General features: G+C 54.2%; 53 protein-coding genes (1 of these 53 running past the window's edge). 20 read left to right on the top strand and 33 right to left on the bottom strand.

The window, feature by feature from the left end; genetic code table 11:
* Positions 1-146, top strand: the final stretch of a protein-coding gene (locus HNR65_RS15245; protein WP_181552386.1) for a fatty acid--CoA ligase. Its footprint begins 1,504 nt before the window's first position; 146 of the gene's 1,650 nt are visible here — the last part of the coding sequence; the start codon falls outside the window, past its left edge; its stop codon occupies positions 144-146.
* A 64-nt stretch (positions 147-210) separates the two neighbouring features.
* On the opposite strand, the gene HNR65_RS15240 is transcribed toward HNR65_RS15245, so the two are convergent.
* From HNR65_RS15240 to HNR65_RS15190, 11 genes are all read right to left on the bottom strand, one after another.
* Positions 211-1,422, bottom strand: coding sequence for an acetate/propionate family kinase (locus HNR65_RS15240; RefSeq protein WP_181552385.1), 1,212 nt, complete (start codon positions 1,420-1,422; stop codon positions 211-213).
* Complete coding sequence (locus tag HNR65_RS15235) at positions 1,419-1,712, bottom strand: hypothetical protein (protein ID WP_181552384.1); 294 nt, start codon at positions 1,710-1,712, stop codon at positions 1,419-1,421. The genes HNR65_RS15240 and HNR65_RS15235 overlap by 4 nt, the downstream gene beginning before the upstream one ends.
* Positions 1,713-1,738: 26 nt before the next feature.
* Complete coding sequence (locus HNR65_RS15230) at positions 1,739-2,545, bottom strand: SDR family oxidoreductase (protein ID WP_181552383.1); 807 nt, start codon at positions 2,543-2,545, stop codon at positions 1,739-1,741.
* Between the two features lie 27 nt (positions 2,546-2,572).
* On the bottom strand, positions 2,573-3,529 hold the full coding sequence (locus tag HNR65_RS15225) for a bile acid:sodium symporter family protein (RefSeq protein ID WP_181552382.1): 957 nt from the start codon (positions 3,527-3,529) through the stop codon (positions 2,573-2,575).
* A gap of 19 nt (positions 3,530-3,548) precedes the next feature.
* Positions 3,549-5,243 (bottom strand): thiamine pyrophosphate-binding protein, encoded by a 1,695-nt coding sequence (locus tag HNR65_RS15220; protein ID WP_181552381.1) that lies wholly within the window; start codon positions 5,241-5,243, stop codon positions 3,549-3,551.
* A 347-nt stretch (positions 5,244-5,590) separates the two neighbouring features.
* Positions 5,591-7,321, bottom strand: a complete 1,731-nt coding sequence (xsc, locus tag HNR65_RS15215) for a sulfoacetaldehyde acetyltransferase (protein ID WP_181552380.1) — start codon at positions 7,319-7,321, stop codon at positions 5,591-5,593.
* On the bottom strand, positions 7,308-7,952 hold the full coding sequence (locus HNR65_RS15210; RefSeq protein ID WP_181552379.1) for a TetR/AcrR family transcriptional regulator: 645 nt from the start codon (positions 7,950-7,952) through the stop codon (positions 7,308-7,310). The genes xsc and HNR65_RS15210 overlap by 14 nt, the downstream gene beginning before the upstream one ends.
* A 45-nt stretch (positions 7,953-7,997) precedes the next feature.
* A complete protein-coding gene (locus HNR65_RS15205; RefSeq protein ID WP_181552378.1) occupies positions 7,998-8,837 on the bottom strand; it encodes an SDR family NAD(P)-dependent oxidoreductase in 840 nt (279 codons plus the stop codon).
* A 105-nt stretch (positions 8,838-8,942) separates the two neighbouring features.
* Positions 8,943-10,301, bottom strand: a complete 1,359-nt coding sequence (locus tag HNR65_RS15200; protein WP_181552377.1) for a vWA domain-containing protein — start codon at positions 10,299-10,301, stop codon at positions 8,943-8,945.
* A complete protein-coding gene (locus HNR65_RS15195; protein WP_181552376.1) occupies positions 10,298-11,212 on the bottom strand; it encodes an AAA family ATPase in 915 nt (304 codons plus the stop codon). The genes HNR65_RS15200 and HNR65_RS15195 overlap by 4 nt, the downstream gene beginning before the upstream one ends.
* A gap of 14 nt (positions 11,213-11,226) precedes the next feature.
* On the bottom strand, positions 11,227-12,399 hold the full coding sequence (locus HNR65_RS15190; protein ID WP_181552375.1) for a class II aldolase/adducin family protein: 1,173 nt from the start codon (positions 12,397-12,399) through the stop codon (positions 11,227-11,229).
* 410 nt (positions 12,400-12,809) lie between these two features.
* Here HNR65_RS15190 and HNR65_RS15185 point away from each other — a divergent pair, with 410 nt between their 5' ends.
* Complete coding sequence (locus tag HNR65_RS15185) at positions 12,810-13,874, top strand: branched-chain amino acid aminotransferase (protein ID WP_181552374.1); 1,065 nt, start codon at positions 12,810-12,812, stop codon at positions 13,872-13,874.
* A gap of 93 nt (positions 13,875-13,967) precedes the next feature.
* On the opposite strand, the gene HNR65_RS15180 is transcribed toward HNR65_RS15185, so the two are convergent.
* Complete coding sequence (locus tag HNR65_RS15180; RefSeq protein ID WP_181552373.1) at positions 13,968-14,408, bottom strand: Hsp20/alpha crystallin family protein; 441 nt, start codon at positions 14,406-14,408, stop codon at positions 13,968-13,970.
* A 659-nt stretch (positions 14,409-15,067) separates the two neighbouring features.
* Here HNR65_RS15180 and HNR65_RS15175 point away from each other — a divergent pair.
* The 3 genes from HNR65_RS15175 (at position 15,068) to cooS (ending at position 18,875) form a co-directional block, all read left to right on the top strand.
* Complete coding sequence (locus HNR65_RS15175) at positions 15,068-16,303, top strand: NAD(P)/FAD-dependent oxidoreductase (protein ID WP_181552372.1); 1,236 nt, start codon at positions 15,068-15,070, stop codon at positions 16,301-16,303.
* Between the two features lie 76 nt (positions 16,304-16,379).
* Positions 16,380-16,982, top strand: coding sequence for a 4Fe-4S dicluster domain-containing protein (locus tag HNR65_RS15170; RefSeq protein ID WP_181552371.1), 603 nt, complete (start codon positions 16,380-16,382; stop codon positions 16,980-16,982).
* Positions 16,983-16,997: 15 nt separating this feature from the next.
* The gene (gene cooS / locus HNR65_RS15165; RefSeq protein WP_181552370.1) at positions 16,998-18,875 is read left to right on the top strand and encodes an anaerobic carbon-monoxide dehydrogenase catalytic subunit; all 1,878 of its coding nucleotides are present in this window, start codon (positions 16,998-17,000) and stop codon (positions 18,873-18,875) included.
* A gap of 109 nt (positions 18,876-18,984) precedes the next feature.
* On the opposite strand, the gene HNR65_RS15160 is transcribed toward cooS, so the two are convergent.
* Together HNR65_RS15160 and HNR65_RS15155 are read right to left on the bottom strand one after the other, a co-directional pair.
* The gene (locus tag HNR65_RS15160) at positions 18,985-19,707 is read right to left on the bottom strand and encodes a TVP38/TMEM64 family protein (protein ID WP_181552369.1); all 723 of its coding nucleotides are present in this window, start codon (positions 19,705-19,707) and stop codon (positions 18,985-18,987) included.
* Between the two features lie 12 nt (positions 19,708-19,719).
* Positions 19,720-21,186, bottom strand: coding sequence for a dihydrolipoyl dehydrogenase family protein (locus HNR65_RS15155; RefSeq protein ID WP_181552368.1), 1,467 nt, complete (start codon positions 21,184-21,186; stop codon positions 19,720-19,722).
* A gap of 387 nt (positions 21,187-21,573) precedes the next feature.
* On the opposite strand from HNR65_RS15155, the gene HNR65_RS15150 reads away from it, so the two are divergent.
* On the top strand, positions 21,574-22,446 hold the full coding sequence (locus HNR65_RS15150) for an RNA polymerase sigma factor (protein WP_181552367.1): 873 nt from the start codon (positions 21,574-21,576) through the stop codon (positions 22,444-22,446).
* Between the two features lie 111 nt (positions 22,447-22,557).
* Entirely contained in the window at positions 22,558-23,100 is a 543-nt protein-coding gene (locus HNR65_RS18055) for a peroxiredoxin (RefSeq protein ID WP_232364799.1), read from the top strand.
* Positions 23,101-23,140: 40 nt separating this feature from the next.
* On the opposite strand, the gene pgi is transcribed toward HNR65_RS18055, so the two are convergent.
* The 5 genes from pgi to HNR65_RS17860 all read right to left on the bottom strand — a co-directional run bounded on the left by pgi (position 23,141) and on the right by HNR65_RS17860 (position 27,708).
* A complete protein-coding gene (pgi, locus tag HNR65_RS15135) occupies positions 23,141-24,769 on the bottom strand; it encodes a glucose-6-phosphate isomerase (RefSeq protein WP_181552365.1) in 1,629 nt (542 codons plus the stop codon).
* A 93-nt stretch (positions 24,770-24,862) separates the two neighbouring features.
* Positions 24,863-25,879 carry a glucokinase gene (gene glk / locus HNR65_RS15130; RefSeq protein WP_181552364.1) on the bottom strand — a complete coding sequence of 339 codons (1,017 nt, stop codon included), beginning with the start codon at positions 25,877-25,879 and terminating at the stop codon, positions 24,863-24,865.
* A 136-nt stretch (positions 25,880-26,015) separates the two neighbouring features.
* Positions 26,016-26,672, bottom strand: coding sequence for a flavodoxin family protein (locus tag HNR65_RS15125; protein WP_181552363.1), 657 nt, complete (start codon positions 26,670-26,672; stop codon positions 26,016-26,018).
* A 73-nt stretch (positions 26,673-26,745) separates the two neighbouring features.
* Positions 26,746-26,958 carry a hypothetical protein gene (locus tag HNR65_RS15120; protein ID WP_181552362.1) on the bottom strand — a complete coding sequence of 71 codons (213 nt, stop codon included), beginning with the start codon at positions 26,956-26,958 and terminating at the stop codon, positions 26,746-26,748.
* Between the two features lie 225 nt (positions 26,959-27,183).
* Positions 27,184-27,708, bottom strand: a complete 525-nt coding sequence (locus HNR65_RS17860) for a hypothetical protein (RefSeq protein WP_220128411.1) — start codon at positions 27,706-27,708, stop codon at positions 27,184-27,186.
* 12 nt (positions 27,709-27,720) lie between these two features.
* Here HNR65_RS17860 and HNR65_RS15115 point away from each other — a divergent pair, with 12 nt between their 5' ends.
* The 4 genes from HNR65_RS15115 to HNR65_RS15100 all read left to right on the top strand — a co-directional run bounded on the left by HNR65_RS15115 (position 27,721) and on the right by HNR65_RS15100 (position 35,084).
* Positions 27,721-30,360 (top strand): DNA methyltransferase, encoded by a 2,640-nt coding sequence (locus HNR65_RS15115; protein WP_220128410.1) that lies wholly within the window; start codon positions 27,721-27,723, stop codon positions 30,358-30,360.
* A gap of 1 nt (position 30,361) precedes the next feature.
* Positions 30,362-31,378, top strand: a complete 1,017-nt coding sequence (locus tag HNR65_RS15110; protein WP_181552360.1) for a DNA-binding protein — start codon at positions 30,362-30,364, stop codon at positions 31,376-31,378.
* Position 31,379: 1 nt separating this feature from the next.
* The gene (locus HNR65_RS15105) at positions 31,380-31,829 is read left to right on the top strand and encodes a type II toxin-antitoxin system death-on-curing family toxin (RefSeq protein ID WP_181552359.1); all 450 of its coding nucleotides are present in this window, start codon (positions 31,380-31,382) and stop codon (positions 31,827-31,829) included.
* Between the two features lie 111 nt (positions 31,830-31,940).
* Positions 31,941-35,084, top strand: coding sequence for a DEAD/DEAH box helicase family protein (locus tag HNR65_RS15100; RefSeq protein WP_220128409.1), 3,144 nt, complete (start codon positions 31,941-31,943; stop codon positions 35,082-35,084).
* Positions 35,085-35,097: 13 nt separating this feature from the next.
* Here the strand turns inward: HNR65_RS15100 and HNR65_RS15095 are convergent, their stop codons facing one another.
* The 10 genes from HNR65_RS15095 to HNR65_RS15050 all read right to left on the bottom strand — a co-directional run bounded on the left by HNR65_RS15095 (position 35,098) and on the right by HNR65_RS15050 (position 47,251).
* Entirely contained in the window at positions 35,098-35,898 is an 801-nt protein-coding gene (locus tag HNR65_RS15095) for an ABC transporter ATP-binding protein (protein ID WP_181552357.1), read from the bottom strand.
* Positions 35,895-36,698, bottom strand: coding sequence for an ABC transporter permease (locus HNR65_RS15090; protein WP_181552356.1), 804 nt, complete (start codon positions 36,696-36,698; stop codon positions 35,895-35,897). Before HNR65_RS15090 ends, HNR65_RS15095 begins: the two co-directional genes overlap by 4 nt.
* Positions 36,691-37,662: an ABC transporter substrate-binding protein gene (locus tag HNR65_RS15085; RefSeq protein WP_181552355.1), complete on the bottom strand. Its 972-nt coding sequence runs from the start codon at positions 37,660-37,662 to the stop codon at positions 36,691-36,693. The genes HNR65_RS15090 and HNR65_RS15085 overlap by 8 nt, the downstream gene beginning before the upstream one ends.
* Before the next feature lie 27 nt (positions 37,663-37,689).
* The gene (locus tag HNR65_RS15080) at positions 37,690-38,721 is read right to left on the bottom strand and encodes a biotin synthase BioB (protein WP_181552354.1); all 1,032 of its coding nucleotides are present in this window, start codon (positions 38,719-38,721) and stop codon (positions 37,690-37,692) included.
* Positions 38,722-38,886: 165 nt separating this feature from the next.
* Positions 38,887-39,582 carry a hypothetical protein gene (locus tag HNR65_RS15075; protein ID WP_181552353.1) on the bottom strand — a complete coding sequence of 232 codons (696 nt, stop codon included), beginning with the start codon at positions 39,580-39,582 and terminating at the stop codon, positions 38,887-38,889.
* 77 nt (positions 39,583-39,659) lie between these two features.
* Entirely contained in the window at positions 39,660-41,042 is a 1,383-nt protein-coding gene (locus HNR65_RS15070) for an acetate--CoA ligase family protein (RefSeq protein WP_181552352.1), read from the bottom strand.
* A gap of 262 nt (positions 41,043-41,304) precedes the next feature.
* Complete coding sequence (locus HNR65_RS15065; protein ID WP_181552351.1) at positions 41,305-41,622, bottom strand: hypothetical protein; 318 nt, start codon at positions 41,620-41,622, stop codon at positions 41,305-41,307.
* Between the two features lie 21 nt (positions 41,623-41,643).
* Positions 41,644-43,401 carry a YeiH family protein gene (locus tag HNR65_RS15060; protein WP_181552350.1) on the bottom strand — a complete coding sequence of 586 codons (1,758 nt, stop codon included), beginning with the start codon at positions 43,399-43,401 and terminating at the stop codon, positions 41,644-41,646.
* 380 nt (positions 43,402-43,781) lie between these two features.
* Positions 43,782-45,176, bottom strand: coding sequence for a sigma-54-dependent transcriptional regulator (locus HNR65_RS15055; RefSeq protein WP_181552349.1), 1,395 nt, complete (start codon positions 45,174-45,176; stop codon positions 43,782-43,784).
* A 119-nt stretch (positions 45,177-45,295) separates the two neighbouring features.
* On the bottom strand, positions 45,296-47,251 hold the full coding sequence (locus tag HNR65_RS15050) for a c-type heme family protein (RefSeq protein ID WP_181552348.1): 1,956 nt from the start codon (positions 47,249-47,251) through the stop codon (positions 45,296-45,298).
* A 368-nt stretch (positions 47,252-47,619) separates the two neighbouring features.
* Between HNR65_RS15050 and HNR65_RS15045 the strand changes: the two genes are divergently transcribed.
* A complete protein-coding gene (locus HNR65_RS15045) occupies positions 47,620-48,189 on the top strand; it encodes an acetate uptake transporter (protein WP_181552347.1) in 570 nt (189 codons plus the stop codon).
* 36 nt (positions 48,190-48,225) lie between these two features.
* Positions 48,226-48,708 (top strand): cache domain-containing protein, encoded by a 483-nt coding sequence (locus HNR65_RS15040; RefSeq protein ID WP_181552346.1) that lies wholly within the window; start codon positions 48,226-48,228, stop codon positions 48,706-48,708.
* Between the two features lie 103 nt (positions 48,709-48,811).
* Here HNR65_RS15040 and HNR65_RS15035 read toward each other — a convergent pair whose 3' ends face one another.
* Positions 48,812-49,528, bottom strand: coding sequence for a TIGR04283 family arsenosugar biosynthesis glycosyltransferase (locus HNR65_RS15035; protein WP_181552345.1), 717 nt, complete (start codon positions 49,526-49,528; stop codon positions 48,812-48,814).
* A gap of 62 nt (positions 49,529-49,590) precedes the next feature.
* Positions 49,591-50,280: a TIGR04282 family arsenosugar biosynthesis glycosyltransferase gene (locus HNR65_RS15030; RefSeq protein WP_181552344.1), complete on the bottom strand. Its 690-nt coding sequence runs from the start codon at positions 50,278-50,280 to the stop codon at positions 49,591-49,593.
* A 10-nt stretch (positions 50,281-50,290) separates the two neighbouring features.
* Between HNR65_RS15030 and HNR65_RS15025 the strand changes: the two genes are divergently transcribed.
* Positions 50,291-51,163: a sterol desaturase family protein gene (locus tag HNR65_RS15025; RefSeq protein ID WP_232364798.1), complete on the top strand. Its 873-nt coding sequence runs from the start codon at positions 50,291-50,293 to the stop codon at positions 51,161-51,163.
* A gap of 20 nt (positions 51,164-51,183) precedes the next feature.
* Here the strand turns inward: HNR65_RS15025 and HNR65_RS15020 are convergent, their stop codons facing one another.
* A complete protein-coding gene (locus HNR65_RS15020; RefSeq protein WP_181552343.1) occupies positions 51,184-51,600 on the bottom strand; it encodes a hypothetical protein in 417 nt (138 codons plus the stop codon).
* A gap of 380 nt (positions 51,601-51,980) precedes the next feature.
* Here HNR65_RS15020 and HNR65_RS15015 point away from each other — a divergent pair, with 380 nt between their 5' ends.
* From HNR65_RS15015 to HNR65_RS15000, 4 genes are all read left to right on the top strand, one after another.
* Positions 51,981-52,544 carry a 2-oxoacid:acceptor oxidoreductase family protein gene (locus HNR65_RS15015; RefSeq protein ID WP_181552342.1) on the top strand — a complete coding sequence of 188 codons (564 nt, stop codon included), beginning with the start codon at positions 51,981-51,983 and terminating at the stop codon, positions 52,542-52,544.
* The gene (locus tag HNR65_RS15010; RefSeq protein WP_181552341.1) at positions 52,544-52,891 is read left to right on the top strand and encodes a 4Fe-4S binding protein; all 348 of its coding nucleotides are present in this window, start codon (positions 52,544-52,546) and stop codon (positions 52,889-52,891) included. The genes HNR65_RS15015 and HNR65_RS15010 overlap by 1 nt, the downstream gene beginning before the upstream one ends.
* A gap of 4 nt (positions 52,892-52,895) precedes the next feature.
* Positions 52,896-54,089 (top strand): pyruvate ferredoxin oxidoreductase, encoded by a 1,194-nt coding sequence (locus HNR65_RS15005; protein WP_181552340.1) that lies wholly within the window; start codon positions 52,896-52,898, stop codon positions 54,087-54,089.
* A 76-nt stretch (positions 54,090-54,165) separates the two neighbouring features.
* Positions 54,166-55,077 carry a thiamine pyrophosphate-dependent enzyme gene (locus HNR65_RS15000; RefSeq protein ID WP_181552339.1) on the top strand — a complete coding sequence of 304 codons (912 nt, stop codon included), beginning with the start codon at positions 54,166-54,168 and terminating at the stop codon, positions 55,075-55,077.
* A gap of 142 nt (positions 55,078-55,219) precedes the next feature.
* Here the strand turns inward: HNR65_RS15000 and HNR65_RS14995 are convergent, their stop codons facing one another.
* Positions 55,220-55,855 carry a helix-turn-helix domain-containing protein gene (locus tag HNR65_RS14995; RefSeq protein ID WP_181552338.1) on the bottom strand — a complete coding sequence of 212 codons (636 nt, stop codon included), beginning with the start codon at positions 55,853-55,855 and terminating at the stop codon, positions 55,220-55,222.
* Positions 55,856-56,103: 248 nt separating this feature from the next.
* On the opposite strand from HNR65_RS14995, the gene HNR65_RS14990 reads away from it, so the two are divergent.
* Both HNR65_RS14990 and HNR65_RS14985 read left to right on the top strand, forming a co-directional pair.
* The gene (locus HNR65_RS14990) at positions 56,104-56,748 is read left to right on the top strand and encodes a lactate utilization protein (RefSeq protein WP_181552337.1); all 645 of its coding nucleotides are present in this window, start codon (positions 56,104-56,106) and stop codon (positions 56,746-56,748) included.
* Positions 56,748-57,278: a hypothetical protein gene (locus tag HNR65_RS14985; RefSeq protein ID WP_181552336.1), complete on the top strand. Its 531-nt coding sequence runs from the start codon at positions 56,748-56,750 to the stop codon at positions 57,276-57,278. Before HNR65_RS14990 ends, HNR65_RS14985 begins: the two co-directional genes overlap by 1 nt.
* The last annotated feature ends 393 nt before the right edge of the window (positions 57,279-57,671 follow it).

Here is a 57,671-nt window from a genome sequence, read left to right as displayed (position 1 = left end):
TGCGCGACTTTTTCATGAAGTTTGTGGACGCCGGGGAAATCCCCAAATACGGGGTACCCAACCGGGTGCAGATCGTTGACGAAATTCCCAAGACCAGCGTTGGCAAAATCAACAAAAAAGACATCCGGACCCAGTTTACGTCCTGATTTTCAAGAAAGAACCCGAGCCTGTCAACACGGCCGCCTGCACAACAGCGGCAGGCGGCCGTGTTTATCCGGCGGCAAGCCGATAGACTGACCGGGCGATCATGCGCTCCTCGTCTGCGGCGATCACCAGCAGTTTTGCGTTGCTGGTCTCCGCGCTGATGCAGGCGGCGGGGGCGGCTGCAGCCTGATTTTTTTCCGGGTCCAAAACCAAGCCGAGGGGCTCCAGGGTTGAAAACACCGCCTGGCGCACCCGCCAGGCTTTTTCCCCGATTCCGCCTGTAAACACAATGGCATCAGCCCCGCCGAGCGTAAACAAATAAGCTCCCAGATATTTGCGCAGCACGTGGACAAACATGTCAAAGGCAAGCTTTGCACGTGCGGTTCCCCTGTCCATTTCAGCCACGATGTCGCGCATGTCCCGGCTGACACCGCTGACGCCCAGAAGACCGCTTCCGGTGTTTAACACATTTAAAATACCGGGCACATCCATACCGGTTTTCTCCATAATATAGGGAAACACGGCCGGGTCAAAATTGCCCGAGCGGGTGCCCATCATCAGCCCTTCCAGTGGGGTGAAGCCCATGCTCGTATCGACCACCCGGCCCCTGTCAAGAGCCGTGATGCTGCTGCCGTTGCCCAGATGGGCCGCGATGATTTTCAGATCTTCTAAAGGCCGGCCCACAAGCCGGCTTGTCTCGCCTGCCACGTATTCATAGGAAATGCCGTGAAAGCCGTATCTGCGGATGGCATATTTCCGGGACCACTCCAGGGGGACCGGATAAAGCCGGGCATGATCGGGCATATCATGGGAAAAGGCCGTATCAAAGCATGCGGCCATCCGGGTTTTGGGCAAAAGCTCCGCGCAGGCCCGGATGCACATAACATTGATTGGAAGGTGCAGGGGCGCAAGTTCGGAAAGCCTTTCCAGGTCCTGAATGACATCCTCCCGGAGCATCACGGGAGAAACAAATCGACTGCCCCCGTGCACCACCCGGTGCCCGATAAGGTCCACGGCGGTTTGCCGCCCCGGCGTTGCCGGATCTGATGCAGAAAGGACCTCAAAAAACCGCCGGACCGCAGCGGCATGGTCCCGGCATTCAAAGGTCTGCCGCACTTCATCTTCCTGTGCACTGCGGTGTATGAGCACGGCCTTTTTCCCGGCGTTTCCGATACCGATGCCTTCCACCTGCCCCGAGGCCAGAAGGCGCTGCTCCGGCATGGCAAAAAGTTTATATTTTACCGAGGAACTGCCGCTATTGATCACCAGTACGTTCATTTTTCTTCCCATGTTTCTGCTGATCGGCTGCAGCCGGACAAACAGGGGTCTTTTTCGGCCGGATCGATCCGGCGGCAGGCAAACCAGGGCTTTTGCGCCTTCATGTGGCAATGCCGCACCGGGCACCATCGTATGGGGTCACTGTCAGGCACCCGGATCGCCGGGTGTTTTGCGCACTGCTTCTGCCGCACCCACTGCTCGGCGGCCTCCCTTGAATCGGCAACACCGGCAGGATAAGTGGTTTTGCCGATGCAATGCATATAACCGTAGATCAACTCATATGAATCCATTGACAGATCTCTCGGATCAGATCGATTTAATGCAGTTCATCAGCAAACTGCCGGATCATCTGGCGCTCATAAAAGCCCGGGGCCAGACGGCTCACCCAGTAGCCCAGCTTGCCCATGAAGGTGAGCACAAGCAGGGGCTTTTTCCGGCAGGCGCCCTGAAAGATGGCTTCTGCAGCGCTTTGGGGCGTATGCTGGCGTCCCACAAAACTCTGGGGCCGGTCCGTAACGCGGCCGTCGGCCCCCAAAGCCCGGTCCTGGAGATTGGTTCGGATAAAACCGGGGCATACGATCATGACCTGGACACCGAGATGGCTCACTTCCGCCCGCAAAGAGGCAAACAGGCCGTGCAGGGCGTGCTTGCTGGCGCTGTAGCCGGTACGGCCCACCAGGGGAGCCACGCCGGCAATGCTTTCATTGACAATGATCATGCCCCGACGGTCAATGATGCTGTCAATGGCGGCCTTGGTGCAGTACAGGGCTCCGAAAAAATTGACCTCCATGACCCGGCGAAACACATCCACACGGGTGTCTGCAAACCGGCTGCGTTGGGTGATGCCCGCATTGTTGAACAGCACATCGATGCCTCCGGTCTGCCGGATCACGGATTTGACAGCAGCCTCGCAGTCGCTTTGCCGGGTCACGTCGCAGACCGCTGTCAATACCTCATGCCCGGCGGCCCAGAATTCCTTTTCCCTGAGGGCCAGATTCTGTTCATCCATATCCAGCAGCACGCACCGGGCGCCGGCTTCTGCAAACCGCCGGGCTGTGGCCAGACCAATGCCGCTGGCACCGCCGGTGACCACCACCACTTTATTTTTGAAATTTCGTTTCAACAAAACCATTCCTTTTCTTGTCTCAATTCATGACAGCCGGCAGGCCTCGGGATCCGTGGCCGTCTCACCCGGCGGCAGGGGAATGCGGGTGAAGATAAACGCCGTGGCCAGCCCGGCAATGATATGCCAGACCCCCCACCAGGCCACCACAATGGCCATGCCTCCCAGACCCTCGAAAAAATTGAAAACCAGCACAAGACCCAGAGCCGAATTCTGGATGCCCACCTCGATGCACACCGCTCTGGCATCGGCCTGCCCGAGCCCCGCAACCCGGCCGCTCCAGTATCCCAGATTCAGGGCCAGGGCATTATGGATGAACACGGCAAACATCACCATCCCCACGTAGGCGATAAAATACTTCCAGTTGGCGGCCAGGGCCGCGCACACAATGAGAATGAAAAAAACCAGCGCAAAAATCTTGAACGGGCGCCGCACCCGGTCGGCAAGCCCCGGAAAAGTGCGGGTGAGGACCTGCCCAAGAATCAAGGGGATGCCCAGGATCACAAAGACCGTGACAAACACGTCAATAGGGCTAAGGCTCACGGCCTGCAGGATTTCTGCGGTTTCGGGATTCAGGCTGCCCCAGAGCGACAGGTTCAGTGGGGTCATGAAAATGGCGGCAATGGTGGAAATGGCGGTCATGGTGATGGACACGGCACAGTTTCCCTTGGCCAGATAGGTCATGATGTTAGACAGGTTGCCGCCCGGACACGAGGCCACCAGGATCATGCCCAAAGCCATGGAGGGCAGGGGCTTCAGGATCCAGACCAGCAGAAACGTAAAGGCCGGCAGCAGGATAAACTGCGCTGCAAGCCCGATGCCCGGTGCCAGGGGGGCGACCAGGATCCGCTTGAAATCTTCCAGCTTCAGATCCAGGGAAACTCCCAGCATCATCAGCCCGATGGCCGCATTGAGGACCATGAGCCCCCGGGGGCTGAAATTGAGCCGCACCTGGTCAATCTGACCCAGAACCGAAGGATCCATGTTTCCCCCTTTATCTTGCTTACGCTTTATAGGCACCCACATTGGCCAGGGCCATGCTGCCCGGGCTTACGGTGGTGGGATCGGTCATCACATTGATGCAGCAAACCTTGCCGGATGCAAACGCATCTTCCAGGGCCGGCCGGATTTCGTTCGGGGATTCCACCAAAAAGCCCTTGCCGCCCATGGCTTCGACCATCTTGTGGTAATCCACCCGTCCGATGTAAGTGCCCGCCTCAATGGCATGACCGATGCGGATTTCCTGACTGTGACGGATCATGCCCCAGCCCAGGTCGTTGGAAACCACAACCACAACAGGCAGGTTTTTGCGGATGGCATTTTCAAACTCCATGAAGTTAAATCCCAGGCTGCCGTCACCGGAGATCAGCAGCACCCGGCTGTCAGGGTAATGCAGCTTGGCGGCATTGGCATAGGACAACCCCACGCCCAGGGACCCGAAAACCCCATAGTCCAGGTACCGGCCGGGAGCCTGCATTCGTCGGGTCATGCCCATCCAGGTAGTGGTATCTCCGCCGTCAACTGCCAGTACATCATCGGGCCGATCCATGAAATGATCTATTTCCCGGGCCAGGCGCAGGGGATGGATGGGGACATTGTCCGAGGTCCAGTCTTTTTCCGACTGGCGCAGGCCGTCGTTGTGGGCCTGGGTCAGCTTCTCAATCCAGGGGGAAAAGCGCTTTTTCAGGACATCGGACAAATTGTTTTCGGAAATCATGCGGTTGCAGACCTGCAGGTATTCACGGATATCACTGACAACCGGCAGATCCACCTTGCGGTTTCGGCCTATCTCTTCAGCCTGAATATCGACCTGAATGATTTTCGCCGCCGGGTTGAAAACGTCGCCAAACATATAATAAAGACAAATCCGCGTGCCCAGCAGAATCACCAGGTCGGTTTCAATGTAGGCGGCAAACCCAGCCCCGGGCCGGATGGCCAGAGCGCCTTCAAAGCAGAGAGGGTGATCATCGGCAATCAGGCCCCGGGCTGAAAGGGATGTAAACACAGGCATGTGGGTCTGCTCAATGAATTCGGCCAACTCGTCTCCGGCCCCTGACTGCCAGGCGCCTGTTCCGGCAATAACCAAGGGATTTTTGGCTTTTTGGATCATCTCAAGCATTTGTTCTGCGCCTGCTGGATCCGCCGGCCGGGAATATACAGCAGTGGACGGGGTCTTGATGCTTTCACGGTCGACCTGTGCGTTTAGCACGTCCACGGGAAATTCCAGATACACCGGACCGGGCCGCCCGCTGGATGCAGTGCGGAAGGCCATGTCCACATATTCGGCAATGCGCCCGGGCTTGTGGCAGACAAGGGCCTTTTTCACCATGGGCGCAATCACGGCCTGCTGGGGCATGTCCTGGAGATCAAGCTTTTCCTTGCAGTCCAGACCCACGCATCCGGCAATGATCACCAACGGGGTGTTTGAAAAAAAGGCGCTTGCAACCGCTGTTAAAGAATTGGTAAAGCCCGGCCCGGCGGTGACCATGGCCACACCCGGGGTGCGTGTCATTTTGCCCCAGGCTTCTGCCATAAACACGGCAGCCTGCTCGTGGCGGGTGTCAAACAGGGTCACCCCTGAATGCTCCAGGTATTGATAGATGGGGGTGATATGTCCCCCGCTCAGGGTGAAAATATGTTTTACTTTTTTTTCAACCAGGGCTTCGGCCGCTATCTGGCCTCCGGAAACAGATGACATAAACAGGCTCCTTTTGAAAAGTATTGTAGAATACTGTTCTAAATTTGATTACTATTCTATTTTTGATAAAATGTCAACAAACAAAAACAAAGTTCAGGCCTGATGCAGACGATTCAGACAACGAAACGAATCCATCATAGATTTGCCGTGCAGGCCCGGCAATGATATGCTATTGTGCTGCTGGGCGTGAACGCGGTGCGAATCGCCACCACGGCCAAACATGGCTGCGGATACACCCCAAACACCCCCTGGGCCGGATCTGGGCATGGGTGACCGGCTTTACGGCGGGCACCCTCGACGGCTCATTCTGCTAAAGGGTTAAACTGGACCTGCCGGCCGAAACCCGCCTATTTGGCGTTTAAATGCTGATACTTGGACAAATACCGGACCGGCGGTTTTAAGGCATCCCTGCGGAAGGGCTCGGCCAGGACCTCTTCTCCGCCCTGAATTCTGGCATCGATCACGCAGGGCTTTTCCGAGGCCACGGCACTGGCCACGGCATCTTTTACCTCTTCTGGTGTTTTCACCACATGGCCGTCTGCGCCCATGTCTTTTGCAATCTGAGCAAAATCCGGATTCTCCCGCAGGTTGGCGCCCACAAACCGGTTGTTGTAATAATCGATCTGGTTTTTCTTTTCCGCGCCCCATTCATAGTTGTTGGCCACCACCGCAATCACCGGGATGTTTTCGCGCACTGCGGTCATGACCTCGGCAATGCCGGAAATCCCCCAGGCCCCGTCGCCCTGGAAGGCAAACACCGGCTTGTCGGGCCGACCGATCTTGGCGCCCATTGCAGCCCCGTAGGCAAACCCGCAGTTGCCCCAGCTCAGGGCGGAAATGTGCTGGCGGATATCGGAAAACTGAAAATACGCGTTGCACATGGAAGAGGTGTTGCCAATATCCGTGGCCACAATGGAACCTTTGGGCATGGATTCAGACAGGGCTTTTAAAAATGCCCGGGGATGCATGGGAGAGATTTCAGCACTTGACCAGGATTCGAGTTCCTCTGCCCACCGGGCCTTTTCCCGGGCAATTTCCGCCACCCTGACCGGGGCATCGGCCGGTTTTCCCATGGCCTCTTTGACAGTCGTCAGCAGGTCTGCGGCATAGTCTTTGACATCAGCAGCACTTGCCACATCCACCTTTTTGCTCAAACCCAGAACCCGTGCATTGGCATCCACCTGGATGATCCGGGCGTTTTTGGGCCAGTAGTCGATATCGTACTGGGGAAGGGTGCCAAAGGGCCCGAGGCGGCAGCCCAGGGCCAGCACCACGTCGGCTTTGGAAAGAATCCGCATGGCGGCCTTGGAACCGCAGTATCCGATGGGACCGGTTGCCAGGGGGTGGTCTGCGGGAAACGAATCATTGTGCAGATAGGAATTGACCACAGGGGCCTGCAGGTATTCGGCCAGGGCTTTGGTTTCGGCCAGAGCGTCTCCCTGACTGACCCCGCCGCCGGCAATGATCACCGGATATTTTGCGGCTGCCACCAGCTTTGACGCCTCTGCCAGGGCCGCACGCGATCCCGGACCATGGGATATCTCAAGAGACGGATAAACTTCATCCTCAAACTCGCCGTAAAAATAATCCCTGGGAATGTTTAACTGGGTGGGGCCGTTTTCCAGTTTGGCCATGTAAAAGGCCCTTCGGGCCAGTTCAGCCATGCGCTCGGGCCGGTTGACCCTTACCTGCCAGACGGTCTGCTCGGAAAACCATGCCATCTGGTCCAGTTCCTGGAAACCGCCTGTGCCGATGCCCATGGAACCGGTTTCCGGGGTGATGGCCACCACCGGGGAATGGGCCCAGTAGGCCGCGGTAATGGCGGAAACAAAATTGGCCGCACCCGGCCCGTTCTGGGCAATACAGGCTTGGGGCCGGCCCGTGACCCGGGACAGGCCGTCTGCGGCATGGGCGGCGGCCTGTTCATGGGCAACGGATACAAAACGGATGCCCGCGGCCGGGAAAAGATCCAGGGCGTCCATGTAGGCGGAACCCACAATACCGAACACGGTTTCCACACCTTCTGCTGCCAGGGTTTCCACCAATGCTTCGCTGGGTGTCATCTTATGCGTTGTCATCTGTAACCTCCCTGAATTTTATGCTTTCAATGAGTTTGTGAACACTATATTGAAAAAACTGAAAATAATCGTCGGATTCGATAATGACGCCCTGCAGTTTTCGGATCTGCACCAGCCCATGCAAAGAAGACCAGAAAAACACGGCAAAATTGTTTGGATAAGGCTCATCAAAAACCTTTTGCACATTTCCCTGCCGGATGATGCCGGCAATTTGCTCCAGGATCAAAAGCCCCTTGGAGCCGATGGTCCGGTTGACATCCTCGGAGAAAAAGACCTGGGGCGAGGAAAGAAAATAATTGATCACGTCAAAATAATCTTTGTGCGCCCGGCTGAACTGGTAATACGCCTCTGCACCTTTTTGAAGCTGAACACGGGGATCGGATATCCCTTCGGTTTCAGAAACCAGGTAAGTATGCAGAATCTCCAGGCCCTCCTGCTGCAGGGAGGCAAAAATTTCAGCCTTGTTGGTGAAATAAAAATAAATGGAGCCGATGGAAAGCTCCGCCTTTTTCGAAATCTTGTTCACAGACGTGCGGGAAAACCCCTCTTTTAAAAGCAATGCCCTTGCGGCGTTTAAGATCTGGGTGCGCCGCTGCATTTTCTCCCGCTGCCTTCGTTCCTTTTGTCCCATTTTCTGCTTTTTTAATTTTATTGGTTGGACAGACAGCCACCCGGGTCACAATTCCATGAGCTGGCCGCCGGTAATATTCATTGCCTGGCCGGTGATATAAGAAGACGCTTCCGACGCCAGAAATGCTGCCAGATCGGCCACTTCGGCCGGCTCTCCGATGCGGCCCAGGGGAATGGTGGCACACATTTCCTTCTGCCGCTGTTCGGCCGTGGTGTTGAAAAACTGCGCTTCAAGCTCAAAGCGCCACTTTTCGATATCGGTCATGATCTGCCCCGGACAGATGGCGTTGACCCGGATGCCGGCACCGGCCAGTTCCTTTGCCATGGTCTTGGTGAGCATGATCACCCCGGCCTTGGCTGCGGCATAGGCGGAATTAAAAAGGGGCGCCACCTTGCCCGCCCTTGAGGCGATATTGACGATGGATCCCCCGCCTGCCTGGCGGATTTCCGGAATCACGGCCTTTGACACCCGGAACACCCCGTTGAGGTTTACGTCAATGGTTTTGACCCAGGCGGCCTCGTCATAGTTTTCCACGTCGCTTGGCACCCCAAAGGAGGCCCCGGCATTGTTGCATAAAATTTCAATGCCCCCGAACTCCCGGACCACGGAGGCCACCATCTGTGAAATGGATTCGGAATCGGTGACATCCAGGCTCAGAGCCCGGCAGCGCACCTTGAAATCATCTGCAATCTGTTTTTCAATATCCTGCATCTGCTCGGAGCTGGCCGTGCTGACCTGACTCTGATCCGGCTGGGGCCGGCCCAGATCGGCCACCACAATGTTGGCCCCGCAGGCGGCCAGTTTGGCGGCAATGGCATATCCGATGCCGGTTTTTTTCCCGGCCCCGGTCACAATAGCGGTCCTGCCTTTCAAATCCGGGTACATGGCACCTCGCATTTTTTAAAATTAGAATGCTTCTCAGTTTTAAAATATTATTCTAAACGATACCTGAAAAGTCAAGCCCTGTTTTTGCTTTTTTTTCAAACAGTGTCAGAGCACCAGTTCTTCGATAAAATCAATGAGCTGATTGAGGTTCTGGCAGGTGCGCACTTCGTGGCAGTGGGCCTTGTAGGTATGCATCTCGCTGTCGCCCGTCCCCCAGAAGGCTTCGGGTTCGGGGTTGAGCCAGATGATGCGCCGGGCTTTTTCCCGGATTTCGGCCAGAATGGATTCCCGGGGATGCTGGTAGTTGGACCGGCCGTCTCCCACAATGATCACTGTGGTTTTGCGGTTAATCCGGTGCATGTGGAGCTGCCGGAATTCGTAAAACACCTCGCCGTAGTCGGTCAAGGCGTCAAAGCCGATATCCGGGCTCGACAGCACCTTTTCCAGTGCCCGGTTGACCTCGTTGTGCGCAAAAATCTCGCTGATATCCGTGGTGCCTGACACAAAAGCAAAGCTGTGCACAGAGGAGAAACAGTCCTGAAGAGAATAGAGCAGATGCAGCATGAACCGGGCAGCAGACCACACCGAGCCGGATACGTCGCAAAGGGCAACGATCCGGGTTTTTCGAAGCGGCCGGCGACGGTAGGACAATTCCAGGGGCACGCCCTGGAACCGGCCCGCCCGGCGCAGGGTCTTTCGGACATCGAGTCCGCCCCGGCGCGAGGCCGCAAAACGCCGGCCCATGCGGTCTTTTAGTTTGCGTACCAGCTGCTGGATCACATCGCGCATCTGCTCGATTTCAGCTGGCGTCAGAGACGAAAAAAACTGTTCTCCCAGGCCCTGGTAATGCTTGTGATGGGAGCGCACCTGGCGCAGGCCGTCATTGTAGGGCTGGTTCTGGCGGGTGAGAAGCCCCCGCGCCTGATTAAGGCGCCGGGATGCGGATGCAGCTGCCGGGGCCTGGCTGGTGCCGTCCGGCAGACGGGCCAGCCCCCGCTGTATGGCGTTTATCCGAAGCATCACCTGCATCCGCCCGGCCAGCTGGCCGAGGTTGGACTTGACCCCGCTTGCCGAAGGCGCGTCCGCCTGCTGGTCCAGGTCCTGCAAAACCTGCAGAAAGGAAGCGGGATCACCAGTGACAAAATCAAAAAGCGCGGCATCCAGGTCATCGTCTCCCATGCCGGCCTGGCTGAGCAGCTCGGCCGCGGCCTTGGCATCCATGTGCTGCACATCCTCGTCCTCACTGGCGCCCAGGCCGTGGAAAAACAGGTCATAAACCCGGTCAAATGCGGCCTGGTCCCTGCGGCTTTTGGCAAAATTGGCCCGGAGCACGGTTTTAAACCGGGCTTCATCCACCAGATCCACACACTGAAGATGCTGGTGGCAGTCGATGAGCTCGGCGGTCGATACCCGAAGGTCCGCGGCCCGGCAGGCTGCGGCAAACTGGATCAGCCGGTCGATCATTTCACCGAAAGCACCTTGTCCATGGATTCGCGCACCAGCTGGGCATCCGCGCGGTATTTGCAGATCACATTAAGGGTGTCAGAAACGGCCTGACAGGACAATTCCCCGATGTTTAACACCATCAGGGCCTGGGCCCAGTCCAGTGTTTCGGAAATGCAGGGCCGTTTTTTCATGTCCAGTTCCCGGATATGGTTGACAGCACAGACCAGCCGATCTGCCAGGGCGTCGTCAATGCCAGGCAGTTTCAGGCGGATAATGCGTTTTTCCAGCTCCGGTTCGGGATAGTCGATATAGAGATGAATACACCGGCGCTTTAATGCATCGCTCATGTCCCGGTAGTTGTTGGAGGTGAGCACCACCATGGGGATGTGCCTGGCCTTGCGGATGCCCAGCTCGGGAATCGATACCTGGAATTCCGAGAGCAGCTCCAGCAAAAAGGCCTCAAATTCCGGATCGGCCTTGTCGATTTCATCAATGAGCAGCACCACGGGCTTTTCCGAGGAAATGGCCTGTAAAAGGGGCCGGGCAAGGATGAAGCGCTCGGAGAAAAACGCGTCCTCCTGCTCGGCAATGCGTTCCACGGCCTCGGCAATGCTGGCCGCCCCGGCGATCAAATCATTGATCTTCTCCTTGATCATCTGGGTGTAGAGCAGCTGCTTGGCATATTCCCATTCATACAGGGCCTTGGCCTCATCTAAGCCCTCATAGCACTGAAGCCGGATTTTGTCCCGGCCCAGGCACCGGGCCACGGCCCGGGCCAACTCGGTCTTGCCCCCGCCGGCCGGGCCTTCCACAAGGATGGGTTTTTGGGTGGCAGCAGCCAGAAACACCACCGTGGCAATTTCCCGGGAAGGGATGTAGCCTGCGCGTTCAAGCCGGCAGGTCACATCCTCGATGCTTTCAAATTCCATATATAATCTTTCTGCTATGACCGGATCTGGACGCCGATCTGCTCGAAATAGGTCTTTCGGCAGAGCTGTTCAATGGTCACCATGCGGCCCAGGGCATTGTTAAAATCATTGGCCGCACAGCTAAAAACCCCGTGGCCGTAAACAATGGCGGCCTTGTGGGTCTTGATTGCCGGGGGCACGGTTTGGGAAAGCCCGTAAGGACCCCCGCCGGTCTCACCGGAGACCACCGGAACAGAGCACACCTGCCGGGGGCGCGGACAAAGACGGTGGCAGTCGCCTGAATCCGGGCAATCAGTTTCATGGCAGTCCATGGACAGGATTACGGAAAACAGGGGATGGCCGTGGACAATGGCCAAAAAATTGGTCCGGGCAGCGATCTGCTCGTGGGCCGGCCGTTCAGATGAAGGCCGGCCGCCGCTGGCAGCGCCTGTATTTAAGTTTACCACTGCAACCGAATCTCTGAGATCATCCAGAAAGCTGCCGGATGTGGTGATATACACGCTGTTGCCCAGACGGTAGGAAAGATTGCCGAAGCTGGCATCCACAAGACCGTGGCCGACAACGGCCCGGCCGGCCTCGATAATGGCCGCGCGCGCATCCGCCTCGGTTTCAAACGGGCCGCGCATGAGCCCGCCTTCAAACACAGCCGGCTCTGAAAGATAGGTGCAGGCACGATCAAATGTTTGGATGCGATCCCGGCCGATGTTGCCGGTCCGGCTTGCCTGGAGAGAATCTGCAAAAAACTTCACAAACCCGGCAAAGCAGGCAGCGGAAAAACAAACGCAGGCTTCGGCCATGTCTCTGCCATGGGCAAGGAGGCCAAAGCCGGGAATCACCAGACATCTGCGTTCCGACAAGGCCGGTCCCAGGCGCTGCGGATCCGGGCTTTCGGCCACCGGCAGGTCGATTAAAAACACCCGGGTTTCAGAATCCCGGGGACGGATCACCCCGTCTGCGGCAGTCCGGGCCAGATAGTCAAAGATCCCGGCATAGGGCTCAGCCGGCCGGCCATAAACCACAGCGCCGATCCCGGGCTTTTCCAGCAGGGGATCGAGCCGGGCACAAACCGGGTGCTGGCGGTTCCAGCCGGGCTGACCCTGGCCGGGGGCAGCCCAAAAAAGGGCCTCATTTTCTGTCAGGCCGCTTCGGCAGAGTCTTTTGGGATATGCAGAAATATCGGAGTCCATGGCTGTGTTCGGGAAAAATAAGGGTTAACGCCATCCCGGGAACAATCCCGGCTGCATATAATCCTGATAAATGGCGCACTTTCGGTTTTTCCGGCATTTGCGGCAGACATCAATGTGCTTTTTGGGCCTGCCTTTTTTAAACGGACAGACCAGATATGGAGATGCCGGCGCAGGATTGCTGTGTATACTTGTTTTCATCACAATTGAATTCCTATCACCGCTGCAGGCGGCAATCAAGGGGAAAAACCCGGGCTTTTTTGCCCGGCCGGGAACAATTTTCTTGATCATCCGGGCATTTGACGTTAACGTAAAAAACGTCTTAGCGGCGGCAAATGGATAAACGTATAAAAATCAACAGGTTTTTATAATCTTTACCTGACAGAGACCAATCGGAAAAACGGAGTATCCCCATGGAAATCAGCATCCAGAAAGCCGGGTCCCTAAAGGACCTGCCAGACGAATCCGAACTGGCTTTCGGCACCCTTTTTACAGACCACATGTTCAACATGGACTATGATTTGGACAACGGCTGGCACAACCCACGCATCGAGCCCTACGGACCCATTACCATAGACCCCTCCACCATGGTGCTCCACTACGGCCAGTCCATCTTCGAGGGGTTAAAGGCCTTTAAGACCCCGGAAGGCGAAATCCAGCTTTTCCGCCCGGAGCAGAATTTCACCCGGTTTAACCAGTCCGCCCATCGCATGTGCATTCCGGCCTTTGATGAAGAATTTGCCCTTAGAGCATTAAAAGAGCTGCTCAAAATTGAAAAGCGCTGGGTGCCCTCGGCCCCGGGCACGTCTTTGTATATCCGGCCCACCATCATTGCCATGGATCCGTTTCTGGGTGTGCGGGCCTCCTACACCTACCGGTTTTTCATCATCCTGAGCCCGGTGGGGGCCTATTACAAGGAAGGATTCAACCCGGTAAAAATCTGGGTGACAGAAAAATATGTCCGGGCCGTGCCCGGCGGCGTGGGCGAGGTGAAAACCGCCGGCAATTACGCGGCCAGCCTGTATGCCGGAGAAGAGGCCCACCACAAGGGCTATACCCAGGTGCTGTGGCTAGACGGAGTGGAGCGCAAATACGTGGAGGAAGTGGGCTCCATGAACATCTTTTTTGTCATTGACGATGAAATCATCACACCCGCGCTTTCCGGCAGCATTTTATCTGGCATCACCCGGGATTCGGTCATTGAAATGGCCGAAAAATGGGGGCATCCGGTCACCCAGCGGCGCATCTCCATCGATGAGGTGGTCGAAGCCCATAAGGCCGGCAAACTCCAGGAATGCTTCGGTTCGGGCACGGCAGCGGTGATCTCGCCGGTGGGCCAGATCAAATACAAGGACAAGACCCTTGCCATTGGCGACGGAAAAGTGGGTTCCTGGGCCCGGAAATTTTTCGACGCCATCACCGACATCCAGTACGGCCGCACACAGGATACCGAGGGCTGGGTCCATAAAGTGGATTAAAATCCGCATGCAAACAAAAAAGCGGGGGCAGACTTAGTAAGGTCTGCACCCCGCTTTTGTTTTACCGGCGCGGTTCTTCAGCCGTGCACCTTCTTACTTGATCTCAACCTTTTTGCCCTTGCTTTGCTCGGTCTTGGGCACTTTCACCTCAAGTACCCCGTCTTTGAACCCGGCTTCGATCTTGTCGGCATCCGCGTTATCGGGCAGCGTGAAAGCGCGCTGGAACTTGCCGTAAAACCGCTCCCGGCGGTAATAGTTCTCCTCGTTGACATCGTCTTCATGGCTGCGCTCTCCTTTGATGGAAAGCACGCCATTGTTGACATCAATAGATATATCGTCCTTTTTCACGCCGGGAAGCTCGGCCTTGATCATAATGGCGTCATCCTTTTCATAGGTATCCACCATGGGCCGCCATTCAAACAGGCCGACATCCTCCCTGCTTTCGGTTGCCGGAACCGCATCCTCAAACAGCCGGTTGATCCGATCCTGCAAAGTGGGCAGCGTGGTCCAGGGATTCCACCGTACCAGTGCCATAGCGTTCACCTCCTTTTATTTTTATTTAACAATTTGTTTTTGTTAATCATCCTTTGCTTTCACCTTTATTATAATCACTTTTGCAACCTGTTCAAGAGGACGGCTGAAATTTTTTGCCGGGCAAACTTGACACACTCGTAAAAATCAGTTTTTTCGCTCCTGAGCGTTTACGGAGGTTTCCGTAAACGCTCAATGTCGCTTCAAAAACCGACCCCGCCCTTGGACTTCCTTGGAAGTCTTTTTTACAGGCAGTGTTAAGTTTGAAGTTAGTAAGTATTTAGTAAAATCAAGAACTTATTTCTTTATTGGTTGATAACTTCCCCGGGGGTCATCCATGTCAGCGGCCGGAGGCGGGTGTGTTTGTCTGCATTGGAGCGGTTTGGCCAAAGGTTGTCCCGGGGTCTGGCGTCCGGAATTTCAAACTGTCTGAGGGCGACCAGCCCGAGTTTTTGAAATTCCAGCCAGGATCCCGGGACAACCGGCCAAATCGATCCGCAGACAATCACACCCGCCTCCGGCCGCTGACATGCGAAAACCGTTTACGCCGCCTGCCGGCTTTGATGAATCCCTGTTGCAATTCAATGACTTTTAACTTACTATAATTATATTCGGTGGATTGAAACGCTATCCTTCCACCCTCCTTTTACCGAGGCACGGTTATGAATTACGTGATTATCGGAAACGGTGTTGCCGGCGTCACCGCCGCAGAAGCCATCCGGCAGATCGATGCCCGCGGCCAAATCACCATGATCTCAGACGAAACCCATCCCCCTTACTGCCGTCCCATGATCAGCAACCTTCTGGAAGGGGCCGTGGATGTTTCCCGGCTGCCCATCCGGGGGCCGGACTTTTACGACCGGCTTTCCATCACGCCCGCGCTCGGCAGCCGCGTGACAGCCCTGGATATCACCGCCCACACCGTGGCCACAAAAGACGGCGGGACTCACGCATATGACCAACTGCTGATCGCCGCCGGCGCCGATCCCCGGCCTCTTGACGCGCAGGGCCTGGACTTGGGAGGCATTTTTTTCATGCGCAATATCGCCCAGGTACAGGAAATGATCACCGCCCTGGCCGATACCCGTCATGCTTTGGTGCTCGGCGGCGGACTCGTGGGATTCAAGGCCGCCTACAGCCTGCTGAAGCGAAATATTGCCGTGACCATGCTGATCCGCTCCGGCTATCCCCTTTCCATGCAGGTGGATGAAACCGCCGGGGAAATGATCCAGCAGGTGCTCTGTGACCACGGACTGACCGTGCGCACGGGAATTTCGGTCACCGCCTTTGAGGGTGGCGGCCGGGTGCAAACCGCACATCTGTCCGACGGCAGCCAGATCCCGTGCGACATGGCCATTATCGGAAAAGGGGTGTTTCCGGCCCACGGGTTTGTTCCCACAGACCGCATTGATACGGATGCGGGCATCCTGGTCGACGATCACATGGCCACAAGCGCACCCGGTATATATGCCGCAGGGGATGTGGCCGAGCACATCGATATTGCACGCCAGAAACGGTGGGTCAACGCCATCTGGCCCGAAGCCGCGGCCCAGGGCCGGGTGGCGGGATTCAACATGGCCGGCCAGAACCTTGCTTACCGCGGTAGCCTTTCCAGAAACGTGATCCGCATGTTTGACACCGATGTGATGACAGCCGGCCGGGTCAGCCCCAGGGACACAGACGAAACCTGCCGGTTTTTCTCCGCCGCTGACCACAGGCGCCAAACCTATCGCAAGCTTGTGTTCGAAGATCAAATCCTGGTGGGATTTGTCATGATCAATCAAATCGAACAGGGAGGGGTGCTCGCATCCCTGATCCAGAGCCGCACGCCCGTGAAAATATCTGCACATCACCTGCTGGACCCGGGCTTTAACGTCAGCCGGCTTTTTGACCGGTAACCGGATTACCGGGCAATCCGGCTGATTGATCGCATTGATTTCATATGCCGTCTTCATGCGGCAGGGAGGAAAGCTTATGAAACAGGTCATTGTTCATCCCGAACGCTGCGTGGGATGCATGCAGTGCATGCTCGCCTGCGCGGCCGCTCATTCGAAAACCGGCGCCCTGATTTCAGCCATTTCCGAATCGCCCCGGCCCAAACCCAGGATTCACGTGGGTGCAGGCCTCTATGACGAGGGATTTCCCAACCGATGCCGGCATTGTAATCCCGCCCCGTGCCAGATGGCCTGCCTGCCCGGGGCCATTTACCGGCAGACCACAACCAACACCGTGCTCATCAATCCGGACGTGTGCATCAACTGCGCATCGTGTGCCATGGCATGTCCCTACGGGGTGATCCGGTACCACGCCGATCCCCTGGGGCCTGCTGGCAAAACCATTGCCGTGAAATGCGACAACTGCATTGCCCGCCAGCACAAGGGCCTGATTCCGGCCTGCGTGGAGGTTTGCAAGGTCGGGGCGCTGACATTTGAGGAAATGGATGCGGCCATGAAGAAAAAAACCGACCAGGTGGCCCGCAGCATGAGCGCAGAAGCCATTGCGGCTGACCACGCCCCGGGTTTTTCGCTGCTAAACACAATCAAAAGGGCCCAAAAAGAAATCAACCTGTCAAGATAAAGGGAGGACGGGACAATGACGCACCATCATAACTATACCATCACCAAGGACGGCCAGCTTTTGATCAAAAAAATGGAATCCGACCAGGTGGAAACCGTCTGGGACCGCCACGCGGCCCAGCAGCCCCAGTGTGGATTCTGCGACCTGGGTTTGAGCTGCCGGATCTGCGCCATGGGCCCCTGCCGGGTCGATCCGTTCGGCGAAGGCCCCCAGCAGGGCGTATGTGGTGCAGACGCCGATATTATCGTGGCCCGGAACCTGTGCCGGATGATTGCAGCCGGAGCTGCCGCCCATTCGGACCACGGACGGGACCTGGTGGAAGTGCTGGCGGAAGTGGCGGAAAACAAGGCCCCGGGTTATGCAATCACGGATACAGAGAAACTCAACCGCGTGGCTGCCGAATATGGCATCGCCGCAGACGGCAAAACACCGGAACAAGTTGCCGGAGAACTGGCCCATGCCATGCAGGAGGATTTCGGCACCCGCAAAAAAGAGCTGGCCCTTGTTACCCGGGCACCGGAAAAAAGACAGCAGTTGTGGCGCAAGCTCAACATCATGCCCCGGGGCATTGACCGGGAAACCTCGGAGGCCATGCACCGCACTCACATGGGCGTGGACAACGGCTGGCAAAGCCTGCTGCTCCACGGCCTGCGAAACGCCCTGTCAGACGGCTGGGGCGGGTCCATGATCGCCACGGAAGTCTCAGACATCCTGTTTGGAACCCCCAAACCCGCCCCCACAAAGGTCAATGCCGGGGTGCTCAAGGCAGACCAGGTCAATGTGGTGGTCCACGGCCACAACCCGGTGGTTTCGGAAATGGTCATGGCCGCCTGCCAGGATCCCGAAATGACAAAACTGGCCGAGGAAAAGGGCGCAAAAGGCATCAACCTGTGCGGCCTGTGCTGCACCGGAAACGAACTGCTCATGCGCCACGGCATTCCCATGGCCGGCAACCATCTGATGACCGAGCTCATCATAGCCACCGGTGCCATTGAAATGATGATAGTGGATTATCAGTGCATCATGCCCGCGCTTTCAAAGGTGGCGGCCTGCTATCACACAAAAATGATCAGCACCAGCGACAAGGCCCGGTTTCCGGGCATGGAGCACGTGGAGTTTCACCCGGACAACGCGCGGAAAAAAGCCTATGACGTGGTCAAAGCCGCCATTGAAAACTTTGCCAATCGCGGTGAGACCTATATTCCGGTGGAGCCGCTGGATGCAGTGGGCGGTTTTTCCGTGGAAGCTGTTGTGGGGGCTTTAGGGGGCACGCCCGAGCCGCTGCTCGATGCGATCAAGGCGGGCAAAATCCGCGGAGCCGCAGGCATTGTGGGCTGCAACAACCCCAAGATCAAACATGACTACGGCCATGTGACCCTGACAAAGCGGCTGATTGAAAACGATATCCTGGTGGTGGACACGGGATGTGCGGCCGTGGCCACTGCCAAAGCCGGATTTAAAGTGGCAGATGCCATATCCCATGCCGGGCCGGGCTTAAAGGAGGTGTGCGGGTCTTTGGGAATACCGCCGGTGCTGCATTTCGGCTCGTGTGTGGACAATGTGCGCATCCTGGTGCTGGCCGCAGCCCTGGCCAACGCCCTGGGAACCGATATAAGCGACCTGCCCCTGGCCGGGGCTGCCCCGGAGTGGTACTCGGAAAAAGCCGTTTCCATCGGTGCCTATGTGGTGGCATCGGGCATTTATACAGTCCTGGGCCCCATGCCGCCCATTGCCGGCAGCATGAACGTGGTGGAACTGCTCACAAAAGGGCTTGGCGAAGTGGTGGGGGCCACATTCGCCGTGGAACCGGACCCGGAAAAAGCCGCCGTGCTCATCCGCGGCCACATTGAAAACCAGCGCCGGAAACTGGGCCTGGACGCGACAGAGGTGTAATTTCGCAAGCAACGGGGTACTCGGTGGTTTTTGGGTGGTTCTCTAGATTGACTTGCAGGATTTGACCTCAGGCCACTTTATCCCTGAGGATCCCCAACACCCTGCGGCCTCAGAGTTTTGCCGCATCCGGGTCCACCTTTGCTTTGCCGGTTTTTGCCCGGACAAAATTGACGATTTTTTTCACCGCAAGGGGAAAAATGCCGAGAATCACAAAGGAGATGATCAGCGAGGGTGAAAGAATGTCGCCCATTTTGCTGATCTGTCCCAACTGGTTGCCAGCATTGATAAAAACGGCTGTGCCCGCAAGCATTCCCACCTGGGAAACCCAGTAAAATGTCCATAGCCGCATCTCGGTTAAGGCCAGGGCCAGGTTGATGGCAAAAAACGGAATTGCCGGAATCAGGCGCAGGGTAAACAAATAAAATGCGCCTTCCTTTTTAATGCCCGCATTGATTTTGTCATACCACGTGCCCATTTTTTGTTTTGTCCAGTCCCGAAACAGGTATCTGGCCACCGCGCACGCAAGGGTTGCACCGATGGTGCTGGCAAAGGAGACAAGGACAAGGCCGATCCAGAATCCGAAAAGAGCCCCGCCCGCCAGTGTCATGACCGCCGCACCCGGAAGGCTCAACGCCGTAACCCCGACATAGATGATCAAAAACGCACCTGAAACCAGAACAGGGTATTGTGCAAGCAGGGCCTGAAAATTTTCCCTGGACTCTTTGATGTAGGACAGGTTCATGTACTGCTGCAGGTCCAGGGCGAAAAACAGCACGACAATGATCACAATCACGCCGATAACGGCGAGTTTTTTGGTATCCGGAATTTTCATGGGCGCATCTCTCTATTCATTGTCTTTTCCGCAGGCTCTGCCCTTTAAGGCAAAAAAGAATTTCAGCCCCTTTTTCATGCGCTCGGAAAAAATTTTCGGGCTCAGGTATGCGCCGGCCACGCGCTTGTTGATCTCGCCCAGGGTGGGATAGGGATGAACCGCCGAGGCCAGCGTGGACAGCTTGACCCGGCCGGCTACCACCGCAACCCATTCGTTTATGAGATCGCCTGCATTGGGCCCCAGGATCTGGACGCCGATGAGGTTTTCCTTTTCATCGAGGATCATCTTGATTTGTCCGGCCGTGTTGCCCATGGCCAGGCTCCGGTCATTGTCTTTGAAATCCTCTCGCCATACCGAGTAAGATATGCCTGCTTGTTTTGCGCTTTTCTCATTCATGCCGATGCTGGCCAGTTCGGGATCCGTGTAGGTACACCAGGGCAGAAAGGTGTAATCGGCTTTTCTGGGCAGATGGAAAACGGCATTTGCGATCACGATGGAGCCCTCATATCCCGCGGCATGGGTGAACAAAAACGATCCTGTGACATCGCCTGCGGCAAAAATGTGATTCTGCGAAGTGCGCATCCGGGCGTCCACCGTAATGCCCCGGCCGGTAAAATCGACCCCGGCCTTATCAAGGGCCAGTCCGCCGATGTTGGGCGTTCTGCCGGCGGCCACCAGCAGGGTTTCGGCATGTACCTGTTTTTCCTCTCCCTTGCCGTTTTCAAACACCACTTCCTTTTTGCCGCCTGAATCTTTTGCGGATAAGATTTTGGCGTTGAGGTGAAAAGTCAGGTTCGGGGAAGCCGCAAGCAGCCCCAGCAGTTCGTCTGCCAGGTCCTTGTCCTCCTTGCCCAGGATCTGATCGGCCCGTTCGATAACGGTCACCTGTGTGCCCAACCGTGAAAATGCCTGCCCCATTTCCACGGCAATGGGGCCGCCGCCGATGATCGTCATGGATGCCGGCAGTTTTTCCAGGGAAAAAATTTCCCGGTTGGTGATATAGCCGGCCTGCTCCAGCCCGGGCACCGGGGGGGCGCCCGGAGAAGAGCCGGTGGCAATGACCCATTTTTTGGCAGACACGCTATTCCCGTTTAAGGAAACCGCATGCGCGTCCACAAATTCCGGATTGCCGAATTCAACCTTTGCGCCGAGCCCGCAAAACCGCTCTTCTGAGTCATGCTGTTGAATCGTGGAAATGACATTTTTTATCCGGTCTCTGATGCAGCCAAAATCCACGGGCGGCGCATCCACCTCCGGCAATCCGTGTTTGCCGGCATTGACAATGGTATGATATGCCCGCGCCGAGTTAATCAGCGTCTTGCTGGGCACGCACCCGAAGTGCAGGCAATCGCCGCCAAGATCCTTTTCCTTTTCAATCAAAAGGGTTTTGGCCCCGAGCTGGGCCGCGCCTGAAGCCGTTGTCAGCCCCGCAGCCCCGCCGCCGATAATACCGATGTCATAATCGTATGGCTTTGCCATATTGCCTCCCGCTATCAATTACGTAACAGAACTCTTTAAAAGATCGTAAACATGATACACAAACATGCCAGAAACCAATCTCACGGCATTGAGGTTTTTCTGTCTTCACTTGGTTCTGGTAAGGTCTTTTACAAACTGTGATGGTAAAAATGAGCCGGACAAATAATTTGTCACAGTCGTTTAACCCAGAGGTATAACTATTATCAGGGCAGAAATAGTTTGTGTTATAGCTCGGTGCCGGGCTGCGGCCTGCGGGGAACACTTCCGGGGAACTTTTTTTGAAAGCTTGCAATGGATATCTTTATAAAGCATATTTTCCCGATTGATTGATGCTTGCCGGCAAAAAAATAATGATCCGCCAGGATCAATAATTTGTACGGGGACAGGATGGAACAGATATTCACGGAAAAACGGGAAGTCAGGGAAACGGATCTGCAGCTCGTAGAAGATTCCATGCAGGGCTCCCGGTCTGCACTCGAAAAACTGGTTTTGCGCCATCAGGCATGGATATACAATATCGCATTTAAAATGGTGATGGATCACGACGATGCCAGCGATATCACCCAGGAAATCCTGATCAAGACAATCCGTGCGCTTCCATCCTATGATCCGGATAAGGCGGCGTTCCGGACATGGATTTACCGGATAACCGTAAACCACGTGCTGAGCATGAAGAAGAAAAAATTCGAGCACAGGATCAGCGACATTGAAACCTATGTCTCTCTTATTGAAAAATTGCCCGAAGACAGGTACTGCTCCCATCCGGAAAAACAACTCCTTGAAGAAGAGATCAAAATCGGCTGCATGACGGGAATGATCATGTGCCTGAGCCGAAAGGAGCGTATGGTTTTCATCCTTGGCGGCATTTTCGGTATCCCGGATACCGAAGGAAGCCAAATCATGGAGGTTTCAAAAGTCAATTTCAGAAAGATACTTTCCCGGGCAAGAAAAAAGATAAGCCCGCATGTAAACGGATTCTGCGGGCAAATCGACCCGAAAAATCCCTGTCGCTGCGCCAACAAGGTAACCGCATTTCTCAGTCTTGGAATGGCAGATCCGGAAAAACTAAGATTCCACCATCCTGCCAAACCCCCTATCAAGGACGTGGCTACGAAAAAATACAAGCAATTCAGGAAACTTTATTATGAACCATTTTTAGATCTATACCAGCAGCAGCCGTTTTACGATCCACCGGATACGACCCGATGGCTCAGGGATATCCTGCAGCAAAAGGCGTTTCGGGAGATTTTCAATCTTTGAGCTAAATTGAGCGTTTGAGCCAGCGGGCTTATTTTTATGGATTTACTGCTGAATCAAAGTCTGATTCTATATGGCGCCGTCAACCATTAAACAAAAAAAGGAGGTGGCTTGATGCCGATCAGAAAGTTGTCTTTGCTTTTCACTCTGTTTTTATTTCTCAGCGCCTGTGCTTCTCTGGGCGGGGAGAAACAACCCCATAACATCAATGATTTTGCTCATGATTTCACACTGCCGGATCAGGACGGCAACCTTGTGCGCCTAAGCGATACACTGGACAATTACCAGGGCGCAGTGATCGCTTTTTATCCAAAAGACGACAGCCGAAACTGAACTGCTGAATTTGTTGAGTTTCAACAAAACATCAGCGAATTTGAATCGCGGCAAATCAGGGTTCTGGGAATCAGCAACGACTCCGTGGCATCGCACCGGAAATTTATCGAAAAACACGATCTTGACGATCTCACGCTCCTGTCAGACGAGGACGGAAAAATAACCGGGATCTACAATGCCGACCATTGGCTGTTGCCTGTGGCCAGCCGGGTCTACATTATTGTGAACAAGGACGGCAGGATCGTCTACAGGAAAAACAAAGGTATTTTTCTCTTAAAAAACCAGACAGAGACACTTTTGCAAGCAATCGACGAACAGCTGTGATGGCCGATTTCATTTGATCACTTTTCCCACTCCCGGACAGTTATTTCATCTCCCGGTAACGCCGGATCAGATTGTTTGTTGAACTGTCGTGTCCGGGTTCGGTGTTTGTATCGAGTTCAGGCAGGATGCGGGCGGCGAGTTGTTTGCCCAGTTCCACACCCCACTGGTCAAATGAATCAATATCCCAGATCACGCCCTGGGTAAAAACGCTGTGCTCGTAAAGGGCAACGAGTTTTCCGAGCGCCTCCGGGGTGAGCCGTTCGGCAAGAATCGTGGTGGACGGGCGATTGCCGCCAAAGACCCGGTGGGGCACCAGCCAGTCAGCCGTGCCCTCGGCCCTGACCTCCCCGGCTGTCTTGCCAAAGGCCAGCGCCTCTGCCTGGGCAAAAACATTTGCCATAAGAATGTCGTGATGTCGGCCCACGGGATTGAGCGATTGGGCAAATGCGATAAAATCACAGGGAATGAGCCGGGTGCCCTGGTGAATGAGCTGGTAAAAGGAATGCTGACCGTTGGTACCGGGCTCACCCCAGTACACGGGGCTGGTCTGGTAATCAACCGCAGTGCCGTCAAGCGTGACATGCTTGCCGTTGCTCTCCATGGTCAACTGCTGCAGGTAGGCTGGAAACCGGTTCAAATGCTGCTCGTAAGGCAGAACTGCAACAGTGGGTGCGCCGAAAAAGTTGGCGTACCACACGGTCAAAAGCCCCATGAGCACCGGCAGATTGTGCCCGAAATCAGCGGTGCGGAAATGCTCGTCCATCTGCCGCATGCCCTCGAGCAGGCCGTAAAAGCCCTCCGGGCCGATGGCAACCATTGTGGACAGGCCGATGGCCGAGGCCATGGAATAACGTCCGCCGACCCAGTCCCAGAATTCAAACATATTGGCGGTGTCAATGCCGAATTCCGCCACCTTGCCGGCATTTGTCGATACTGCCGCAAAATGCCGGGCCACCGCATCTTTGTCGCCGCCAAGCCCCTTGACCAGCCAGTCACGGGCGGTTTGCGCATTGGTCATGGTCTCCTGGGTGGTAAACGTCTTGGACGCCACGATAAACAGGGTTTCCGCCGGGTCCAGGTCACGGAGAGTCTCTGTGACATCCGTGCCGTCGATGTTGGACACAAACCGGAAAGTCATGGACCGGTCGCTGTAATGCTGAAGCGCCTCATAGGCCATGACCGGGCCGAGATCTGATCCGCCGATGCCGATGTTGACGACATTTCGAATCGGTCTGCCGGTGTGCCCCTTCCACTCACCGCTCCGGAGCCGGCCGGAGAAATCCGCCATCTTGTCAAGGACCGCGTGGACGCGATCAACAACATTTTCGCCGTCAACCATAATGGCGGTTTGGCGCGAAGCGCGCAGGGCCACGTGCAGGACAGCGCGGTTTTCCGTAATGTTGATTTTTTCACCGGAAAACATGGCCGCAATCCGGTCCTGCAGACCGGACTGTTTTGCCAGCTCCACCAAAAGCCCCATGGTTTCATCGGTGACGCGATTTTTCGAGTAATCGAGGTACAGGCCGGCGGCCTGGGCTGTCAAACGCCGGCCGCGCTCTGAATCGTCGGCAAACAGCGTGCGCAGGTGCACGTCACCGATGTCATTGAAGTGGCTTTCCAGTGCCTTCCAGGCCGGCCGTGCGGTGAGATACGGGATGTGTGGGGTCATGGTTGTACTCCTTTTGCTTGTTGACTTCAGCACCTTGCTCATGGATGCCATGGCAGCCGGGAAAATCTTTGCCGGCCCGCAGTATCCTTTGTCTTATCCGGGGGCCGTCATTGCGTGGCGTGCCGCGCCCAGCAGGGCCGCCTCGGGATGCAGAATCACGGACACCCGTATTTTTTTCATGAGTTCAGCCATCCGTCCCTTGCGCACAAAAGCGTTTAAAAAACTTTCGCTTTCCAGAAGCGGTAAAATCCGGGGCGGTATGCCGCCGCCAAGATAGACACCGCCTGTGGCCATTGTCTTTAGCGCCATGTTTCCGGCTTCAGCGCCCAAAACAGTAACAAACATCTCAAGGGTTTTTTCACAAAGGCCGCACGGCTGTTCTTTGTCCAATGCGCTCCTTATAATCTCCGGGACCGGATCTTCGCCGGCAGGAACCTTCCGGGCCGGACAATCCGGATCTCCTGTAACCCCGGTATTTTTGAAATATTGGTAAATATTGGCCAGGCCCATGCCGGAACAAACGCGTTCATAGCTGACATGATCATAGCGGTCTGACAGGTCGGCAAGCAAACCGGTTTGCCCGGGGCCTATGGGTGCAAAATCGGCATGTCCGCCTTCAGAGGCAAAAGCCCGGTAGCCTTTCCCGTCCCATACCAAAAACCCCTCTCCAAGGCCTGTGCCCGGGGCCACAACAGCCATGGTCCCGCCTGCTGCCGGACTTGCCTTGTTAATCACGTGCAGGTCGTTTTCAGTCAGCACGGCAACCGCGTTTGCAAAAGCGGTAATATCATTTAGCAGGCAGACAGATTGAGCCCCAATGGTTTGTGCGAGTGCGGCTTCTTCCATAACCCAGGGCAGATTGGTGATTTTTGCCCGCCCGCCCACAACCGGGCCGGCCACGCCAAAAGCGGCCCGGTCAATAGGGATGTCTACGGCTGACAAAAATTTTTCTATGATGGCTTCAAGGCCGGAATAATCCCTGCTGGAAAATTTTTCCTTTGCCAAAGGCCGGCGCAGACCGCTTTGGGATGAATACAGGGCCAGCTCTGTCTTGGTGCCGCCGATATCACCGGCCAAAACCGTAATGTCTTTTTCATTGCCATATCCCATAAGCGCTCCGCCTGCCCCTGGTTTTAATACATTTATACACGATACATAACACCTGTATGATCTGCAGCTATTTAAAACCATAGTCACAAACCAGCGCAAGGACAAAAACAAACGCCTCTGATGTTACCTGCAAGGATCAGGCTTGTTTCATTATGGCATCGCGCAGGCCGGCACCCAGGTCTCTGGCGGCCTTTTCAGTGTCAGGCTGGGCTTCAAATGTGTTTACGCCCACTGTATCCACCGTTGCCTCCGGGCCGAAAATCATTTTCAGTCCGGCCATTTCGCATGTGTCTCCATAGCCGCAGCGGATGCAGGGAATGTTGCCCGTGATTTTCACGGATCCCAGAAAATTCATGCCTTCTTCCATCATGTAATAAAAAATGCTGTTGGCACCGCTTTCGCAAGCCGGAGGCAGGCCTTCACAGTCTTGCGGAATCGCGCATGTCACCACGGCCACACCGGATTTCCCGCTCATGAATCCATGCTTGTGCCGAAGCGGATACAGCCTTTCGAGAAACACCTTGGTCCGGGCGTCAATGCTCGAATAAGGGGTATACCCGCCGACCACAAGGCCGTTTGCCTGTTTGGCTTTTTCAGCCAGCATATTGCCGTCATCGCCGATAACACATTCATTTGTATCCACGCATCCCAGACAGGCCCGGCAGGGTTCGATTTCAAGGTCACTGAGCTTAAAAAACTCGGTTTCCGCGCCCGTGGCTTCCAGCACGGTTTTCACAGCCCGGTCTGTGTTGCTGTTTTCAATCGGTGATCCGGATACTCCCAGAACTTTCATCTGAACCTCCTTGCCTTGAATTTGTTTACTCAACATTAACTATACCCTTACGTAATTACAAACTTTAATCTTATCATTCGGTCGAACCCAACTTCCCGGATTCAAAAGCTATGGTCAATGTATCAAGTACCGGAAACAGGAATGGCACAGTTTTATGGCGGGTGTTGACGTATTTGTAGCCAACAATAGCTATCCATGGTACACAAAACTTTCGGACATTTGCCCCTGCTTTCTTTTCAGGTTTTGTTGCCTTTATGAAAGGAGCGTGCTTGTCCTCTTTTTTCAATGAAAATTCCACTTGATCCGGAAGTACCATTTTTCCCAGAGGAGTTCAGATTCCATGCCCACGAAAGAACAACTGCGCAAGCGACTGATTGGTAAACTAAAAGAGCTGTTTCAGCTCAATCAGCCGGATCTCGATTTCGGCTTTTACAAAATCATGCACGCCAAGGCCGGCCAGGTGACGCAGTTTATTGAAAAGGATCTGATGTCCATCATTGAAGCCGAATTTTCACATATCGATAACAGCCAGCAGGCGGCACTGAAAGCCGAGTACGAAAGCGCAGTTGAAACCGCCCGGCAATACGGAGCACCGAATCCGGAAGAAACCGATGCGGTACGCGAAGCCCGCTGCCGTTGGGAAGCGGCAGCAGACACGGCCCGGGCGGAAACCGAAATCTATGATCATTTGTACCGGTTTTTCGAGCGGTATTATGAAAGCGGAGACTTTATTTCCCGGCGTTACTATGCCCGGGAAACCGATGAAAAAGCCGCGCCGTACGCCATTCCCTACAACGGGGAAGAGGTCAAGCTTCACTGGGCCAACGCCGACCAGTACTACATCAAAACGGCCGAATATTTTAACAGCTTTACCGTGGGCATCCGGAAGGCCAAAGAAGTGCAGGAAGAAGAAACCGGGGTATTCGGCAAATCCGAAACCCCCATGCCCCTGCATTTCAAAATCGTTGAGGCCACCGAAGGCGAACACGGCAATGTCAAGGCCTCGGATGCCACCACCCGCTATTTTATCATTCACCGGGATGAACCGGTGAAACTGGATGCATCCGGCGAACTGGTGCTTCAGTTCGAATACCGGCCGGACCCGGAAAAAACCGGGCAGGAAAGTGTGTGGCGGGAAAAACGAAAGGCCGAAGCCGTTGATACCATCCTTGCCGAATTGAAAAACGTAAAAGGCGCGGAAGCCTATTACAGCCTGCTCACCATCCCGGCGCCCACTGCAAAGGACAAGAAACGCCCGCTTCTGGCGAAATATGTTAACCAGTACACCTCCCGTAACACCTATGATTATTTTATTCACAAGGACCTTGGCGGTTTTTTACGCCGGGAGCTTGATTTTTACATCAAAAACGAGGTCATGCACCTCGATGACATTGAAAACGCCGATGCCCCGCGCGTGGAAACCTATCTTTCCAAAATCCGCATTATCCGCAAAATCGCCCATAAACTGATCGATCTCATGGCCCAGCTGGAGGATTTCCAGAAAAAACTCTGGCTGAAAAAGAAATTCGTGGTGGAGACCAACTACTGTATCACCCTGGATCGCATTCCCGAAGCACTGTACCCCGAAATCGCCGGCAACGATGCCCAAAGAGAAGAATGGATACGGCTGTTTGCCATCGATGAGATGGAGGCGGAAAAGGGCATCGAGGGGATGGGTCGGCCCGGGTATACGGCACCGGTAACGGAGGATTTCTTAAAAGCCAATCCCTATCTGCTAGTGGATACGCGGTTTTTCGGTGAGGGGTTTAAAGCCCGTTTGATAGCCTCAATAGATGATTTTGATGAACAGTGCGACGGGCTGCTGATTCATTCAGAGAATTTTCAGGCCTTAGGGTTGTTATTAGAAAAGTATAAAAGACAAATACAATGTATTTACATTGACCCACCATATAACACTGATGCGGCACCAATCATTTACAAAAATAATTACAAAGTATCGTCTTGGAATTCGTTATTCTCAGATCGATTGATCTGCTCACTACCAATGATAAATAGAAATGGAATTCTATGTGCAACTATTGATGATTTTCAGCAAAAGGAGTTAAATTCAATCGTTCAAGATGTTTATGGCTCTAACTCTATACTTGGTACAGTTGTCATTAGAAACAATCCATCAGGGCGACCGATTCCAACAGGATTTGCAGTTGCTCATGAATATGCAATTTTTGCTTCACATCGTAAGGGAATCACCATCGATAAATTGCCACGCAACGAGCAGCAAAATAAAAGGTATAAGCAAAAAGATAAATTAGGGAGTTTTATGTGGGAGTTGTTGAGGAAAAGAGGGTCAAATTCGAGAAGGGAGGATGCGAGAAGATCTTATTTTCCATTCTATGTAAGTGGATCAAATATAAGGTTGCCCGAACTAAGATGGGATGAAGATAAAGAAATCTGGGAAGTTTTAGAAGAACCAAAATCAAATGAAGATGTCGTTTACCCAATAGATGAAAATGGGGTTGAAAGGAATTGGAGATGGGGCATTGATACGGCAGTAAAAAATGTTAATGAATTGAAAGCTGAGAAAAAAAACGGAAACATAATCATATATTATAAATATCGTCAACCTTCGGGAGTTACCCCTACAACGGCATGGATTACATCGAGATATTCAGCAACTGAACACGGAACAGGCTTGGTCAAACATTTTTTCAAAGAATACCAGCCATTTTCATATCCTAAATCAATTTATGCAGTTGAAGATTGTATTAGTGTTGCAGGCATAGAAAATAATGAAAAAAGCATATGCATAGATTACTTCGCCGGCTCAGGCACTACCGGCCACGCAGTGATCAATCTCAACCGCAAAGACAACGGCAACCGCAAATACATCCTCGTCGAAATGGGCGACTATTTCGACACGGTGTTAAAACCCCGCATCCAGAAAGTCGTATATTCCGATTCCTGGAAAGACGGCAAGCCTACTTCCCGGGATTCCGGCGTATCCCATTGTTTCAAATATCTCCGACTGGAATCCTATGAAGACACGCTCAACAATCTGAAGACGGATGAAAATCCTTCCCGAAATCAGGTCCTTGCCGATAATCCGGCATTGAAAGAAGACTATCTGCTACATTACATGCTGGATGTGGAAACCCGGGGGAGCCAGTCCCTGCTCAATATTGATGCCTTCACTGATCCATGCGCCTACCGGCTCAAGGTCAAAATTCCGGGAAGCGACCAATACGTTAAGCGCCATGTGGATCTTATAGAAACCTTTAACTACCTGATCGGTCTGCGCGTCATTCACACGGATGCCCCCCGGGCATTTGACGCCGTATTTATCCGGCAGCCCGACCCCGAATTGCCGGAAGGGGGGAAATCCCGCCTGGCTGTTGACGGCAAACTCAAGCAAGACGAAAACGGCCCCTGGTGGTTCCGAAAAATCCAAGGCTGGGTGCCGGCGGACCCGTCCCATCCTGACAACGGGCAGAAGGAAAAGGTGCTGATCGTCTGGCGCAAGTTAACCGGTGATCCGGAAAAAGACAACCTGATGCTCGATGAATGGTTTTCCAAAATCCGGAGCAACTCCCGGGACCTGGAATTTGACACCATTTATGTCAACGGCGGCAACAACCTGCCCAACCTGCGCAAGGAAGTAGAAAACTGGCAGGTCCGCCTGATTGAAGAAGAATTCATGCGTCGCATGTGGGATACCCGGGAGGTGTAACATGGCAAAAGATCTGACCGAATCCCCGGTGGACCGGCAAAACATCCTGAACAATTCCTACGCGGTCACCGAAATTCAAAATGCCACAAAGATCAAAGGTATCCATTTTGAAGGCACCGTTTGCCTGATCAAGGAACAGGTGGCCGCTTTTTTCGAGGTGGATACTCGCACCATCGAGCGCTATCTCGAAAAATACGGGGAGGAACTGACCCAAAACGGATACGAGGTGTTGCGGGGAAAACGCCTGAAATCTTTTAAGATGGCTGTAAAAGAGCAATTTGTTACCGACATTGATGTCGGTAACAAAACTCCCCAGATCGGCATCTTCAATTTCCGCGCATTCTTAAACCTCGCCATGCTGATTACTGAAAGCGAGCGCGCCCGGTTGCTTCGGCAAACCATACTGGACATCGTTATTGATACCATCAACAAGCGGACGGGCGGGGGGACCAAATACATCAACCAGCGGGACGAAGATTTCCTATATGCCTGGTTCAGCGAAGAAAACTACCGGAAGATATTTACCGATGCCCTGCGCGATTACGTGGACATGGGCAATTTCAAATATCCACTCTATACCGACAAGATCTATGTGAGCATTTTCAAGGAAAAGGCCCAGGAGTATCGGAAAATCCTGCGACTCCAGGCAAAGGAAAAGGTCCGAAATACATTCTACACCGAAATCCTTGATCTGGTTGCCGCCTATGAATACGGGTTTGCGGAATTATTGAAAGCCTCTTCAGAAAAAAAGGGCCGCAAGCTCGACTCCTGGGAGGTCGATGAACTGTTCCGGCATTTTGAAGCGCAGCCGCATTGGAAACCGTTGATTGAACGGGCCCGGGTCAAAATGGCCAGCCGGGACCTGGCGTTTCGGGATGCCCTGCATCTGCAACTTGAACAATATATCGCACCGCTTCAGGCCAGCGAATTTGAACGGTTTCTCGGCGAGAAAAGCAAAGAGTTGGCCGAACGCCTGGAAGAAGCCCAGGATGTGCTCAAACGCTTAAAGGACCGGTAACTTGCCACTTCATTATCTCACCATCGAACAAGCTGTGGACGTTCACCGCAAAACCGTTGAAAAAAGCGGCGGAGGATCAATCGGCCAGCTTGATCAACAGAAACTGGCCGGGGTTCTGGAGCATATCCAAAACGATGAATATTATCCAACGCTCGAAGACAAATTGACCCACCTTTTTTTCTGCGCGAATAAATTTCACTGCTTCGAGGACGGAAACAAACGGCTGTCCATCACCCTGTGCGCCCAATTTCTACTCATCAATGGCTATCTTTTTTCCGTCAAACAGTTCTTATACCAAATGGAAAACATCAGCTACCATGTGGCCACCGGCGCCATTGACAAGGAATTGCTCAAGGAAATCATTTCGGCCATTTTATCCGGGGATGAAGAGGACGAGGCGTTAAAATTGAAAATCTGGCACGCCATCAACCAAGAAGACCAGGATTACTGATACATGGTAAAGAAGAAATCCAAAAAACCTGCGCATAAATTTTCCAATAAACTTTTGCTGAATCAGTGGCTGATCAGTCTTTTCGGCATCAATCCATTACAGGAACACCGTATGAACGGCCGTAAAATCCGGCCGTTTCACCTGCTGACCGAACTTATCAAGGACCCGCGCATGGAGGGGCTGGGCAGCGACAACATGCACAAGTTCTATCATAACTTTGTGGACAGCTCCTTGTTCTGGGATGCCAACTGCTTGCTTTCAAAAGATTTGCTGCAAACCTATGAACAAAACATTGTCCGCCACACCCTGGCCATCAACCGGAAACGCCAGCGAACGGTTCACTGGAAATACTTTCAATGGCTGGGGTTGCTGTTTTCCGAAATTTACCTGGACCGCTATTTCAACGACCGCCCCAAGCTGCTGGAAGATTTGAACCAGTATGTTGAGACATTCAACAAACACTGGCCTGATTTTGCCGATGTCCCGCCTTACACCGAAGATGATCTGAACAAGCTCTGCTTTCAATGTGCCACCGGCAGCGGCAAAACCCTGCTCATGCATGCCAATCTTCTCCAGTACCGGCATTACGCCGAGCAAACAGGCAAAAGCAATAAACTGTCACGGGTGATTTTGCTTACCCCGAATGAAAGTCTGAGCGAGCAGCATTTAGGGGAATTGGCAGAAAGTGGAATAGATGCCGGGTTTTACCTGGAAAACCGGGGCGGGGTGTTTAGCGCCGCCAGGGGGCTGGACCGAGTCGACATTTTGGAAATCACCAAGCTGGCCGATCAAAAGGGACCCAACACGGTTGAAACCCGGGAACTGACCGAGCAAAACCTCCTGCTGGTCGATGAAGGCCACCGGGGAATGAGCGGCACGGAAGAAGGCGCCTGGTTTAAACGGCGGGCGGAACTATGCGCCAAGGGATTTACCTTTGAATATTCGGCCACCTTTGAACAGGCAGTGATCGCCTCCAAACGCGAGGATTTTGAAAACAGCTATGCCAAAACGGTGATTTTCGATTATTCCTATCGGTGGTTTTACGAAGACGGCTTCGGAAAAGACTATAAGATCCTGAACCTGCCGGCATCCTTTCAACAGGTAAGAAACCTTTACCTGACCGCCTGTCTGCTGAAATCTTACCAGCAGTTAAAGATTTACCAGGAAAACCGGATCGATTTTCAGCCGTTTCACATTGAAAAACCGTTGTGGGTGTTTGTGGGCAGCACGGTGAGCAAGGCCAAGGGCAGCAAACTGGAAAAAAACGTCGCCGCGGACGTGGCCCAGATTATCCAGTTTATCGCCGATTTCACCGCTGACCCCAAATCGGCAAAGGAATACATTTTAGAAATACTGACCCGTTCCGGCCAGGATACCGGACTGCTCGACAGTGACGGCAATGATATCTTCCACAATGCCTTTTCCTATTTGTTAAAGGCGTTTAACCCCCGGGATGCGATTGATTCGCTGTATCGGGACATTATGGGGCGGCTCTTTAACAACCCGGCCGGCGGAAAACTGTCGCTTTCACGGATCAAGGGGGAATCCGGAGAGATTGCCTTGAAGCTCGGAACCGCAGATGATCCTTTCGGCTTGATCAATGTCGGCGATGCCTTGGGGTTGTCACATCACTGTGCCGAGGTGTGTACCAACATCGAGGTGGGCGACAGTGACTTTGCCGAATCAATGTTTTCTTCCGTAAAATCTTCGGATTCGCCTGTCAATCTGCTGATCGGATCGAAAAAATTTGTCGAGGGATGGGACTGCTGGCGGGTCAGCACCATGGGATTGATGCATGTGGGCAAAAGCGAAGGCGCTCAGATCATCCAGTTGTTCGGCCGTGGGGTTCGGCTGAAAGGATATCAATGGTCTTTGAAGCGTAGCGGGCATTCCCTGAATTTCAAGCGGCCCCTGTTCATCGAGGATCTGGAAACACTCAATGTTTTTGGCATTGAAGCCGATTTCATGGAGCGATTCCGGGCCTATCTGAAAGAAGAAGGCCTTCCCGGCAATGAAAAACGGCAGACCATTACCGTTGCCCTGAATGTGACCTATGATTTCGGCAAACGGTTAAAAACCTTGCGGCCCAAACGAAAAGATACCGATGGCAGGGAATATGATTTTAAAAAAGACGGTCCTGTCCCCATGATCGATGACCTGCCGGAAACGGTGGACAACCATTTTGTGGTGGTGGACTGGTACCCCCGTATTCAGAAAATCGAATCCCGAGGCAGAGCCAAGGAATCCCAAAAAGAAAAAGCCCAACTGGAAAACCAACACATCGCCTTCCTTGATGCGGATGCTTTGTATTTCGAACTTGAACGGTTCAAGAGGGAGAGAAGCTGGCACAACTTAAACATCTCCAAAAAGGCCATTCTGTCGCTACTGGCAAATCCAAGATGGTATACACTCTATATACCCACCGCCCGGCTGCATCCCAACGACTACAATGGCATTGTGCTACTGCAGCAGGTTGCCGCGGAATTGCTGAAACGCCTCTGCGAATGCCTGTACAATTACCGCAAACGCGAGTACATCGAACCCCGCCTGGAACTCCGGGAAATCAATGAAACCGATGGCAACCTTCCGGGCGATGAAGAATACCAGCTCGTGGTCGACGGTGATGAAACCCAGCTAATCCAGCAGATTGAACAAATCAAACTGGAAATCGAGAACAAGAAAGAAATTTTGACCCGAATGGATACACCAGGCGAGCTCAAAACGTGCAAATGGGGGCGACACCTGTTCCAGCCGCTGTTTCATGTCCGAAAAGGGGGCAGAATATCGATACTTCCGGTTGCATTGAATCAAAGCGAGTATCGGTTTGTAGAGGACCTGAAAGACTGGTGTGATGAGAACGGAGACCGGTTAAAGGAAAATCATCAGGAAATATTTCTGCTCCGCAATATCAGCCGCAAAGGTGTCGGTTTCTTTGAAGCCGGCGGTTTTTACCCGGATTTCATCCTGTGGCTGCTTTCCGGGGACAAACAGTATGTTAACTTTATCGAACCCCACGGGCTTATGCATGAAGGCCCCGGCAGCAACAAGGTGCAGTTCCACAGCCGCATCAAGGATGTTGAAAAACGTCTTGGAAATCCAAAAGTTGTTCTAAACAGCTTTATTCTCTCCTGGACACCCTTTGCGCAGCTTCAATGGGGGCTTACTCAAAAAGATTTAGAAAAAATGCATATATTGTTCATGAAAGAAAAACAGACGGAATATATTGAAAAAATTTTTAACGAGCTGAATGACTAATCCTTCCTTTGGCTCACGTGTTCCGCAAAAGCTCCTCCAATTGGACGCACTGCCTGTGGAAAAGATTTCCCGCCGGGTCCCGGGGTCTTTGCAGTCCGATATCCACCACCTCTTTGATCCGCCCGGGGTTTTTGTCCATCATCACCACCCGGTCGGCAAGGGTGACAGCTTCCCGGACATCATGGGTGACAAACACGACAGTGTGGGAAAAACGTTTCCAGAGGCTTAACAGCAGCTGCTGCATCTCCTGGCGGGTCTGGGAGTCCAGGGCAACAAAGGGCTCGTCCATGAGCAGAATTGCGGGCTCCAGGATCAGCACCCGGGCCAGGGCCACCCGCTGTCGCATCCCGCCGGAAATTTCAGAGGGCAGATAGCCGCCAAAGGGCAAAAGACCGACCAGGTTGAGATAGCGCTCCACCATTTCCCGTCTTTGGCGCCGGGAAAAGCCCTTGCCTTTCAGGCCGAAGCCGATGTTTTCCGCCACTGTCAGCCAGGGGAAAAGTGCATCTTCCTGGAAAACCACGCACCTGTCCGGGCCGGGACCGGATATGGGCTGGCCGTGGGCCAGGACATGGCCGGTGCCCGGCTTTAAAAACCCGGCCAGCACATTTAACAGGGTGGTTTTTCCGCATCCGCTGGGCCCCAGAACACACATCATTTCACCTGGCTGCACACAAAGCCCGATGTTTTCGAGAATCGGCAGCACAGCGCCGTTGACCTTAAAATGCAGCCCCAGTTCACGGACTTCAAGAATCGGGGATTTTCCGGCATCCGAAGGTTTCCCGGCGGAAAGGACTTTTAACTGTGTTGTCATGCCGATCTCCTGGCGCTTTTAAAGCAGAGCCGCAAAGCAGCGGTCAGCGCCTGATCAGATATGCGGCCGATCACGGCAATGATGACAATGCCGACGATGATGACATCCGTGCGGCCCACCATGCGGGCGTCCATGATCACGGCCCCGAGACCGTTCTGCACGCCCGTGAGCTCTCCCAGAACCAGGTAGGCCCAGGAAATGCCCAGCCCCAGACGCAGTCCGGATACCAGAGAAGGCATGGCCCCGGGCAGAAGGATTGCAAAGGTTCCGCGCAGGCGGCGGACCCCCATCATGGCCCCGGCCCGCAGCAGCACAGAGCTCACCTGGCGAACCCCGCCGGCGCAATTGATGTAGATGGGGAAAAAAGCGGCTAGGGACACGAGAAACACCGTGGTTTTCATACCGATACCAAACCAGATCAGGGCCAGGGGCAGCCAGCTGATTCCCGGAACCGCGCGTATGCCGTTAACCGAGGTGCTCAGCAGCCGATCCACAACCGGCAGCCGCCCGGACATCACCCCCAGGGGGATGCCCACTGCCGCGGCAATCGCAAATCCGGCAAATACCCGGATCAGACTGGCTTTTGCATCAGCAAAAAAACGGCCTGCGTACATGCCCGCCTCCGGACCGCTGAAAATATAAATATAACCGGCATCGATAATCTCTTTGGGGTGCGGCAAAACGTAAGACGGCACAAGACGAAGCTCTGCGGCTGCCAGCCATGCCAGGATCAGACTGGCCGGCAATATCCAGGGCAGCACCCCATTGATACCGGCCCGCGATTTTCCGGCATCATTCATCTGGGCTTATCTCTTTTCGGGCCTGCCGGACAAAAGACAAATCGATCAACTCCTTGTAATCCGGCTGCCGGCGAATCATGCCCAAAGCCTGCATCCGTTCCCCCAGGGCTTTGACCCGGCTGACAAACACCGCATCCATGTCCCAGGCCAGTTCCATGTTGGCCTCTGCCTTTTCCAGGATGGCTTTTTGGGTGCCAAACTTGGATGCCCGCGTCAGCCACTGGTCCGGGTGACGGGCCAGGTGCCGGGTGGCCCGGGCATGGGCAGTGACCATCTTTTGCACCTTTTGAGGATGTTTTTGCGCAAAATCCCTGGTGACCAGCATGCCGGCGTTAATGTCGCCCACGGCCTCATCGTAATAGGGATAGGCCAGGATTTTACCGTAGCCGTTTTCCACAGCCTGCGCGGGAAAGGGCTCCCCGGAGAGAAACGCGTCAATGCTGCCCCGGGAAAGGGCCAGCCCCATGTCGAAAAAATCAATGCGCATCAGGGAAACATCGGTTTTCACGGAAAGCCCGCTGCGGCTCAGGGTCTCGCGCAGCAAAATCTCGTGCATGGTGCCGGGAACATAGCCGATGCGTTTTCCCTTCAAATCCGCAACCGTTTCAATGCCGGCATTTTTTCTGACCACAAGGGCCGAACATTTGTTGCAAAGTGCGGCCACCATCACCACAGGCTGTCCCATGGACGATGAGTGGATGGCGTGGGCCACGGTGGTGCCGCACATATCCAGGCTTCCGGCCAGCAGGGCGTTTTTCTGATCCGCAGGATTGGTGAAAGGGTAAACGTTGATCTTATCCTTCTTGGAAACAAAATCGCCATAGTAAAAAGGGGCAATGGTCTGGGCGGTCTTCCATGTCCCGATGCGCAGCTCATCGGCACAAACAGCACCGGGGCCGGCCGCAGCCAGGCCCAGGAAAACGGCAATGACAATGATGGCTTTGATCAGCGGCTCAGGGCGCATGTTTTTTCCTTTTTCCTGCAGGAATGGCTACAATTCACTGCCTGCTGCCCGGGCGGAGCGGGCAAAGCAGTTGGACGGCAGCATCGGGTCCAGGCCCATTTCCATTTGAATCTGTGCGGTGAGCTGCAAAGACCGGCCCCGGCCGCCGCCCACCTGATCTGCCCCGTCCCGGGGGTTTGAGCCCACTTCCGGGAAAAACAGGTTGGCCCCGGCCATCAGCGAGGCGGTGTGCGGTTCGTGGGTACAATGGGCCCGGGGCACATCCCCCATGACCAGACGGCTGACAGCCACCATGCGGGCCACTTCCCGTTCCGTGATCATGCCGTGTTTTTCCATGGGCGAGCCGGGGAAATTGATCCGGCGCATGACCCCGCTGTAGGTGGCCCCATATTGGCGGGCCAGAAACATCCGGTCCACAATTTCCTCAATCTCGTGCTCAGGCCCCACCGGTTCCACGCAATTCATCCATTGCAGCCCCACATCCTTTAGCACCCTGATGGTCTGGATCCGCTTTTCCACCTGAAGGGGGGTGTCCTTGCCTTCGCCCAGGCGCACGGCGTGATAGGCCCCCACAAAACCCGCATCCAAAAGCTGCTCACCTTCCCTGTGGGTAATATCCCGGGTATTGGCCACAAGCGGTACGGACACTGTTTTTTTCAAAAGCTTTCCAACCTCCAGCAATCGCTTGAAGGAATAGGTGCCGGTGGTCATAATGTTTAAGGCATCTGCCTGGTTTTCCTCGCCGATCCGGGCCCACTGCAGAATATCATCAATGGGAAACTCAATTTTTTCTGTAAAGATTGCGGCTTTTTCCGTCAGGGAGCAAAAAAGACAGTTCAGGGGACAGGGCTCCACGTTCACACCGATGTGAAAATGGTTTTCCCCCTTTAATCCAAACTGGTGCCGGCTCATTTGGTTGGCTGTGTGCATCAGGGCATAGGTTTCCCGGGAATCCAGATCCAGATGCATGAGCGCAATGGCTTCCGGCTGGTCAATGCCGTTGAAATCCATGGCTTTTTTAAGCATCTCTTCGATTTTCGGTGCAAGTTTCCAGCCCATGTCCCTCCTTTGCCTTGCATGGATGCAGATAAAACAGCCTGCTTTATCCAAGGATTAAAAAATTATAACCATTGCGTCATTGTATGGATAAAGCCTAATCACAGGATTGATTGATTGCCAGAAATTGTTTTTTGGACGCTGCTGCCGGCCGTTTTCATCAATGCGTCAAAACTGCCGCCATCCGCCTGCCCCGGATTTAAATACCAGCACCCGGGCATCAGTGCCCACGGTTACCGTGTGCGGCTGTGTGTCAACATATTGCACGGTTTCGCTTCTGCGAAGTTTTTCTTCCGTAAAGCCGATTCTTCCCCGGCCCCACCCAAACACCCGCTTGCTGGTGATCACTGCGGCCACGTAACTATTGATGTGAGATTCCATGATTTTCTCCCGGAGGGGAAGGGATTGTTGCACCCATCCGCGTCCGTGCGAATCAAATCCCATGATGCGTCTGTCTGTCACCAGCATGACCAAATAATCGGATATAAAAGGCTTTATGGACTCCACACTGTCGGCTTCCTGGAGCTTGAGCGAAAGCTCCGCCCATCCCCGGGAGGCTGCAGACAGGGCAAGGGCCCGACTTTCTGTGAGCACTGCGCCCACAGCGCCCCTGGCTGCCCGCCAAACAACCTTTTCGTCAAGATCCAAATCCTGCCGATATTCACGGCGCCCCTGGACAATGCCGATCAGTTCGTTTTCCACCAGATAAATGTCAATGATGTCCTGCACCACATCTGACCGGCCATGACCCGGCATTTTATAAAACGGTTCATGGTATTGGGCAGGGCTGCCGGCCGGAGAAAACACAATTGCCGAAACAGTCAGCACCACCGTCCAAAAAAGATACCCCCTGATCCGCATCATTGTCTCCTGCCTGTTTATTGTTCAACACTGTTAAACAATAGGCACAAGGACGGATATTTTCAACAAATAAGGCAGGTTTATGCCCGGCGGCCGTAATACCCAACCACCCGGGCATATGCAGCCATGGCGCGTTCCGGGGTGTCAAAAAACGGCACCCCGGCGCCACACAGGTGCGGGCCGGTATCTGCGGGCATGCCGGCAATGCCCACGATGAGAAACGGTTTTCCCGATGATTGCTGCGCCCGGATCATGGCGTCGATATAGGCGTTATTGGTGTTTTCATCCAGGCCCGAGCCAATAACGCAAACTGCGTCCACGCCGGCATCGGCAGCCGTGATTTCTGCGGCCCTGGCAAAAATGTTCATGTCCATATGGGCATTGAGGCTCACATCCACGGGATTGGACAGGCTGGTGCCAGTGGGCGGAACATGTTCAGCCAGGCGCGTTTTTGTATTTTCTGACAACCCGGCCAGTTCCAGGCCCTGGCGGCCCACTGATTCGGCTGCGGAAACAGCAAGGCCGCCAGGACCGGAAATAATGGCCATGCGCCGGCCGGATACCGGCGGCAGCAGATAAAACGCCATCATGGTATCCACCCATTGATCCCAACCTTCAACGGGCACTGCATTACACTGGCGCATCAGGCCCTGCCAGACCCGTTGTGATCCGGCCATGGCACCGGTGTGAGAAGATGCGGCCCGGCCGCCTTCGGCTGTCAGGCCCACCCGCCAAAGGACCACGGGTTTTTCCGCAGCCGCGGTTTTCAAGGCGTCAAAAAAATACCGGCCGTCGGAGATTCCCTCCAGATAGGCGCTAATCACATCAGTTTCCGGGTCCCGGGCAAAATAGGAAAGCAAATCCGCGCTCTGGACATCGGCCTCGTTTCCCAGGCTCACGGCCTTGCTGAAGGCCAGGCCCTTTTTTTCCGCCTCCCGGCCGATGATGTTGGCAAGGGAGCCGGAATGGGAAATCAGGCCCAGACGTCCGGGTTTGCGGCACAATCCCGGAAAAAAGGAAAGCCCGGAAGCGGGCACGTAAAGCCCCATGCAGTTGGGTCCGAACAGGCGCATGCCAGCAGCACGGGCTGTGGCCACCATTTCCGCCTCCATGCGCCGGCCCTTTTCACTGCCGGACTCCCTGTAGCCCGCGGTAAACAAAACCACCGCCTTGACCCCTTTTCCCGCGCACTGCCGGACCACCTCCGGGCCGGCGTCCCGGCCCACAAGCACAATGGCCAGATCCACAGGGCCGTCAATGGCGGCCACATCCGGGTAACAAGCAAGGCCGTCAATGGTTTCGGCATTGGGGTTGACCGGATAAATGGGGCCGGCAAAGCCCATGTCCTGCAGCGCCAGCAAAAATAGCTTTCCGGTCTTCATGCCCTGGGGCAGCCCCACAATGGCGACGCTTTCAGGGTGAAACAATTCATCGAGGCTGGCAAAAAGGGATTTTTGTTTCAATTTGACCTTCCTAATCGTCTCAGGGTTTCACGCACATATCGGCACCCGGCCGAAAGGCTCAAAAACATGAAACAGTATATCCTAAATTGAACGATTTTCAAGTTTGCCGAAGATAAAAGGAAGATGCAGACTCGCTATAGCCAACGATGCGAGGCTGCATCTGAAGCAGTAGATGTGGTAAAATTGGAAACCCCGGAGCATTTTTCAAGAAGAGACAAGACCGGGCGGCAAATTCGCCGCCCGGCCGTTTGGGGGGGGGATTTTATGGGCAAAGCGGCGGTTCGCTCAACGCCCGGGGCGCATAAGTCATGGTATGCTGCCAGTTTAACCGGGCATCAGAGAACTCTTCAACTTCGGTGTAGAAATACATGCTGGATTCAATGTTTCGCTCCTCTATGAAATCGGCCATGGGCTTGATCCAGGCCCCCTGTTCCAGGGCCGGGCCCAGATGGAACATAAACATGTAAATCAATCCGATGCTCACCAGAAGCCCGGCCACACCCCGCAGCCCCCCGGGCGCCTTTTCACCCTCTGCGCCCGGCGACCCCGGGTCATTTGATTTATTCCGGCTCATAGCCATAACGGATGTCCTTCTTATGAGTTAGATTCTTGCGGTGATTTCCGGAAACACCTTGTAGAACATGATATATGCCATCAAAAGCGTGAGGCACAAGTTCAGGGTCTGGCCGCAGACATAAAGAATCAGCGGTTTTCCGCCCTTGAAGTAATCCCTGAGTTCCCGGAAATTGGTGGCCAGCCCGATGCTCACAAAAGCCAGACAGAAAAACCAGCCCCGGAAAATCTTGGACATGCCCCGCAGCGCACCGTGATCAATAATAGCATAGGACACGTCTGTGCCAATGCTTGAATACATGAAGGAAAACACAATGGATGCGGTGATAAACCCAATGACAAACTTCGGGAACCGGTGCCAGATTTCAATTGCCGAAACCCGCTGGCCCGGGGCGCAGTCCACCTTGGCGCACCAGTAGACAGCCACGCCGAATGCGATAACCCCGATGAGCACGTTCTGGATCATCTTGACTGTGGCGGCCGTATACAGGGCCCGCTCCCCGAGAAACGCCCCGGCTGCGGCCACGGCACCGGTGGCGTCAATGGTGCCGCCCATCCAGGCGCCGCCCAGGATCTCGGGCATGCCCACGGCCTTAATAAAAGCCGGCATCACAATCATCATAATGGAAGTAAATACAAGAGACAAGCCCACTGCCAGGGTCAGTTCCTCTTTTTTGGCCCGGCAGGCCGCAGCTGTTGCAATGGCCGCAGACACACCGCACACGGACATGTCAGCGGAAACCGTCATGTTCAGGGTCTTGGAAGGAATTTTGATCAATTTCTGGCCCACAATATAGGTGGTGATCAAAACCGTGGGCGTGACCACCCATGCCACAAAAATTCCGGGCACGCCGATGGAAAGGATTTTTCCGAAAAGAATTTCTGCGCCCAGCAGCACCAGGCCGGTTTTAATAAAATATTCGGTCTGCACCGACGGCATGACCCATTTGGGCGTGCCCACGGTGTTGCTGATAATCAAGCCGAACAAAATGGCCCAGGCGGCATAGCCGATGCCGTAATGCTTCATAGTGGCATTGCCTGCGGCCGTATACGCCAGAATCGCAATCAAAAACACAAACAAAAACCCTTTTACAAACTGGCCAAAGGATTTTCCCATAAACTTCATGCCGATGCCGAAAAACACCCCCAGCACAATCATCAGGCCGATGAGATGCGGGATCTGGTTATAAGCCGAAACCCCGGCTTTCTTTTTGGCCGCTGATGCACTTGCTTTGGCCTCGCGCCACTGGGTGATCTCGTCAAAGGCCTGTTCATTTAACGATTCATTGTTAAAATTCGCGGCCGCCGCAGCCTGCTGGGCCTGCCGGGCTTCGGCCAGGGCGGCTTCGGCTCTCTGACTGGCGGCCTCGTATTTCACAGTGGCTTTGCGGCGGATTTCAGCAGCGGTTTGCTCGTCCATGTAGAATGCATGCACCGGGTTGCCGCTCCAGCCGTGGGGCTTGCTTGTAAACTCCTTGATGGTGTTGCCGATGGATGAACTTGTGGCCTTTAGCTTGGATTTGGCATCCATGGCCTGGAACCATTCAATGGTTTTAAACGGGGCCCGGTCAGCCTGTTCTTCCAGGGTGGCATTGGCCCTGGAAATGGTCTGGTCCATGTCCGAGGGCGCATTGTTGAAATAAATCAGCACACCCACCAGCAGGATCACAAATCCGAGCCATATGGCCATGTAATCCTCTTTTTTCCATAAATCAGACCACTGGCTAGTGGGCTTGTCCATTACCACTTCATCGTCGGGACTTCTTTGCTCAATGTTTTCGACCATTTTCTCCTCCTCAAAATTGTAAAAAATAAGGTGCCTGCCCGGCATGGCCGAGCAGACACGGATTATAGGGTTGCAATTTTTCGCCGCTCTTAAGAGCAATAAAGGTGCCAAACTGCATCTCTATTTTTAACAGCTTGATTTCATATAATTTAAAATAAAATCGAGATTTGCCATTTCCGAAACTGCCGCCTTTGGGCGGCATGGAACAACAAAGCAGGGCACATCCGCAAAGGCTTTCAGTCAGGGCGAATTTCGTTGAATTCAGGGGTGATTAAGGAGTCGGGTCCGCAAAAAAGCGGCACTGCCGCCTGAAGGTGGCAGTGCCGCTTTGATGCGTCATCCGGGGTCAAAAATGGGGACTGTGAACGATTTTTACCGGGTTATGACCGGTATTGTTCCACGGACACGTTATAGCGTTTGATGATTTTCTGCAGGGACTGGCGCTTGATTCCGCTGATCTGGGCCGATAAGCTGATATTGCCGCTGGTGTGGGCCAGCAGCCGGCACAGGTAATCCAGGGTAAAGCTGTCGATGATCTCTGCCTTTAAATCCTTATAGGGCCGGGTCACATCCACCTGGCGGACATCCGGCGTCTGAACCCTGGCTTGCGGGGTTTTTCCGGTATGAGCCAGGGTGATGACCGGCTCTGCGGTCAGCGCGCACCAGCCCCGGATGGTGTTTTCCAGCTCCCGGATATTTCCGGGCCAGTTCCGATTTAACAGATAATCCACGACTTCCGGTGCCAGAACCTTGGGCTCAGCATTGTTTTCACAGGCAATCTTTTTGACAAAATGATCGGCCAGCAGGGGAATATCCCGGCGGATATCTTTTAACGGGGGCATATGCAGGGACGCCACGTTTAGCCGGTAATACAGGTCTTCCCGAAATTCCCGGTTTTTGATCTTTTCCTCCAGGTTCTGGTTAGTGGCGGTGATAATGCGCACATCCACCTCATGGCTTTGGCTGTCGCCCAGGGGCATGATCTGCTTGTCTTCCAGCACCCGAAGCAGCTTGGTCTGCACGGGCAAAGACAAATCCCCGATTTCATCAAGAAAGATGGTGCTGCCGTGGGCCTGATCAAACAGACCCTTTTTGTCCTGGTTGGCGCTGGTAAAAGCGCCTTTGCGATGACCGAAAAGCTCGCTTTCCAGAATAGTTTCCGGCAGGGCCGGACAGTTGACCGTCACCATATGGGCGTTTTTCCGGGCGCTCAATCCATGGACCGCCCTGGCGGCCATGTCCTTGCCGGTGCCGGTCTCGCCCCGGACCAGCACCGTGACATCCGTGCGGGCCAGCATTTGGATGGTCTGAAACACCTTCTGCATGGGCGGGCTGTTGCCGATCATGTTTTCAAACAAGGCTTTTTCACACAATCTTTCCATGAGCCGGTTGTTTTCCCGCACCAGGCGGTTGTATTCCAGGCCGTTTTTCAGCAGGTGAATCAGGCGGTCTTCATCCAGGGGTTTCTGGATAAAATCAAAGGCGCCTTCCCGGATGGCCTGAACCGCGGTTTCAATGGTGCCGTAAGCGGTCATGATGATCACGGTAATGGAGGAATCGGTCTCCTTGATACGCTTTAGCAATTCAATGCCGTCCATGTCCGGCATGCAGATATCAGCCAGCACCACATCCACCGGCTCTTTTTCAAGCACTTCCAGGGCCCGGGGCCCGCCTTCGGCAGTCAGCACCCGGCAGCCGAACTCCATGGCCAGGGTGCGCTCCAGACCCATGAGCAGATCGGGCTGGTCATCAACAACAAGTATGGTATCAGACATTTGCAATCCTTTTACCTAAACTGAGCGTTTCAGATTTTTAAAAGCAATTCATTTTAAAGGATAACATCAATTTCTATTTAAAAAATCTGAAACGCTCAGTTTAGGTCTTAATTGTCCATTCATGAGCAGTTGCGGCCGTCTTCGTCCAGCGGCAGAAAAATGGTAAAGGTGGTGCCATTGCCCGGAGCGCTTTCAACCACGATATCGCCGCCGTGCTGCTTGACAATGCCGTAGCTCACCGAAAGGCCCAGGCCCGTGCCCTTTCCCGGCCCCTTGGTGGTAAAAAACGGGTCAAATATCCGGTCGATGTGAAGATCGGAAATGCCCGCCCCTGTATCGGAAATGGCAATGGAGAGCATGTTTTTGTCCGGCTCCGACTGCACGGAAACCGTCAGTGAGCCCTTATTTTCCATGGCCTGCCGGGCGTTGATCAGCAGATTCATAAACACCTGTTTGATTTTGGCCGCATCCAGGGTTACATGGGGCAGATCATCTGCAAAGCAACGGCGGATTTCAATACGGCTTTTCTGAAACTGCACTTCCAGCACGGAAAGGACCTCTTCGAGACAGGCCCGCACATCCGCGGCCGCCTTTCTGGGCTCTGAGACCCGGGCAAAATTGAGCAGCGCCTCCACTACGGATTTACACTGATCCGTGTGCTTTCGGATAATCTGGAGATCTTCCACCACCTGCGCATCTTCTGCCCGGCTTTTTGCGATGAGGTTGGCATAGCAACGGATCACCCCCAGGGGATTGTTGATTTCATGGGCCACGCCGGATGCCAGCTGACCGATGGAGGCCAGTTTTTCGGTCTGGGCCAGGTATTTTTCCATCCGCCGCTTTTCCGTGGTATCTGTGAGCATCATGTAAATGCCCGCAGGCCGGCCGTTTTCATCCACGCGCCTTGAGGCTGAAACAATGGCGGTCAGCTTTTTGCCGTTTCGGTCCACAAGCGGCAGCTCAAGCCCCCTGGCAAACCCCTTTTCATTGATTTCCTCCCAAAAGCCGGCCGCATCCCGGGTATCCCAAAACAGCTGAAAACAGGTCTCAATGGACAGGGCCTCCTCTTTGTCGCAAAACCCGAAAAACTGCAATCCCGCCGGATTGATGTCTCTCATCCGGGTATGGCCGTCAAGGATCAGGATGGCGTCCTGGGAGCTTTCAAACAACAGGCGAAACTTGGCCTCAGAAGCCCGCAGCGTATCATGGGTGACCTTCAGATCCGAGGCCACGTCTTCAAACGCCCATTTCACCTGTTCGAGTTCATCGCTTTGCCCGTTGTATTCCAGCCGGGGCTCGGCCAATTCGTGGCCGGACAGGGTCTTAAACCGCGTCAGCACGCCCTTGAGATCGGTGACCACGGTGCGGTTAAACAAGAGGATAAAAAGTCCAAGCAGGGAAAAAAGGGCAGTGGCCGCCACAACAAACATCAGCCAGGCGGTCTCCTTGATTTTAAAAAAACTGACATCCACCGGGATATAAATGGTGTCCGCAGCGACCACGTCGCCCACGTTAAAATCATAGCCGTTTTCCGATCCGTAGATCTCCTTTAAGGCATCCGGTGCCTCTCCGGGGCGGCCATGACATTTGAGACACTGGGCTTCGGCGTAAATGGCCTTCATACGGGTAAAAAAGGACCGGTTGTCTTTTTCGATGATGCCGTGCCACTCATCGGTCTCCGGATGATTGCCAAACCAGCGCAGCTTTTCCATTTCAAATGAATCCGCCATATTCACGGGATTTTTCGGATTATGCGCCGCGCGCTTGTAGGAAAAATCCGGAAACCGGTCGCGAAGACCGTTTAAGACCTCGCGGCTGACAAAGGAGGTGGACATGGCTTCGGGCACAAAGGCTTCCGGCGAGAGCAGCTCCACCATGTGGGGCCGCAGCACATCCTTGACATAATTGCGGGTGGCACTGGCCGTGCCGATAAAAATTTCCGTGTTTTTATACACGTCGTCAATGACGATATTGCGCAGGGCAAAGTACTGAACAAGCGAAAAAACCCCGCAGAAAACAAAAAGAATGCAGCCCGCACCAAAATAAAACCGGGTTTTCATGGATCTTCGATGCATGTGTCAGACAACCCTCTTATATGCCCATAAAATTCATAACTATTTGTATTTATTAAATATAAAAACAATCCCAATAGCGGCACAGTCTACACGCAAACAAAAATAAAATCAATAGACAGGTTTCCCCCGAACCGATTGCATCCGGGCTTGCGCCTGAAATTTTTATCTTGTCTCATTCCAAGTTCTCTTTACAGAAAAATCATGCTCTGATATAGAAGTGTTTAATGACATAAACAGCATTCTCACTATAAAATTCAATACAATATCATGACAATGATTCCGCTACAGAAACTTTCAACATCAGGCTATACTGTATTTTTCCATCACCCTTTTCCTTTCCAACCTTTTACAAAGCAAGGAGGACACACATGGCCCAGGCAGATGCGCCCAAAGGGAATCCGGCGGTTGTCGGACTGGCCGGATTCGGCATTACCACCCTGATTCTTCAGTTCCACAATGTCGGCTGGTGCGGGGTCGGCCCTGTGCTGGCCCTTGCCTTTATTTTCGGGGGACTGGCACAGCTCATTGCCGGGTACCTGGAATTCAATGTGGGAAACAATTTCGGCTTCAGCGCGTTTTGCTCCTACGGGGCTTTCTGGATCTCGCTGGGCATCATTTTCATGCTCAACCACTTCAACGTCTACCATGCCAGCACCGAGGACGTGGGCTGGTTTCTGGTCTGCTGGACCCTTTACACCTTTATCATGTGGTTTCCGGCCATGCGGATTCACTCGGCCATGGCCGTGACATTCACCCTGCTTTTAATCGGTTTCATTCTTCTTGATATTGCCCATTTCGGCTACGATCAGTTCACCGTGATCGCCGGTTACGAATTGATGGCATGCGCTGCCTCGGCCCTGTACATGATGGCCCATGTCATTTACGCCCAGGTCTTTGGCCGCGACGTGCTGCCCGTGGGAAAGCCCTGGATCAAATAAAACCACGGAAAACTTTTATCACCAGGAGGTGGAGCCATGACCCGTCGTGCTTATTATCTCGCAGCCATACTGATTGCCGTGCTGCTGGCTTTCCCGGCGGCAGCCGCCGAATCAGCAACAAAGGAAGAATGCGTGGAAATGTGCCGGGAAGCCGCAGCCCTGATCAACTCCCAGGGCGCGGAGGCAGGGATTGAAAAGATCAGTGACCAGCGGGGCCCGTTTGTATGGAAGGACTCGTATGTGTTTCTCATGGACCTGGACGGCAAGATGCTGGCCCATCCCTTCAAACCCGAGCTGACCAAAAAAGATCATGTGCTGCTGATAACCGACCCAACAGACAAAGCCCTTTTCGTGCATTTCGTCAACCTGGCCCGCTCCCGGGGCGAAGGCTGGGTGGAATACATGTGGCCCAAGCCCGGCAAATCCACCCCGCACAAAAAAATTACCTACATCTACCGGGTGCCGGATACGGACATGTTTGTGGGCGCAGGGGTTTATGTCAGCGGAATGATGTACTGACAAACAAATGCGGCTTTGTCTTTACCCGGGGACTGTCCCCCGGGTAAAGACCCGATAACAACCGGATTCACCAGGCGTGGTTTTGCCTGGGTGAAATTGTCGGCTATTTATAAAATTTTTTGAGCACCAGGGGCCCGACACCTGCATAATACAGGCATGCAAGCAGGTTGTTTCGGACAATGCCGTAAATCAGGCCCTCTTTTTCCCAGCGCCGGGCAGATGTTTTCACGGGCTTTGGGACCAGATGGATTGCCAGTCGGTTTTTCTTTAACCGCTGCATGATCTCGATATCTTCCATAATCGGGATATCGGCAAATCCGCCGATCTGCCAAAAGATCCGTTTTTTGACAAACATGGCCTGATCGCCGTAGGCAATGCGGGTCAGACGGCAGCGAACATTGGCCAGGATTGCAATCACACGAAAGATCCTTTTTGACCCGGCAATGCCAAGAAAAAATGCGCCTGCGGCAATCTCCGGCCGGCGGCAGGTTTTGATCACATCCTCCATGGCCCCTGCCGGCAGGTGAGTGTCTGCGTGGACAAAAAGCAGAATGCCGCCGCTGGCAGCTTTTGCCCCGGCATTCATCTGGGAGGCCCGTCCGGCCGGGGCAACAAGGGTGATGACCTGATTGGTGTCAAGACCATTGATCGTGGAGCCTGCCGGGTCTCCGTCAACGATGATGATCTCAGCCTTAAAACCCCTGCATGCACCGGACAGGTTTGCTATTGTGCGATTTATGGTTTCCTGCTCATTTAAGACCGGCACAATGAGGGAAACCACCGGGGGCGTCAGAATCCGGAAATCTTTTGTATTTTTCATATTCTATTCCCGCACAGACTTGCCCTGCTTTCAGGTTTGATGGCACCGTAAAAAATCTGATTTCAGAGGATATTTATCTTTTCAAGCACCTCCCGGGTGTGCAAAAGCCGGCCCTGAAATCCGCCGGCCCCCGCCAGTTGCACGGCCAGGGCCCGGAGGTCTTCAGGGGTGTCCATATCGCTGAGAACCGGCAGCACCGCAGGGGTTTGTCCTTTTTTTTCAAAGCGTTTCATCGTCTGTTCAAAAACGTCTGAAGATCCCCAGTCAATGGCGGCAAAGGCCTGGGGAAAAATAGCGCCGGATTTAAATCCCGCCAGATAATATCCCCCATCCTTTGCCGGGCCGAAAACCGCGGGCCGGGTTGCCAAAGCGGTAAAGGCGTTTTTGATGATCTGTTCATCAATCCCCGGTATATCCGAACCCACCAGGACAATGCGTTCAAACCCATCGGCTGCAGTGCAGCATAACGCGTGATGCATACGCTCGCCCAGATCCGCGCCCTGCTGGACATAAAGCGGCAGATCGTCTCCCAGCCAGCCGCGCACAATGTCCTGATGATTTGCTGGATAATAAAAAACGCGCACCTGGCAATCCATGGCGCAGACAGCCGCCAGCACATCATCTGCAAGCGCCCGATACAGCAGCAACGCCCCGCGCGCACCAAGACACCCCGCCAGTCGGGTCTTGACCAAGCCTTCCACCGGGGCCTTGACAAAAACGATAATGCAGCGTTGTGGATTGAATTTTTTCATGATTGGTCTTATGACAATAGATAATCACCAGGCTATGCTTGTCAAAACACGAAAAGAGGAGTCCTTTCAAACCGTGAACATGCTTCTTCTCGACAATGCAACAATCATCCGCCTCGGATTTTTTCTGGGAATCTTTTCGGCCATGGCCATATGGGAGGCAAAAGCCCCCCGCCGGGTACTGCAGCAAAGCAAGCCAACCCGATGGGCCAACAATCTGATTTTGACCTTTTTAAACGCTTTTGTCCTGAGACTGGTGTTTTCGGCAGCGGCTGCGGGCGCGGCCCTGCTGGCGGCTGAAAAAGGATGGGGGCTGTTTAACACACTGCCCGTGCCGGAATGGATCGGCGGACTGGTATCAGTACTTGTTCTGGACCTGGTCATTTATACCCAGCACGTAATCTTTCACAAGGTTCCGGTTTTCTGGCGGCTTCACCGGATGCACCACACGGATCTCGACATTGATGTCACCACTGGCGCCAGGTTTCATCCCCTTGAAATCATTATCTCCATGGCCTTGAAAATGGGGATTGTGGTTGCCCTGGGCGCGCCCGCGTGGGCGGTTGTGGTCTTTGAGGTGCTGTTAAACGGCACCTCCATGTTTAACCACAGCAACATCAACATGAATCCCGGTGCTGACCGCTGGATCCGGCGGCTTATCGTGACCCCGGACATGCACCGGGTGCACCATTCGGTACTCATCCGGGAGACCGACAGCAATTTTGGATTCAATCTTTCCTGGTGGGACCGCCTGTTTGACACCTACATTGATCAGCCGGCCGCCGGCCATGAGGCCATGAAAATCGGTCTGGCCAATTACCGGGACCCCAAATGGCTCAAACTTGGATGGATGCTCGTTGTACCGGCTTCCCGCTACGAGCGCTGAGGTGCCGGTTGTGGCGCTGCTCAGGCGCGCACAACAGATTGCTGACGCTTTTTGAGATACTTGGAAATAATGATCCCGCAGTACGGACAATCCTCAACAGGAGTGCCAAATTTTGTCAGGTCATTGCCGCATTTCGGGCAACGGGTGTGCGAGGGGCCAGAATCAATTTCAGGATCGCTTTTGTCGGAATTTTCAGGGGGATTTTCAGGCGGTTCCACCCGGCAGCAGACCCCAAGCCGGCTAAAAACCTCCTGCTGGTCAAAGGCTTTTTCCCGATCCAGCCCCTTTCTGACTGTAACGGGTTTGTCACAAAACAATCGGCCGATACTTTCCGGGTCCCTTCCCAGACGGCGGGAGAGCTGCTCTATCACATCGCGGCGGTCAAACCCGGAAACCGCCCTGCCCTCAAATACCAGACAATACCCCTTGTTGTTCAAGCCAATCCTCCTTTGGCGGTCATGTTGTCAATCCATTTCAACCGAAACTATGCGTCGTCCCGAACAAGCAAACACCATGCCATAATTCTTTTATTGCAACCCTTTGAACCCTGTCTTATTTTATGTTCCGCTCAAAAATAACGTACCCGTAAAATTCTAATGATGGCGCCTTAAAAAGTTCAAGATCAAGGCTTGCGCAATTTGGAAGAAGACAGCGTACTGATCCGTACGTGAAATGCTGAGAAATTGCGCGCAACACAGATATTGGACTTTTAAGGCGCCATCAAAAAATAATTTACTTTTACGTAAAGTATGCTAAGGATAAAAAATTTGAGTTTTTATTAGACCCATCATCAACCTTAAAATAAGAAGCAGGTATAATGCGAGACGACATCATCGAAATCCGATGGCACGGCCGCGGCGGTCAGGGGGCCATCACGGCAGCCAAGATCGTTGCCAATGCGGCCTTTACATCAGGCTACGGCGGGGTGGTCATGGCCCCGACCTTTGGCACGGAACGGCGGGGCGCACCCGTGCTGACCTCCCTGAAAATATCAAAAAGCAAAATCTATGACCTGTCTCCCATAACAGAGCCGGACATGGTGCTTGTGCTCGATCACCTTCTGGTGGAGGAAATCGACGTGGCCGCCGGGCTCAAACCCGGCGGGCTGATTATTATCAACTCGCCCAGGCCGCCGGAAACCTTTGATTTTCCAGGGATGAAAATCGCCACTGCGGATGTTACCACAATGGCCGCCAACGCAGGTCTGCCCACGGGCATTGTCAACACGGGTATCATCGGCGCATTTGCCAAAGCCGCCGGCCTCCTTGACATGGATACCCTGGCCGGGACCATCGAAGCAGAATTTGCCGGAAAAAACCCGGAGAAAAACGCTGAAGCCGCCCGCATGACCCATGCGCATACGCTGATTGGAGACGCCTGATGAATGACGTGAAAAATCCCGGCAATTCCGGAAATGATCCCAAAAAGCAGGAGAAATTTGCCTGCCGCACATCCCACAGCGAGCCCGGACCCGGCGACGGCGGGCGAACCGGATCATGGCGGGTGCTTCGCCCGGTCATTGATTTGGACAAATGCATCCCGGCCAAACGCAACAAGGCGGCCTGTTTTAACTGCTGGCTGTATTGCCCTGACGGGGTGATCACCAAAACCATCCCGCCCACCATTGATTATGAATACTGCAAGGGATGCGAGATTTGCGCCGAGGAATGCCCGGCCGACGCCATCACAATGGTGGAGGAAACTCTGATTCTCATGGAGGAAAAGTAAGCTCATGCATATTATCGAAGCGGGCAATGTTGCAGCAGCCATGGGGGTCAAACTGGCCGGCGTCCAGGTAGTGGCCGCCTACCCCATTACCCCGCAGACGCCTTTAACAGAAAAACTATCGGAACTGGTGGATTCCCGGGAAATGGATGCCCAGTACATACCGGTTGAAAGCGAACACTCCGCCCTGTCCGTTTGCATTGCCGCATCCAGCGCCGGATCGCGCGCCTTTACCGCAACCAGCGCAAACGGCCTGCTCTACATGAACGAGCAGCTCCACTGGGCCGCGGGCGCACGCCTGCCCATTGTCATGTGTGTTGTCAACCGTGGTATCGGGGCACCCTGGACCGTTTGGAACGATCACCAGGATGCCATGAGCCAGCGTGACACCGGCTGGATCCAGCTCTATTGCTGCGATCATCAGCAGATCATCGACACGGTGATCCAGGCCTTTGCCATTGCTGAAACCGTTCGTGCACCCGTGATGGTCTGCTATGACGGCTATATCCTTTCGCACACCTACATGCCCTTTGACATCCCGGATCAGGCAGACGTGGAAAAGTTTCTGCCCGCGTTTACCCCGGACTGGGCATTAAACCCGCAATGCCCGGCCAACCTCAACACGGTCACCCTGCCCGAGCCCCGGGCCGATGTGCGGGGCAACACCGCGCCCGGCTACATGGAGATCCGGCACAACCTGCACACAGACCTGCGCCGGACCATTGATGTAACCGCGGACACAGATACAAAATTCAAAGACATCTTCGGCCGCGGAGGCCAGCCCTTTATCGAGTCCTATTTCTGCGATGATGCCGAGCATGTTGTGGTTTGCATGGGATCGCTGTCTTACCAGATGCGCGACGTAATCGACGAGCTTCGCAAGGAAGGCGTTTCCGTGGGCGTTTACGGCCTGCGCCTGTACCGGCCCTTTCCGGACCGGGCCGTGGCCGAAGCCCTGGACGGCAGAAAAAACGTGCTCGTGTTTGAAAAAGCGCTGAGTTACGGGTATGAAGGCCCGCTGTTTTCAGATATCAAGGCCGCGCTTTACGGCACGGACAGCCTCCCGAAGATCCGCAATTTCATCCTCGGCCTCGGCGGCCGGGAAATCCGCACACGGGCACTGTACCAGGCCGTAAAAACCGCATGCAATGAAAATCAAAGCAAGCCGCACGAGCCCGATTTTATCGGGCTGAAACTGTAAGTCCGATTGCAGACAATCTTTTTGCGGCAATGCGTTGACACATAACAACAGCCAATTTATTCAGGATAAATATATCATGGCCACAAAAAAAACCACCATTCTCAATCTGCCCGAAGAAGAATACGTGCACCCCGGAAACCGGGCATGCGCCGGCTGCGGATTAAGTATCGTATACAAAACCGGTTTAAAGGCCCTGGGCAGAGACAGCATCCTCGTGGTCCCGCCCAGCTGCCTGACCGTGCTCCAGGGGCTCTACCCCATTGCCGCCACCCAGCTGCCGTGCTTAAACGTCACCTTCGCCTCAACCGCGGCTGCCGCCACGGGCGTGCTTGCGGCCATGCGGGCCCAGAAACGGCCGGATGTACAAGTGGCGGCCTGGGCCGGAGACGGGGGCACCAGTGACATCGGCCTCCAGGCCTTGTCCGGGGCATGCGAGCGGGGTGAGGACTTTATCTTTATCTGCTATGACAACGAGGCTTACATGAACACCGGGGTCCAGCGCTCCGGCACCACGCCCCAGCACGTGCTGACCACCACCACCCCGTTTACCGGCAAGCACCAGCGCAAAAAAGACGTGCCCGCCATTATCGCAGCCCACGGCATCGATTACGTAGCCACCGCATCAGCGGCCTATCCCCTGGATTTTTACGACAAGGTAGTAAAGGCCAAAAGCATCCCCGGGCCCAAATACATCCACGTGCATACGCCGTGTCCGGCCGGCTGGGGATTTTCCCCCCGCTACACCGTCAAGATCGGCCGCATGGCCGTGGAAACCGGGCTGTTTGATCTATATGAGCGGGAAAAGGGGCAGTTTCGCTTAACAGGCGCCTCGGAAAAAATGCTGGGCAAAAAGCGCAAGCCGGTTGCCGAGTATTTTATCACCCAGAACCGGTTCAAGGGTATGGACGAGGAAAAGATTCAGTCCCTGCAGGCGGAAGTGGATGAAAAATGGGCGGGTTATGAAAAAATTGCCCAGGGCGTCTGCTAAAATCTATATTGAGGATTTTCAAGAAAGTCTGATTCCGGACGGCGCCGTAAACAGTTCGAGATCAAGGCTTGCGCAATTTCAAAGTCTGAGAAATTGCGCGTAACGCAGATATCGAACTTTTACGGCACCATCATACCTGGAGCTATCCTTCGTAGAGAACTGCCAGGATCCTGGCCCGCTCCTTTTTGGCCGCCACCATATGCGGTGTGGTCGACAGGTAATACACGCTGTCGCCGGGCTCCAGTTCGAACTCGTCTTTTTCAATTTTCACCAGCACGGTGCCTTCGAGCACGAAGATAAACTCCTCGCCATCGTGAACTGATAGTTCCTTGTCCGGATTTTCCTCCAGGTCAACGATCAGAGACTCCATGTGCCGGCCCTGGACTTCCGGGGCCAGGCTCTGATAGGAATAGAGTTTGCGGCCCCTGGGAGACGTGGACCGGGTCACGGGCATGCGTTCATGCTTGCGGGTCACGGAATACAACCGGCTGCCCACCCCGGACAACAGCCTTGAAAACGCGCTGTCAAGGGCCTTGGAAAGCTTTACCAGGGTCCCGAGCTGGGGCTGAATCTCATTGGCCTCAATCCGGGTCAGGGTGTCCACGTCAAAACCCGTCAATGCCGAGATCTCATCATAGGAAATCCCCTTTTCCTCCCGGATGCTGCGGATCCGATCGCCAATGGCCTCAACGTCCACTGCGCCGGATCCGTGCTCGATATTCCCGGTCAGTACTTCATAGCGGTCCTTGTACCCGGCTGATTTTTCATGTTCGACCATGTCATGGCTCCTTTGGCAAATATGCCCGAATCAATGGGATCGACTCCCTGTTCAACTGCCTGAATCTCTTTCTTACCAAAACCGGCCGGGACCGTCAAATCCCAAACACATCCGGCCTGTGAAAATACAGGACGTTTTGCCGGCTGTGTTGTCATTGGCCCCGCTGCTGTGATATATGAATATATTAATGCATGCATTTTATCGCCGCAGCAATTTATAACCTGTAAACTGCAAAAAAGGGACATGCAATGACCGATTCACAATACCAGGCCTGGCTTTGGGAAAAGCTGGGCCATCAAACCCTGGAAAATCTCAAAAAACATGGATTTGCCGGTCACTTTGTCAACAATGCAGACGAGGCCCGGGACTTGATCCTTGAACTGGTCAAGGATTATGAAAGCTTTGGTTTTGGCGGATCAGCCACGGCCCGGGCCATAGATCTTCCCAATGCCCTGGGCACGCAGGGCAAAACCGTCTACGACCATTGGGAGTCGTCTGCCGAGGAATCAGACCTGTCGCTTCGCCTGAAACAAGGCCGCTGCGACTGCTTTATCTGTAGCGCAAACGCCATTTCCGCCACCGGGGAGATTGTCAATGTGGACGGCGTCGGCAACCGGACCAATGCCATGACATTCGGATGCCCCAAGGTGATTATCGTAGCGGGCATGAACAAGGTAGCCGTGGACCTTGACGGGGCGTTGCGCCGGATCCGTGAGGTGGCCGCGCCCATGCGCGCAAAGAGTCTGAACATGAGCACCCCGTGTGCGGAAACCGGCATCTGCACGGACTGCAACTCGGCCCAGCGCATCTGCCGGATCACGGCGATCCTGCACCGCAAGCCAATGATGACCGATGTAACCGTGGTGCTGGTAAACCAGAGCCTGGGATTTTAATGCCCCGGCAGTGCGCAGGCCCGCCCTGGCACCAGCGGCAATGCTGGCAGGCAGCCAATTTCTCTGTCAGACACATTTTTGAAAAACACCCGGACCGGCTCAACCTGATGGTTGAAACCGCCGGCCATATCCGGGCCGGCCTGGAACAGCTGGATTGGCTATACCAGGACCTGTGCGCAAAAACCTGCACCTTCTGCCCCGAGCCCTGCTGCCTGTCCGCAGATGTCTGGTTTGACCTAAAAGACCTTTTGTTTCTCCACGCTGCCGGCCTGGCCCTGCCGGTCCAAAACCCCAAAAAACACAGTCAAATGCCCTGTGCCTTTCTCGGGCCCCGGGGGTGTGTGCTTGCCAGAACCAACCGACCCTGGATCTGCACCTGGTATCTGTGCGCCACCCAGAAACACCGGCTCACCAGGGAAGATCCCGTCCGGCTGGCCAGAATCCAAAATCTCACACAACAGGTCAAAACGCTTCGCGCAACACTGGAAAACCGCTTTATTGCGCTGGCTCTGGAAGATAAGGGCCAATAATCAAGGTTTCCTCCCATCGTTTCCGAAAAAATTGCTTAAAGAAAACTGCAGAGGCGCCGAGATATTGTATTAGTGAATACGCACGGGACTTGTTGCCCTTTAAAAATCCAGAAAAAGCAACAATGCGCTTGGGAAGACGCATATGGACATGATCGGGTATCCAATGCCCCTGCCGTATTCATCGCGGCGCATCTGAATTTATTTTTTTGTTCTCAATTTTGTTTCAGCTTTGACTTTTCATTTTGGGTTCTTTTTTTAAACAAAAAACAGGAAAGGAAAAATCGCATGAAAAAACTTTTGAAAAAACTCTGCTTAAGTCTGAGCCTTTGCCTTCTTCTCGGAGCTGGCGCCGCGATAACCGCCCCCACGGATGCCCAGGCCATTGACAGCCAG

The organism is Desulfosalsimonas propionicica, from assembly GCF_013761005.1.
GTDB classification, from domain to species: Bacteria; Desulfobacterota; Desulfobacteria; order Desulfobacterales; family Desulfosalsimonadaceae; genus Desulfosalsimonas; species Desulfosalsimonas propionicica.
Note: the sequence above shows the minus strand (reverse complement) of the source record. Positions and strands in the feature narration are given on the sequence as shown.

Coding starts and splice junctions, on each gene's coding strand:
- HNR65_RS15240 (WP_181552385.1), bottom strand. CDS start 1,422: ATGAACGTACTGGTGATCAATAGCGGCAGTTCCTCGGTAAAATATAAA.
- HNR65_RS15235 (WP_181552384.1), bottom strand. CDS start 1,712: ATGGATTCATATGAGTTGATCTACGGTTATATGCATTGCATCGGCAAA.
- HNR65_RS15225 (WP_181552382.1), bottom strand. CDS start 3,529: ATGGATCCTTCGGTTCTGGGTCAGATTGACCAGGTGCGGCTCAATTTC.
- HNR65_RS15220 (WP_181552381.1), bottom strand. CDS start 5,243: ATGTCATCTGTTTCCGGAGGCCAGATAGCGGCCGAAGCCCTGGTTGAA.
- xsc (WP_181552380.1), bottom strand. CDS start 7,321: ATGACAACGCATAAGATGACACCCAGCGAAGCATTGGTGGAAACCCTG.
- HNR65_RS15210 (WP_181552379.1), bottom strand. CDS start 7,952: ATGGGACAAAAGGAACGAAGGCAGCGGGAGAAAATGCAGCGGCGCACC.
- HNR65_RS15205 (WP_181552378.1), bottom strand. CDS start 8,837: ATGTACCCGGATTTGAAAGGCAGGACCGCTATTGTGACCGGGGCCGGG.
- HNR65_RS15200 (WP_181552377.1), bottom strand. CDS start 10,301: ATGATCGACCGGCTGATCCAGTTTGCCGCAGCCTGCCGGGCCGCGGAC.
- HNR65_RS15195 (WP_181552376.1), bottom strand. CDS start 11,212: ATGGAATTTGAAAGCATCGAGGATGTGACCTGCCGGCTTGAACGCGCA.
- HNR65_RS15190 (WP_181552375.1), bottom strand. CDS start 12,399: ATGGACTCCGATATTTCTGCATATCCCAAAAGACTCTGCCGAAGCGGC.
- HNR65_RS15185 (WP_181552374.1), top strand. CDS start 12,810: ATGGAAATCAGCATCCAGAAAGCCGGGTCCCTAAAGGACCTGCCAGAC.
- HNR65_RS15180 (WP_181552373.1), bottom strand. CDS start 14,408: ATGGCACTGGTACGGTGGAATCCCTGGACCACGCTGCCCACTTTGCAG.
- HNR65_RS15175 (WP_181552372.1), top strand. CDS start 15,068: ATGAATTACGTGATTATCGGAAACGGTGTTGCCGGCGTCACCGCCGCA.
- HNR65_RS15170 (WP_181552371.1), top strand. CDS start 16,380: ATGAAACAGGTCATTGTTCATCCCGAACGCTGCGTGGGATGCATGCAG.
- cooS (WP_181552370.1), top strand. CDS start 16,998: ATGACGCACCATCATAACTATACCATCACCAAGGACGGCCAGCTTTTG.
- HNR65_RS15160 (WP_181552369.1), bottom strand. CDS start 19,707: ATGAAAATTCCGGATACCAAAAAACTCGCCGTTATCGGCGTGATTGTG.
- HNR65_RS15155 (WP_181552368.1), bottom strand. CDS start 21,186: ATGGCAAAGCCATACGATTATGACATCGGTATTATCGGCGGCGGGGCT.
- HNR65_RS15150 (WP_181552367.1), top strand. CDS start 21,574: ATGGAACAGATATTCACGGAAAAACGGGAAGTCAGGGAAACGGATCTG.
- pgi (WP_181552365.1), bottom strand. CDS start 24,769: ATGACCCCACACATCCCGTATCTCACCGCACGGCCGGCCTGGAAGGCA.
- glk (WP_181552364.1), bottom strand. CDS start 25,879: ATGGGATATGGCAATGAAAAAGACATTACGGTTTTGGCCGGTGATATC.
- HNR65_RS15125 (WP_181552363.1), bottom strand. CDS start 26,672: ATGAAAGTTCTGGGAGTATCCGGATCACCGATTGAAAACAGCAACACA.
- HNR65_RS15110 (WP_181552360.1), top strand. CDS start 30,362: ATGGCAAAAGATCTGACCGAATCCCCGGTGGACCGGCAAAACATCCTG.
- HNR65_RS15100 (WP_220128409.1), top strand. CDS start 31,941: ATGAACGGCCGTAAAATCCGGCCGTTTCACCTGCTGACCGAACTTATC.
- HNR65_RS15095 (WP_181552357.1), bottom strand. CDS start 35,898: ATGACAACACAGTTAAAAGTCCTTTCCGCCGGGAAACCTTCGGATGCC.
- HNR65_RS15090 (WP_181552356.1), bottom strand. CDS start 36,698: ATGAATGATGCCGGAAAATCGCGGGCCGGTATCAATGGGGTGCTGCCC.
- HNR65_RS15085 (WP_181552355.1), bottom strand. CDS start 37,662: ATGCGCCCTGAGCCGCTGATCAAAGCCATCATTGTCATTGCCGTTTTC.
- HNR65_RS15080 (WP_181552354.1), bottom strand. CDS start 38,721: ATGGGCTGGAAACTTGCACCGAAAATCGAAGAGATGCTTAAAAAAGCC.
- HNR65_RS15075 (WP_181552353.1), bottom strand. CDS start 39,582: ATGATGCGGATCAGGGGGTATCTTTTTTGGACGGTGGTGCTGACTGTT.
- HNR65_RS15065 (WP_181552351.1), bottom strand. CDS start 41,622: ATGGCTATGAGCCGGAATAAATCAAATGACCCGGGGTCGCCGGGCGCA.
- HNR65_RS15060 (WP_181552350.1), bottom strand. CDS start 43,401: ATGGTCGAAAACATTGAGCAAAGAAGTCCCGACGATGAAGTGGTAATG.
- HNR65_RS15055 (WP_181552349.1), bottom strand. CDS start 45,176: ATGTCTGATACCATACTTGTTGTTGATGACCAGCCCGATCTGCTCATG.
- HNR65_RS15050 (WP_181552348.1), bottom strand. CDS start 47,251: ATGCATCGAAGATCCATGAAAACCCGGTTTTATTTTGGTGCGGGCTGC.
- HNR65_RS15045 (WP_181552347.1), top strand. CDS start 47,620: ATGGCCCAGGCAGATGCGCCCAAAGGGAATCCGGCGGTTGTCGGACTG.
- HNR65_RS15040 (WP_181552346.1), top strand. CDS start 48,226: ATGACCCGTCGTGCTTATTATCTCGCAGCCATACTGATTGCCGTGCTG.
- HNR65_RS15035 (WP_181552345.1), bottom strand. CDS start 49,528: ATGAAAAATACAAAAGATTTCCGGATTCTGACGCCCCCGGTGGTTTCC.
- HNR65_RS15030 (WP_181552344.1), bottom strand. CDS start 50,280: ATGAAAAAATTCAATCCACAACGCTGCATTATCGTTTTTGTCAAGGCC.
- HNR65_RS15025 (WP_232364798.1), top strand. CDS start 50,291: ATGACAATAGATAATCACCAGGCTATGCTTGTCAAAACACGAAAAGAG.
- HNR65_RS15015 (WP_181552342.1), top strand. CDS start 51,981: ATGCGAGACGACATCATCGAAATCCGATGGCACGGCCGCGGCGGTCAG.
- HNR65_RS15010 (WP_181552341.1), top strand. CDS start 52,544: ATGAATGACGTGAAAAATCCCGGCAATTCCGGAAATGATCCCAAAAAG.
- HNR65_RS15005 (WP_181552340.1), top strand. CDS start 52,896: ATGCATATTATCGAAGCGGGCAATGTTGCAGCAGCCATGGGGGTCAAA.
- HNR65_RS15000 (WP_181552339.1), top strand. CDS start 54,166: ATGGCCACAAAAAAAACCACCATTCTCAATCTGCCCGAAGAAGAATAC.
- HNR65_RS14995 (WP_181552338.1), bottom strand. CDS start 55,855: ATGGTCGAACATGAAAAATCAGCCGGGTACAAGGACCGCTATGAAGTA.
- HNR65_RS14990 (WP_181552337.1), top strand. CDS start 56,104: ATGACCGATTCACAATACCAGGCCTGGCTTTGGGAAAAGCTGGGCCAT.
- HNR65_RS14985 (WP_181552336.1), top strand. CDS start 56,748: ATGCCCCGGCAGTGCGCAGGCCCGCCCTGGCACCAGCGGCAATGCTGG.